Genomic DNA, 57671 nt, shown 5'->3' with positions numbered 1-57671 from the left:
CCGACGACGCCGAGCGCGAGGCTGGTAACCCAGCCGCCGCCGACCCTGCCTGGCAAGAGTGCCTTGACGATTGCACCTACTATGAGTCCGAGAATGATCCAGCCAAGAAAGCCCATGTCTCCTCCTACATATTCGTCGGCATCCAAATTGTGAATCCCGAACATGGCTTCAAGCTAACATAGGGCGGATTGCTTGTCAGCAGGGGACTACCCAATCGTTACGTGGCCGCGTTGGTCCTTGCCGCGGTTCGGTGGCGGCCCGGAAACGGGTAGCGTATTCCCTGTGGGCGCTGGGTTCTTCCGGTGTTCGCGTACACCCCCGGAAGAATTCCACAAGGAGAAGCTCACGTGGCTGCAAATGGCGGTACCAAGGCGATTCTCGCGGCACTGGCCGCAAACCTGACCATCGCCGTTTTGAAGTTCGTCGCCTACTTTCTGACACTGTCCTCGTCCATGCTGGCCGAGGCGATTCACTCGCTCGCAGATTCCGGCAACCAGCTGCTGCTCCTGGTCGGCGGCAAGCGCGCGCAGCGGGAAGCCAGCCCCGAGCACCCCTTCGGCTACGGCCGCGAGCGATACATCTACGCCTTCATCGTCTCTATCGTGCTTTTCAGCGTCGGCGGCCTGTTCGCACTGTATGAGGCCTGGGGAAAAATCCAGCACCCGCACGCCATCGAAGGGGACTTCTGGTGGGTGCCGCTGGCCGTCCTGATAGGCGCGATCATTGCCGAGTCCTTCTCGTTCCGGACAGCGATCATCGAATCCAATCCCCTCCGGGGAAAGCAAAGCTGGATCAAGTTCATACGCAACGCCAAGCAGCCGGAACTCCCGGTGATCCTACTCGAGGATTTTGGCGCCCTAGTGGGCCTGGTGTTCGCACTCTTCGGTGTGGGCCTGACGCTCCTGACCGGGAACGGCATCTGGGACGCCCTCGGTACCGCAATGATCGGTCTGCTGCTCGTGGCGATCGCGGTGGTGCTGGCCATGGAAACCAAGTCCCTGCTGCTGGGCGAATCGGCCACCCGCGAGGACGTCGCCAGGATCCGCACCGCGATCGAGGCCGGCGGCACCAGCATCATTCACCTCAAGACCATGCACCTTGGCCCTGAGGAGCTGCTGGTGGCGGCCAAGATCAGCATCGGCCGCTCGGACTCGGGCCAGGACATTGCGAAGGCGATTGATGACGCGGAGGCCCGGGTCCGCGAAGCCGTCCCGATTGCCCGGGTCATCTACCTGGAACCGGACGTGCAGCGCGTCAGCGCCCCCTGAACCGCCCGGCAGTCGCAATAGCGAGCGGCCGCCCCTCAACAAAAACAGCAGTCCTGCCCGGTGTATAACCGGACAGGACTGCTGTTCTTTTGGAGCATCTTCGCGCCGTCGGCTCTGATGTTGTGCGGCGGCTAAGGGGCGGCTAGGAGGCCAGCGGCCGCCTGCGTTCCACGACGCCGCTGATGGCAGCGACCCCGAGCCCCAGCACGGCAAGGACCGCGCCGACGAGCGCGGGCGCGACGTAACCCCAGCCCCAGGCGATGACGAGGCCGCCCAGGAACGCGCCCAAGGCATTGGCGACGTTGAGTGCCGCATGGTTGAGCGAGGAGGCCAGCGACGGTGCGTCGGGAGACGCATCCAGCAGCCTGGTCTGCAGGGCAGGAACCAGCATTGACCCGGCGGCGCCCACCACGAACACCATGACCAGCGCGGACCAGGCCCAATGGACGCCAACGGCATAGACCACGAGCGCCACCGCCGTGCCCGGCAGCACCCAGTAAATCGTGTCCATGACGGATTTATCGGCGATCCGGCCGCCCACGATGTTGCCCACCACCATGCCCACTCCGTACAGTGCCACGACCAGCGGCAGCCAGGGCGCCGGGACGCCGGCCACGGACGTCATGGTGTGCGCAATGTAGGTGTAGGTCGCGAAGAAACCGCCGAAGCCGACGATGCCGACCAGAATGGCAAGCCACACCTGGAGCCGCTTGAGCGCGCCGAGTTCGCGGCGGAAGCTGGCATCTGCATGCGGCTTCTGGAACGGGACGAACTTCCACAGCATGGCGAGCGTAATAATGCCGATCAGGCCGACCAGCAGGAACAGGAGCCGCCACCCGTAGCTCTGGCCCAGCCAGGTAGCGAAGGGGACACCGATGACGTTGGACACCGTCAGCCCGGCCATGACCATTGAAATGGCCCAGCCCCGCTTGGTCGGCGCCACCAGGGAGGCGGCAATCACGGCCGCCACCCCGAAGAAGGCGCCGTGGGGCAGTCCCGCGGCGAACCGGGAAACCAGCATGGAGCCATAGTCCGGGGCGAGGAAGGAACTGAGGTTGGCGATGCTGAAAAAGAGCATGAGTCCCAGGGCCAGATACTTCCGCGGGAGTTTGGCTCCGACGGCCGCCAGCACCGGTGCGCCGATCACGACGCCTAGAGCGTAGGCCGAAATAAGGTGACCGGCCTCCGGCGTGCTGATGTCCAGGCCCTGTTCGACCTCCTTGAGCAGGCCCATCATGGTGAATTCTGTGGTGCCGATGCCAAAGCCGCCCATCGCCAGGGCAATGATGGCCAGGGCAACGTGACGGGTGCCGGTCTTGGACGGCGCCGGGGCGAGTGTGGTGGTTGTCATTCGTCTTTTCGGGGAGATTTTCCGGGAGAAGCCGGAGGGATTGGACAGATAAATATGCTTTTAAGAACTGGGAGGGGGCGCCGAATATTCCGCAACGTGTCCGGGCGGCCGCCTCCACCATTGTCCCCTACCCGGGCCGGACCCGGCTCCCGGCGCCCGGACCCGGCACCCGGTCCCCGGACCCGGCACCCGGTCCCGGGACCCGACGCCGGACCCGGCGCCCGCCTAGACTTGAGGGCGTGACTGGACTCATTGGCGTCGTTGGCGGCGCAGTAGTGGACTCCCTGGCCGAACCGGGCATGCTCCTTGTGGCGCGGCGGACGGCGCCGCCGCAGTTTGCCGGAATGTGGGAGTTCCCGGGCGGAAAGGTGGAGCCAGGCGAGGCAGCCGAAGACGCCTTGCACCGAGAGCTCCGGGAAGAACTGGGTGTGCTGGTGCGGCTCGGGGCAGAGCTGCCCGCGGAGACCGCCACCGGCTGGCCGCTCAACGAGAAGGCGGCGATGAGGGTCTGGTTTGCAGAGCTCGCGCAGGGGGAGCCCCGGCCGCTGGAGGACCACGACGAACTGCGCTGGCTCGACCTCCGCAATCCGGCCGAAGTCCTGGGCCTGGCGTGGATCCCGGCGGACTTCCCCATCGTCGAGGCCCTCCTGGCGGCAGTGCAGGCCACCGGGCCGCGCGGAGTGGGAGCCGGGCTGGGCCGCTGACCCGACGCGCCGCCGGGCTTCGGAAGCCCGCCTCTCGCCAAACCGTCAGGCATGTGCCTACTCTGAACCCAATCGAGAGGAGTGGCCCGTGCAGGTCGGTGTCGGACGAGAGCAGCGAGCCGGAGAACGCCGCGTCGCGGCCACACCGGAGACGGTCCAGCAGCTGACGGCCCTCGGGCTCCATCTCCTGGTGGAGAGCGGCGCCGGAACCGAAGCAGGCTTCGCCGATGCGGCCTTCAAGGAGGCCGGCGCGACGGTGATCTCCGAGCTCCCGTTCGAGGCCCTGGACGTCCTGCTGCATGTCCGCCCGCTCACCCCGGAGGCCGCGGCCCGGCTTCGGCCCGGCACGGTCACCATTGGTCTGGCGTCGCCGTCCACTGAACTGCCGACCGTCCGGGCACTGGCCGCCGCCGGGATCACCTCGTTCGCCCTGGAACTTCTTCCGCGGATCTCCCGGGCACAGTCCATGGATGCGCTCAGTTCGCAGGCCCTGGTCACCGGCTACCGCGCCGTGCTGGAAGCCGCCGTCCGCTACCCGCGGTTCTTCCCGCTCTACATGACCGCCGCGGGCACCATCCCTCCGGCGAGGGTGCTGATCCTCGGGGCCGGTGTTGCCGGGCTGCAGGCGATCGGCACGGCGAAGCGGCTCGGTGCCCGGGTGTCGGCTAACGACATCCGGGCCGCCTCCGCCGAGGAAGTCGCCTCGATGGGTGGCACTTTCATCAACCTGGACATCGATGCGGCCGCCGATGGAACCGGAGGCTACGCCCGTGCCCTCGGCGAGGACCGGGCGCAACGCCAGCGCAGCCTCCTGGCCCCGCACGTCGCGGCCGCGGACGTCCTGATCACGACGGCGGCCATCCCCGGCCGGACGGCTCCCTTGCTGGTGACCACCGCCATGCTGGCCAGCATGCGGGCCGGATCCGTCGTCGTCGACCTCGCCGCGGAGTCCGGAGGCAACGTCGAAGGCGTGATCGCCGGCCAGGACGTGCAGGTGCCGGTCGACGGCGGATCGGTCACGCTCGTGGGCCTGCAGGACGCGGCATCCGCCATGCCCTCGGATGCGTCCCGGCTTTTCGCCCGGAACGTCAGCAACTTCCTCGCCCTCGTGACCGATTGCGGCTCGGTGGCCCCGGACTTCGACGACGACGTGGTCGCCGGAACGTGCCTGACCCACGGCGGCACGGTAAGGCACGCCCCCACCGCGGAAGCTTTGGAAAAGGAGGCGTGATGGGCCCGATCGCGTTGCTGACAGTGGTGGTGCTCGCGGTGTTCGTTGGCTTCGAAGTCGTCTCCAAGGTCACCAGCAAGCTGCACACACCCCTGATGTCCGGCGCCAATGCCATCCACGGCATCATCCTGGTCGGCGCCATCATCGTGGCCGGACAGGCCAGTGATCCGTGGGTGCTCGGCATCGCGCTCCTGGCCGTCGTCCTGGCGACCGTCAACCTGGTGGGCGGCTTTGTGGTCACGGACCGGATGCTGGAGATGTTTAGCGCCCACAAACGGGCACGCATACCCGCCTCAACCGGCGCCGCCAAAGCCGGCGGAACCGCGGGAGCAGGGCTGCCCGGTGAGGGGAGCTCCGCCGGCGCGGCGGGGGAGGCCAGATGAGCCTCCTGAGCCCCGAATGGACAGCCCTGCTCTACCTTGCGGCTGCCGTCTGCTTCATCCTGGCGCTCAAGGGTCTCAGCTCGCCACGGACGGCCCGCCGCGGCAACGCCATCGGTGCGGCCGGGGCGCTCCTCGCCGTCGTCACAGTGTTCTTCTCAGCGCGGCTGGAAAATATTTCGCTCATCCTTAGCGCCATCGCCGTGGGCTCCGCGATTGCCGTCCCCGTGGCCCGGCGGGTGCAGATGACCCAGATGCCCCAACTGGTGGCGCTCTTCAACGGCGTCGGGGGCGGGGCCGCGGCGCTCGTCGCCGTACTGGAACTTGGCCACCAGGACGATCCCTGGGTCCGCCTGGCCGTGGTCTTCACCATGTTGGTGGGCGCGGTGTCCTTCGCCGGCTCGGCGGTGACTGTGGGCAAGCTGCAGGAGCTCATCAGCACCCGTCCGCTGCTGTTTCCCGGGATGCCCTGGGTGATGGGGGCCGTCCTGCTGGGGGCGGTCGTCTCGGGAGCGCTGGTGGTCCTGACCGGGTCGCTCGGCTGGTCGCTCGCGCTGCTGGGACTGGGGCTCGCTGCCGGGCTGCTCCTGGTGTTGCCCGTCGGCGGGGCTGACGTGCCGATCGTGATCTCCCTGCTGAATGCGTTCACGGGGCTTGCGGTGGCAGCGTCCGGCGTGGTCCTGGGCAATGTCCTGCTGCTGGTCGCCGGGACGCTGGTGGGTGCGAGCGGCACCATCCTGACCAAGGTCATGGCCTCGGCCATGGGACGCGGAGTCGGCGGAATCATGTTCGGGGCGTTCAAGGGCGGCTCGACGGCGGGTTCCACCGCACTGAGCGACCGGCCAGTGCGTTCCTCGTCGCCGGAGGACGTTGCCGTCCAGCTTGGTTACGCCCAGCGGGTGGTGATCGTTCCCGGCTACGGGCTCGCCGTGGCGCAGGGCCAGCACACCGTGGCCGAGCTTGCCACGGCCCTGACCGCCCGCGGCGTGGAGGTGGTCTTCGCGATCCACCCCGTGGCGGGGCGCATGCCGGGCCACATGAATGTGCTCCTGGCCGAGGCCAACGTGCCGTACGAATCATTGCGGGAGCTGGCGGAAGTCAATCCCGAGTTCGCGACCACGGACATTGCGCTGGTGGTCGGCGCCAATGACGTCGTCAACCCGGCGGCCAAGTCGTCGCCGGGTTCGCCTATTTACGGGATGCCGATCCTGGACGTGGTGCAGGCCCAGCAGGTCGTGTTCCTGAAGCGGTCGATGCGCCCGGGTTTTGCCGGCATCGAGAACGAACTCCTGCACGATCCCAAAACCACGCTCCTGTTCGGGGATGCCAAGGATTCGCTGGCCAGGGTGCTCGGAGCGGTCAAGGCGCTCTAGGCACTCTGCGCTCCAGGTGGAGCGGCCGTCAAAACAGTGTGGGCTGCGCTGTGTTGGCGTGGGCTGCGTCGGAGTGGGCTGTGCCCGAGTGGCCGGCGTGCCGGGTGCTTGCGTGCCCGGCGGTGTCCGGGATGCTTCCGGCCGGGTACTGGGCCTCTTCCTCGCGGGCATCGTCGTGATCGGTGCCGCCGTCAAGGTCCCGGTGGCTGAACCCCTGCGAGCCGGAGAAGCCGTGGAGGCCCTTGAAATAGCGGATGCGACCGGCCAGCCACGCCCGGTATTCCTTGGACGCATAGGACCCGCTGCCGTACAGCCGACGGTACTTGCCGGCGAGCTGCGGATGTTCGCGGGCGATCCACTGCATGAACCATTCACGGGTGCCCGGCTTCAGGTACAGGGCACCGGCCGTGACCCCTGTGGCGCCGGCCGCCGCCAGGGCGCCGAAGAGGGAATCGAGGGCGTCGTCGCTGTCCGAGAGCCACGGCAGGATGGGCATGGCCATGACCCCGCAGGGCAGGCCAGCCTCCCGCAGCCGGGAGATGAGCTTCAGCCGTGCCCGCGGCCCCGGTGTGCCCGGTTCCACGGCTTCGGAGAGGTGCTCGTCGGTCATGGCCAGTGAAATGCCCACCCCCACCGGCACCTGGGCCGCGGCATGTTTCAGCAGCGGAATGTCCCGGGCCAGGAGCGTGCCCTTGGTGAGGATTGACAGGGGAGTGCCGGAATCGGCGAGGGCACCGATGATGCCCGGCATGAGCTGATAGCGGCCCTCGGCGCGCTGGTACGGGTCTGTGTTGGTGCCGAGGGCCACGTGCTCGTGCTGCCAGGAGGGCTTGGCCAGTTCCTTGCGCAGGATCTCGGCGGCGTTGATCTTGACCACCACCTGGCTGTCAAAGTCCAGGCCGGCGTCGAAGTCCAGATAGGTGTGGCTCTTGCGTGCAAAGCAGTAGACGCAGGCATGGCTGCAGCCGCGGTAGGGGTTGATGGTCCAGTCGAACGGCATCCGCGAACCGGCGACCACCTTGTTGAGCACCGATTTGGCGGTGACCTCATGGAAGGTGATCCCGGCAAACTCCGGGGTGGACACGGACCGCACCAGCCCGGCCAGCGGCAGCAGGGCTGGTGCGGCTGGCGAATCGGCGGAAAGGGCGGCCGGGGAATCGCCGCGCTCAAGTGCTTGTGCGTCCCATCTCATGCCTACATTCGAATATATGTTCGACTAAATGTCAAGGAGGCGGCCGGGTAACTTGTCGAGTCGCCCAGCCGCAGCGTGTGGGCGCATTGCTAGGCTGGGGCGATGATTCTCCTGACCGGGTTCGAGCCGTTCGGCGGCGATACCGCCAATCCGTCGTGGGCCGCGGCCCGTTCGGCGGCACGGCTGCTCCAATCCGAAGGGCTGGATGTCCAGGCGGTGGAATTGCCGTGCGTCTTTGGGGAATCGGCCCGGGTGTTGGAGGAGGCCATCGAGCGCTTCCGGCCGGAGCTCGTGCTGTGCGCCGGCCAGGCCGGCGGGAGGGCGCGCATCTCCCTGGAGCGGGTGGCCATCAATTGCGATGACGCCCGGATCCCGGACAATGCCGGCAGCCGGCCCGTGGACGAACCCGTGGTCCAGGGCGGACCGGCGGCCTATTTCACCTCGCTGCCCATCAAAGCGGCGCTCGCGGCGCTAACCGCAGAGCAGATCCCGGCCGAAGTGTCCCAGAGTGCCGGGACCTTTGTCTGCAACCATGTCTTCTACGCGCTCATGCACGCCCTGCGGCTCCGTCCCGGCACCCGGGGAGGGTTTGTCCACGTCCCCTTCGAGGACGGCCAGCTTCCGGCAGGGAGTAGTACCCCGTCGCTGCCGGCGCACCAGATGGCGGCGGCGCTCGCCGTCGTCGTCCGCACTGCGCTGGCGACGACGGCGGATCTCAAGCTCCCTGCCGGCGCAACCCACTAGCGCCCGGCCGGCCATCCGGCGGCCCGGGCCGGGAGAGGCCGCCGGCGCCTTGGGCAACTAGTTGAGCAGTTCCCAGACGACGCCGACCGTGGCGGTGACGCCCGACTCGCCGGCCTCGACGGTGAGCGAGTCCGCCGCCACCTGCCGCTGCATCTTCGCCACCGGGATCGGCGCCTGGAAACCGGTGTGCTGGGTGAGGGACAGGACCCTGCCCAGGCCGGCTCCCGCGAGGGCGGCATAGTGCTCTGCTGTGGTGCGGGCGTCCTGCCAGGCGGCCTCCCGGGCCCTGGCCTCGACGGCGGCGGAGTCGTTGAAGCCAAGGGTCAGCCCGTTCAGCCGGACGGCATCGCCGCCGGCAGCAACCGCCGCGGCAAGGATCTGCGAGGACGCGGACAACCCGCGGACCCTGACGGTGAGCGTGCTGGAGGCCAGGTAGCCGGTCACGGTCTGGCCCCGGCCATCTTGCCAGTTCAGCTCGGCCCGGACGTTCAGCCCGGAGGTGGACATGTCAGCGCTGTCCACACCGTGTTGCCGGAGCTCCGCCGTGATGGCCGCCGATCGTGTTCCTGCCTCGCCGTAGGCTTCGGCCACGGTCTCGCGGCGGCATTCAACTCCGATCGACACGGTCAGCACATCCGGCACCGCCTCGGCGCTGCCGGTTCCTGTAACGGAGATGCTTCTGGGGCTGTCTGTCATGTCAGGCCTCGTAACGGTTGGGGGCGGTCGCGCCCATTCTTCGGTGCGTGCGCGGGCTGGTCCTGGGCATGCCGGGCAGGGGGTAGCCGCCTGCTTCCAGGCCGGCGTGACGCTCGAAGACGTTGGCGCTGCCCGGGTTTCCCGTCCGCCAGAGGGACCAGCCCGCGGCTATGAAGTACAGCGGAAGGAAGGGCAGCCCGAGGCACCAGGCATATTGGGTGCTGTGGCGCTCCTCGTGTCCCAGCAGTGCCGGATTGGAGCCGGCGGCATCAGGGCCGGCGCGGAACAGGATCACGTTGCCCACCGTGAAGGCCGCGGCAAACGGAAGCCGCCAGCGGTAGCGGCTCGCGATCAGCAATCCGCGCGGACCGGAGCTGACGGGTGTCCGCGCGCAGGCTGCCAGCAGCAGGCCCAGGAGGGTGGACCCGTTGAGCAGGTTGGCGACCTGGCGTAGCCGCTGTCCGGGCGTCATGAGGCCATGGTAGCCGGGGGTGTGCCCGGCGGTCAGGGGCCGCCGTACACGGGGGAGGACAGGATTCCCGGGAGACTCCGCTATGGCGTTCCCGTCAGTTCACTGCAGAGAGTGCCTCGTCGTAAATCTCCAGCGCCCGGCGGACCTCATCGGGTGTGACGACTGCCGGGGGGACGACGTGTATCCGGTTGTCGGCAAGGAACGGCAGCAGCCCGCGGTTCAGAAGCTCCATCTTTAGCTGGCCCATGAACGCCGCGGACACCGGCTGCCGGGTCTGGCGGTCCTGTACGAATTCCAGCGCCCAGAAGACGCCGCGTCCCCGGACCTCCCCGATGATCGGGTGCCGGGCTGCGAGGGCGGCCAGGCCGGGTGCGAGGTGGTCGCGGCCGATGTGCGCAGCGTTTTCCACGATGTTGTCCTCTTCGAAGGCCTCGATGGAGGCGACGATTGAGGCCGCCGCCAGGGGGTGCCCGGAGTAGGTGAGCCCGCCGGGGAAGACCCTTTCATCGAACGTCGCGGAGATCTGCCCGGAAATGATGACACCGCCAACCGGGACGTACCCTGAATTTACCCCTTTGGCGAAGGTGATCAGATCGGGCTCGACGTTGTAGGCGTCGAGTGCGAACCAGTCGCCGGTGCGGCCGAATCCGGCCATGACTTCGTCCAGGATCAGTACGATACCGTGGTCGTCGCACAATGCGCGCACGCCTTCCAGGTAGCCCGGCGGCGGGAGCAGGACGCCAGCGGTGCCGGGAACGGTTTCCAAAAGCACTGCCGCCACGGATTGGGGCCCCTCGGCTTCAATCGTGCGCCGCAGGTGCTGCAGGGCACGCTCGGACTCCTGCTCAGGTGTCACGGCCCAGAACTCCGAGCGGTACAGGTAGGGGCCGAAAACGTGGACGTGGCCGCGGGAGTACTCGTTGGGGATCCGGCGCCAATCGCCGGTGGCGACGATCGCGGCGCCGGTGTTGCCGTGGTACGAGCGATACCGGGAAATGATCTTGTCCCGCCCGGTGTGCAGCCGCGCCATCCGAATAGCGTTCTCGTTGGCGTCGGCGCCGCCGTTGGTGAAGAATATCTTGTCCATGCCTGCCGGTGCGTGGGCCAGGATCCGCTCAGCAGCCAGCCCGCGGGTGTGGTTGGCGTGCGCCGGGGCGACGGTGACCAGGGCGTCGGCCTGCTGTTTGATCGCCTCGATCACGCGCGGGTGCTGGTGGCCGATGTTCGTGTTGACCAGCTGGCTGGAGAAATCCAAGTAGGTCCGGCCGTCATGGTCCCAGACGGTGCTCCCCGAACCGCCGGCAATGACCATGGGATTCAGGGCCTTTTGCGCCGACCACGAGTGGAAAACGTTCGCCCGGTCCAGGGCGATCACGTCCGAGTTTGTGACAGGTGTGGCTGGAGCGGTCCGGCTGTGGGCCATGAGGAGTTCCTCTCGAGGGGGCGATTGCCTGGGTTCCTCTTCATGATGGGTCCGGACGCCTCCGCCGGTCCTTGGACATTTGTATACTCAGGCGTGTGAGAATCGACATTTTGTCAGAGGATTTTTAAGTGCCGCCTACCATCAACACGTTGCTTCACAACAGGGTGCTCAACCTTCGGCTTGTCGTCCCCGAGCCGGACAGCGATACGCTCGACGCTCCGGTGTCCTGGGTGCACAGTTCGGATCTGGAAGATCCGACGCCGTTCCTCGATCCCGGGCAGTTGCTGCTGACCGACGGGACACAGTTCCCGGTGATCGATGCGGGAGCTGACATATATGGTCCTTACGTGCGCCGCCTGGCTGACCATGGGATCTGCGGCCTCGGCTTCGCCACACAGGTCATCCACGGCGTGCTGCCGGAGGGGCTCAAGGCGGCTTGCAAGGAACAGGGCCTGCCGCTCCTGGAAGTACCAGACCGCACTCCGTTCATTGCCGTCATCAGGTTTATTGCGGACTGGCTCGCCAAGGAACGGAATGCGAGATCCGAGTGGTCGCTGCAGGCTCAGAGGTCAATCGCCCGGGCAGCCCTCCGGCCGGATGGCCTCCGTTCGATTCTTGCCGAACTGGAGCGTCAGCTTCATTGCTGGGTTGCTCTCTTTGATGCCGCTGGAAATTACATCCTGATGCCCAACAACAGGCCGGTGCCCTCTGACTTGTTTCCGGCCGTGGAAGGGGCGGTCCGGCGTGCGTTGGACCAAGGCTCCCGGTCCGTCGCGCAGCTGGCAGTAGAGGGTAAGCAGATAACTTTGCAGACCTTGGGCCGGCGGCACAGCCTCAGGGGGGTCCTGGCTCTGGGTGCCATCGAGCCGCTGGATCCGGCCCGGACAGACATCATCAATAGTGTGATCGCCTTGGCCAGCCTCGCGTTGGAGCAGGCCCGGACACTGGACACGGCGCGTAGGCACTTGCGGTCGGGTGTATTTGAGCAGATGCTCTCCGGAAACACCGACGTGGCCGCGCGGACGGCACGGCAGGTATGGGGAAAGCTACCCAGCGAACCGGTGATCGTGACGGTGGCCCAGCCGCCGTGGCAGGGACAGAACCTGCTTGAGGCCCTCGAACTGCTTTCCGATGACCACCGCGGCGCGGTCTTCTACGCACAGCGGGGTGAAAAGGTCGTCGTGCTTGCCAATCCGGTGTACCAGCAGAAGGTGGAGGCGGTTTTGGGAAGGCACGGCGCCAGGGCCGGGACGTCCGCACAGACAGAGTTCCCGGGCCTGGCTCACGCGCTGAAAGAGGGCGAGCAGTCTCTGCGGAGGGCTGGAGAACTATCCCGGCAGCTGGTGGACTTTTCGGAAGTTGCCGTGGGCGGCATGCTTGGCCTGCTCCACCGGCAGGACGCGGAGTCGGTGGCCCGGCGGTTGATAGAGCCGCTGGCAAGGTACGACGACGACGAACAGTCACAGCTGCTGCCCACAGTCACGGCGTGGCTGGCCAACAACTGCGTGTGGGACCTCACGGCCCGGCAGCTGGGCGTTCACCGGCATACGTTACGGAACAGGATTGACGCTGCCGGCGGCATCTTGGGACTTAACCTTGACGGCCTGCGGGATCGGCTTGAACTGTTCGCGGCCTTTGAGTATCTGGAGATGACTGAGGGGCGCCCGGCGGGCTGAGCGCGCCGGACGCCCCGGAAGGCGTGGTGGTTGATCAGTTCTGGGGGAATCCCAGGTTGGTTCCGCTGTGGCTGGGATCCAGCCAGCGGGACGTGATGGCCTTTTCCTGGGTGAAGAACTGGAAGCCCTGGACGCCGTGGGCCTTGGCACTTCCAAAGATGGAGGCCTTGAACCCTCCGAAGGAGTAGTAGGCCACGGGCGCCGGGGTGGGCGCGTTGATTCCAACCATGCCGACCTGTACCTCATTCTGGAAGCGGGAAATGGCCGGCAGCGGCGCTATTGCGAGATGGGGCCTTGGCGTGCAAGCTACCGTTTGCGGCGCTCGACGGTGGCGTCAACCGCGTCGAACAGGGCGTCAACGCCCAGAAAGAAGACCTCGCGGTCACGCAGCGCGAGCAGCTGCTCCCGGAGCGCATTGATCTGCGGATGCGTTGCCGACGTCACCGCCAGGGAGCGACCCATCCATGATCGGTGCTCCTCGGTCGCCACGCCCTCACGGATGCTCAGCCCGCGTGCGATGCCGGCCGCATAGGAGAGGACGTAGGTCGACTGGGCCGCGTAATGCCGCACGATGTCCTCACCCTCAAGTCCGGCGACGCTGAGCTCATCGAGGATGAGTTCGACGATTTCCAGCTCCGCGGGACCCCCCGTGCTCAGCACGATCGCCTCGGCCCCGATCGCCGGATATTCGGTGAACAGGTCGATCGTGGCCGTAGCCAGCTGCGTCAGGCGCGTGCGCCACTGCTCGCGCGGGGCCGTCACGCGCTCAAGACTCATCGCGAACAGCCGGTCCAGGAGCGCCCCCATGAGGTTCTCCTTGCTGCGGAAATGCCGGTAGATCGCCGTCGGGTCGGCGCCGAGCAGCGCACCCAGTTCCCGCACCGTGACAGCCGTCGCGCCCGGCCTCGCCGCGATCTGCAGCCCGGCGGCAATGATCGTCTCGGCGTCGAGCCGCGGCTTTGCCCGCGCCGTCGCGCGCCGCTCAGCGAGAGGATTCGCCACTTGACCCACTCCTTCTTGCTGTCGGCTGACAGCAGTACATCACAATCACTGGCGGCGGATGTTTCTCCGCGCCGGGAAACGCGAATTCACCGTCCCCCTGCTACCAGTATGGTGCCGACCACGACGAAGTCAACTTTGTAGTCAACACCGTTGACACGGTTGCTGATTCGTGACTAATGTCACTGAGGATCGACCAGAGGTGCAAAACGACGCACCGCAACCCAGGAGGCTCACTTGGCGACAGAGACAGACTTGATCTTCACGGGCGGATGGATCTTCACCGCCGCATCGAACACGCCGGAGCGGCTGGGAGTCGCGGTATCCGGCGGCCGTATCAAGGCGATCGGGCCTGACGTCGAGATTCTCGCGGCGGCCACGGAGCAGACCCAGGTCGTCGACCTGGACGGCGCCCTCCTGATTCCGGGTTTCCAAGATGCGCACGTTCACCCGGCCTCCGCCGGAATGGAGCTTCTGCAGTGCAATCTCAGCGATGCGGGGAGCGCGGCCGACGCGCTTGCAGCGATCGCCGCGTACGCTGCAAAATACCCGGGGGCGGAGTGGATTCTCGGCGGGGGCTGGTCGATGGACCATTTTCCGGGCGGCACGCCGACCCGGCAGGCGCTCGATCGGCTCGTGCCGGACCGCCCTGTGCTGCTCTTCAACCGCGACCATCACGGCGCGTGGGCCAACACTCGGGCTTTCGAACTCGCCGGCATCCACGCGGGGACCGCGGACCCGGCAGACGGCCGTATTGAGCGCGAGGCCGATGGCAGCCCGGCAGGTACAGTTCACGAAGGCGCGATCAACCTGTTCGACCATGTGCGGCCCGCCGCGCATCCCGATCTCGTCTACGCCGGGCTGCTCCGCGCCCAGGAGGAGCTGTTCGGATTCGGGATCACTGGCTGGCAGGACGCCGCCGTCGGCGCCCTGTTCGGCGCATCCGACACGCTCGAGACTTACAGCGCGGCCGTCTCCGAGAAGACGCTGCGCGCTCACGTCCGTGGAGCCCAGTGGTGGGAGCGCGATTCCGGCCTTGAGCAGATGCCCCGCCTGACCGAACGCCGGGCCGACGTCGCGCGACTTCCGGGCGACGCGTTTTCGGCCGGGACTGTCAAGATCATGGTGGACGGGGTGGCGGAGAACTTCACGGCCGCCATGACGACCCCATACCTGGACAACCACGGCCACTGCACGGACAACGCCGGGCTCTCCTTCATCGACCCGGAGCGGCTCAAGGAGTACGTGACGGCACTCGACGCGGCCGGTTTCCAGGTGCATTTCCATGCGCTCGGCGACCGTGCCGTCCGCGAGGCCCTGGACGCAGTCGAGGCCGCCCGCCGGGTCAACGGCCCCAGCGGCAACCGGCACCACCTCGCGCACCTGCAGGTAGTCAGCGAGGCGGATGCCCCGCGGTTCGCCGAACTCGACGTCGTCGTCAACATGCAGGCCCTGTGGGCCTGCCACGAAACTCAGCTGGACGAGCTCACCCTGCCCTTCCTGCCAGCCGACGCCGAATCGCGCCACTATCCCTTCGGCGAACTCCTCGCCAGCGGGGCGCGCCTGGCCGCCGGCAGCGACTGGCCGGTATCGAGCGCGAACCCCATCGAGGCGATCCACGTCGCGGTCAATCGGGTGGCACCGCACTCTCCCTCAGGCCCCCTCGGCGACCCCAGCCAACGGCTCGACCTTGCCACAGCGCTGACCGCGTACACGGCCGGCAGTGCCTACGTGAACCACCGGGACCACGACACGGGCATGATCGCGCCCGGCTACCTCGCCGACCTCGCAGTGCTCCGGCCGAACCCCTTCGAGCTGGCCCCGCAGGATCTCCACACGACCGCCGTCACCTCGACCTGGGTGCGCGGCGAACAGGTCTACGCGGCCGCCAGCAACACCACTCGATAGCACTGGAGGACATCATGACCATAGAACCTCAACCGCCCGTCTCCGCCGAACGCCGTCCCCGAGGCGTTCCGGCCCGGCGGTCCCTCGCCGCCACCGCCGCCCTCGTCACGGGTTTGCTGGCATTCACCGCCTGCACCCCGCCGAAGAGCCCCTTCAACGAAGCAGCGAGCTACCAGCTCACCGCCACGACTCCGACGCCGGCAGGAGAGCTGGACTCCTTCACCTGGTCGATCTACGCAGAGCCTTCCTCCCTCGACTACGCGTATGCGTTCGATTACCCGGACAATCAGGTGCTCAGCAACGTTTGCGAGTCGCTGCTGCGCTGGAACTCAGACCTCAGCGTCTCGCCAGGGCTTGCCGAAAAATGGGCCAATCCGACGCCGACGACCTGGGTCTACACCATCAGGTCAGGGGTCACTTTCCACGACGGCACCCCGCTCACAGCGGCGGACGTCGTGGCATCGCTCAAGCGCCATCTTGATCCCGCCGTCGGCTCATACTGGAACAGCGCGTACAGCAATGTCTCATCCGTCGAGCAGACCGGTGATATGCAGGTCACAGTCACGACTTCCGTCCCCGACTCGCAGTTCAACCTCGCGATGGCGGCGAGCCCCGGCACCGTGGAATCTGCCGCCACCCTCATCAGGGACGGCGCCGACTACGGCAACTCCACCGCCGGCGTCAATTGCACCGGCCCGTTCTCCCTCGGGAAGTGGGACTCCGGCGAGGCCATAACGCTCGAGCGCTTCGACGCCTACTGGGACAAGAACCTCGTCGCCAAGTCCAAGCAGGTGAAGTTTGTGTTCCTGCCCGACCCGAACACACGCGTCAACGCCTTCAAGTCCGGAGAGGTGGACGGCGGCTGGATGATCCCGTCGAATGCCATCGGAGCGCTGACGGCGTCGCCGAACGGCAAAATCCACTTCGGCACGAACACCGCGATCGTGAGCGAGATCGTCACGGACATGACCGGGCCCCTCGGCGATGTGCGCGTCCGAAAGGCACTCATGAAGGCGATCGACCGCCCCGGACTGGTTGCGGCGGCAGAACAGGGCTATGCGAAGGTGACCGACGCGCTGACGAGCCGCTCGGTCTGGAACGGCGTCGACAAAGCGGTGGCGGACGCTGCGTACGCCGGCCTGGAAAACTACCCACTCGATGTTGGCGCCGCCAAGCAACTCGTCACCGATGCCGGTGCGGCCGGCAAGGAAATTGTCATCGCGACCTCCCCGCTCACCGCGGGAGCTGACGTCATCGCCCAGGCCGTCTCGTCCGCTGCAACCTCGATCGGCCTCAAGCCGCGCATCGAATCGATTTCGCCCGCCAAGTACACGACGCTGTTCTCCGACGCGGCTGCCCGGAAGGGCATTGACCTGCTGTACACGCAGTGGTACGAATCGACCGGAGACCCGGTCGAAATGTTCAGCGTCCTGCGCACTGGCCAGTTCAGCAACTACGGCCAATGGTCGAACCCGGAATATGACACGCTGGTCAACAAGGCCATCGGCGTCGCCGATCCCAGCGAGCGTGCCAGGGAAGCCGATAAGGCACAGCACATCGTCAACGACGAGCTGCCGTGGCTGCCGCTCTACGAGGTGCCGACGACCCTGTGGCTCGGCTCCCGGATCACCGGGGTGTCGCCGTCGATCAACTACATGTACTTCCCGTGGGCGGCCACGATCGGAGCGCAAAAGTGACCTTGGCGCTCATCCTGAAGAAGCTCGGCGCCCTCGTCCTGACCGTGTTTGTGGCCTCGATCCTGGTCTTCTTCTCCATGTACCTGGTGCCCGGGGACCCCCTGGGCTTCCTCTTGCGGGGCCGCAGCCCGAGTCCGGAGGCCATCGCCGCTGTGACCGCACAGTACGGGCTCGACAAGCCGGTCCTGGCGCAATACGTCGACTGGCTGGTCAACGTCCTTCACGGGGATTTCGGCCGGTCCTTCCAGTACCGCGAGGACGTCAGCACCCTGCTCGCCTCCCGCGCACCGACGACACTTGGGCTGATCGTCCTGGCCGGGCTCATCATCGGCCTCCTTGGTCTCGCGGCCGGCATGGTTGCGGCTCTGAACCGCGGGAAGGCCGCGGATCGGATCATCCTCACCGCGTTGACGGGGCTCGCGGCGATCCCTTCCTTCGTCGGCGCAATCGCGCTCATCGCGCTCTTCTCCGTGCAGCTCGGCTGGTTCCCCTCATTTGGCAGCGGAACGGGGTTTCTGGACACGCTTTATCACCTCGTGCTCCCGGCCCTCGCCCTCGCCCTCGTCTTCGTGGCGCTCGTGGCACGGGTCACCAGATCCTCGATGCTGGATCAGCTCGGCCGCGAGCATGTGGAGGTCGCGGTGAGCCGCGGCGTCGCCCGCGGCGCCGTCGTCCGCCGCCATGTGCTGCGCAATGCGCTCGGGCCCATCCTCACGGTGAGCGGCGTGCTCGTCGCCGGCCTGCTCGTGGCCAGCGCGATCGTGGAACAGGCGTTCGGGCTCTCCGGCATCGGCTCCCTGCTCGTCCAGTCCGTCGACCGGCTCGACTTCGCCGTCGTCCAGGCCATCGTCCTTCTCATTGTCGTGATCTTCGTGACCGTGAACACGGGCGTCGATCTGCTCGCATCCGCTATCGACCCCCGCAGCAAGGCAGGTGCAGCAGCACGATGACTATTTCCATATTCGCCCGTAGCGGGCTCCGCCCGGTCCGCCTTTCGGCCGGCAACGCCCTTTTCATGACCAGCATCGCCATGCTGGGCCTCATGGTTGTCGTCGCCGCCGCGGCAGCCGCGTCGATCATCGCACCCTACGACCCCGACTTCGTCGACCTCGGCAATGTCCTGTCCGGGCCCACGGCCGCGCACTGGCTCGGCACCGACGCCGCGGGCCGTGACACCCTGAGCCGGATGATGCTCGGCGCGCGGACCTCGCTGCTGGGCCCGCTTCTGGTCGTGGGGCTCTCGACGCTCCTCGGCATCGCGCTCGGGCTCCTGGCCGGTTGGTTCGGCGGCTGGATCGATTCGGTCCTGGGCCGTGTCTTCGACCTACTTTTCGCGTTCCCCGCCCTGCTGCTCGCCATCCTTGCGGTTGCGCTCTTCGGCAAGGGGCTCACGGCGCCGGTGGTCGCGATGATCATCGCCTACACCCCGTATGTAGCGAGATTCGTCCGATCGCTCGTCGTCTCCGAACGCGCCCGGCCCTATGTTGCGGCCTACCGGGTGCAGGGATTCTCCGGTGGGTGGATCGCCGTCCGGCGGGTGCTTCCCAATGTCATGCCTACCGTCGGGGCGCAGTCGACCCTGAACTTCGGGTATGTGCTCGCTGACCTCGCGGCACTGTCATTCCTTGGCCTCGGTGTGCAGCCACCGACGGCCGACTGGGGCTCAATGATCAACGACAGCCGGGGTGCGTTGCTGAGCGGCCAGGCGCTGCCCGCCTTGGTCCCGGCGATCGCCGTCGTGCTGGTCGTGATTGCTGTGAACATCATCGGGGAAGAGCTCTCCGATCGAATCGGCGGAAGGCTGCCCTCATGACTTTGCTGGAGATTTCCGAGCTGACGATCGATTTGGCGGGCGGGTCGGCTTCCCGGCTGCTGGACGGTATTTCCCTGCGCGTCGAAGCGGGCGAGACTGTGGGGCTCGTCGGGGAGTCCGGTTCAGGCAAGTCGCTGACCGCCCGGACCGTGCTCGGTCTCCTGCCGGGGGGCGCCCAAACCGGCGGATCCGTGCTTCTCGACGAAACGGACATGCTCCGCTGCCCCCCGGGGGAGGCCCTCGCGCGGCGCCGCGGCACCGTCTCGATGGTGTTCCAGGATCCGCGTTCCGGGGTGAACCCGGTGCGGCGCATCGGTGACTTCCTCACCGAATCACTGCGGCTGTGTCACGGCTGGTCGAAGCCCGATGCCGACAAGCGGGCTCTCGATTTGCTCCGTTCGGTCGGTCTGCCGCGGCCGGAGTCGCACCTCTCGCAGTTCCCGCACGAGCTCTCCGGCGGGATGCTGCAGCGCGTCATGATCGCCGGCGCCCTCACCACCTCGCCCCGCCTGCTCGTCTGCGATGAGCCGACGTCTGCGCTCGATGTAACGACCCAAGCGGAAATCATCGCCGTACTCAGGCAGCAACAGGAAACGCGCGGCATGGGAATGCTGTTCATCACGCATGACCTGAACCTCGCCTCGGCGCTGTGCGATCGGGTCTACGTGATCCATTCGGGGGTCATCGTCGAGCACGGCAACGCGCGGGCCGTCTTCGCGAACCCTCAGGCCGAGTACACGAAGCGTCTGATTGCGGCGACGCCGAGCATCACTTCCGCCGCTGCAAGGCCGGTGTTATCCGATGCGCACGACCTGTTCCCCCTGGACGGACGCGTTGACGCCCCCGGCCCGCGCACCCCGGCGCTCGAGGCCCGCGGGCTGACCAAGACGTACTCGATTCGCGGCGCGGACGACCTCCGCGCCGTCGACGGCGTGTCCTTCTCGGTGGACCGGGGCGCAGCCCTGGCGATCGTCGGCGAATCAGGTTCGGGCAAGTCCACGCTGGCGAGAATGCTCGTCGGGCTGGAGCGTCCCGATGAGGGTGACATCCTTGTCGACGGGGTCTCGCGGTCCAAGCGGGCCGCCGGCCGCGTGGAAAGGCTGGAACGCGCCCAGGCCGTCCAGATCGTCTTCCAGGACCCGTATCTATCCCTCGACCCCCGCATTTCGGCCGGGTCCGCGATCGAAGACGCCCTCCGCCTGCACTCGCCCTCGCGCCACGCCGACGCGCGGGCGCGTGTACTGACGTTGCTCGATCAGGTCGGGCTCGCCGGAAAGCACGCCCAGGCCAGGCCGCGCACGCTCTCCGGCGGGCAGCGCCAGCGGGTCGCGATCGCCCGGGCCCTGGCAGCGTCACCCGAGGTCCTCGTGCTGGACGAGGCCACCAGCGCCCTCGACGTCTCGGTCCAGGCCCAGGTTCTCGACCTCATCGACGAAATCAGGCGCGAACGCGGGCTGACCCTTGTGTTCGTCAGCCATGACCTCGCCGTCGTCCGGCGCGTGTGCGAAACAACTGCTGTGATGCGTCAAGGCGCCGTGGTCGAATCCGGCGCAACGGCTGAGCTGCTCGAACACCCCCGGCACGCCTACACGCGGCTCCTCATCGACTCGATCCCGAAACCCGGCTGGAGCCTCGATGCAATTGCAGGGTAAGGCTCCAGCCCGGATCCCCAAAGCCATGTCCGTAGGCCCGCCCCTCTGTTGCCGGACGGTCCACCCACACCACACACCATCGGAGCGACGCCATGACCACCTATGACACCGCTGAGTCAACGATCAGCCCGCAACAAATCGCGTCGGCGCTCGACGGCGCCTCCCGGGAGCCCTACTGGCTCGATGACCTGGCCCGTCCTAAGCCTCTGGCCGCTCTCGCTGCCGACACCACCACGGATCTGGCCGTCGTCGGAGGCGGATACACCGGGCTGTGGGCGGCACTCATGGCCAAAGAACGTGACCCCGGCCGCCGCGTGGTGTTGCTCGAAGGCGACCGCATCGGCTGGGCCGCGTCCGGCCGGAACGGCGGATTCTGCGACGCCAGCCTGACCCATGGCGAGACCAATGGGGAAAAGCACCTCCCCGAAGAATCGGACCGGCTGCATGAACTAGGGCTGGAAAACCTGCAGGAAATCTCAGACGCGATCAAGAAGTACGGCATCGACTGCGGCTTCGAATGGACGGGGACTCTCAACGTTGCCACGGAAGACCATCAGGTCCAGTGGCTGCAGGTCGAGAAGGGCAAGAACCCGGACGTCGTGTTCCTAGACGAGACGGCGGTCCGCGCAGAAGTGGACTCGCCCGTCTACAGGGCCGGGCTCTGGGACAAGCAGGGCAGCGCCATGCTCAACCCCGCCCGGCTTGCCTGGGGCCTGCAACGCGCCTGCCTGGAACTCGGCGTCGAAATCTACGAACACACGCCCGTCCGCGGCCTCACCCGCACCCCACAGGGCGTCCGGCTTGCAACGGACGCCGGAACGGTCACCGCCGCCGACGTGGCGCTGGCCACCAACGTGTTCCCCTCCTTGCTCAAGCGGACCCGCCTGCACACCGTCCCCGTCTACGACTACGTGCTGATAACCGAGCCGCTCAGCGCCGAACAGCTGTCCGCCATCGGCTGGTCCAACCGGCAGGGACTGTCCGACCTGAACAACCGCTTCCATTACTACCGGCTCACCGAAGACAACCGCATTCTCTTCGGAGGCTATGACGCGGTCTACTACTACGGCCGCACCGTCAAACCGGAATATGACCAGCGCGAGCAGACCTTCGAACGGCTTGCGGCACATTTCTTCGCGACGTTCCCGCAGCTTGAGGGTGTCAACTTCACACACAAGTGGGGCGGGGCCATCGACACCTGCAGCCGCTTCTTCTCCTTCTTCACCACCGCCCACGGCGGACGTGTCGCTTACTCCGCGGGTTACACCGGACTGGGCGTCGGGGCCACACGCTTCGGGGCCAACGTCATACTGGACCTGCTCTCCGGAGCCACGACTGAACGCACCCGGCTCCGCATGGTCAGGAAGCGCCCGCTGCCCTTCCCGCCCGAGCCGCTGACCTGGCTCGGCGTCAAGATCACCACCGCGGCGATGGTCCGCGCAGACCGGAACCAGGGCCGGCGCGGACCGTGGCTGAAACTGATGGACGCGGTCGGCATGGGGTTTGACTCCTGATGAGACCCGAACTGATTCCCGGCGCTCCGGTGGACGCGACAGCGCTTTCTGTGCTGCACGAAGAAGTGCAACCCGGGACGGTAGCCTCCGGCGCACCGACCATGGCCACCCGCGCGCTGGGCAGCTTTGCAGACCTGGCTCTTGGCGTCTGGGAAATGTCTGCCGGCGGCATGCACGACGTGGAGGCGGAGGAACTCTTCATCGTCATCGCGGGCAGGGCCACCGTGGAAATCCACGGAGACGACCGCGGGGCGGGCATCGTGGCCCTGTCGCCGGGAACCCTGATGCGCCTGGGCGCCGGCATGCGCACCACCTGGACCGTCCACGAACGCCTGCGCAAGGTCTACCTCAGCCCCTAGTGCGCCCCACACTTTTGCAATCCAACTCAACCACCCATTTGAAGAAAAGGTGATATCCGTGACCCAGCTCGCTGAACCGCGGAACCGGACCGACTTGAAGGCCGCAGCGCGGGAAAATCTCTGGCTGCACTTTTCCCCCCACCCCCAGACAAACGACGAGCTGCCGATGATCGTGCGCGGCGAGGGTGCCTACATTTACGACGACAAAGGCCGCAAGTACCTCGACGGACTCGCGGGCCTGTTCACGGTACAAGTGGGCCACGGCCGCACGGAACTGGCCGACGTCATGGCCCGCCAGGGCTCCGAACTCGCGTTCTTCCCCCTGTGGTCCTTTGCCAACAAGCCCGCCACGGAGCTCGCTGAACGGCTGGCACTGCTGGCCCCTCCGGGCCTGAACAAGGTGTTCTTCACGAACAGCGGCTCCGAGTCGGTGGAGTCGGCATGGAAGCTGGCCAAGCAGTACTTCCGGCTGACCGGAAGGCCGCAGAAGCACAAGGTCATCTCCCGGACCACGGCCTACCACGGGACCACGCACGGCGCCCTGTCCATCACCGGGATCGCGGATCTGAAAGTTGATTTCGAGCCGCTGGTGCCCTCCACGCACCGTGTCCCCAATACCAACTTCTACCGGGCCGGCCAGCACGCGGAAGACCCGGCGGCGTTCGGACTCTGGGCTGCCAATGAAATCGAGACCACCATTCTGGCCGAAGGCCCGGAGACTGTTGCCGCGGTGTTCCTGGAGCCGGTACAGAACGCCGGCGGTTGTTTCCCGCCGCCGCCGGGCTACTTCCAGCGGGTGCGCGAAATCTGCGACCAGTACGACGTCCTGCTGGTCAGCGATGAAGTCATCTGTGCGTTCGGGCGGCTCGGCACCTACTTTGGTGCGGAGAAGTTCAACTACGTTCCGGACATCATCACCTGCGCCAAGGGCCTGACCAGCGGCTACGTGCCCATGGGTGCCATGATCGCCTCGGACCGCCTCTTCGAGCCCTTCGCAAAAGGCGATGCCTTCTTCAAACACGGCTACACCTTCGGTGGCCACCCCGTCGCCGCCGCCGTCGCGCTGGCCAACCTGGACATCTTCGAACGCGAGGGCCTCAACCAGCACGTGCTGGACCACGAGGATGCCTTCCGCGGCACCCTCGAAAAGCTCCTGGACCTTCCGCTGGTGGGGGATGTGCGCGGCAGCGGCTACTTCTACGGCATCGAACTGGTCAAGGACAAGATCACCAAGGCAACCTTCACCCCGGAAGAAAGCCACCGAATCCTCAAGACCTTCCTCTCCAAGCAACTCTTCGACAACGGCCTCTATTGCAGGGCCGACGACAGGGGAGACCCCGTCATCCAGCTCTCCCCGCCCCTGATCATCGGACAGTCCGAGTTCGACGAAATGGAGCAGATCCTGCGGCACACCTTGACGGCCGCCGAGGCGCTGCTCTAGCCCGGCAACAGCGATCATCCCCACCGCTCCGCTCCGGGCTGACCTCATGTCGGCCCAGGCGCCCCCTCCGCCGCGAAGGCGCTCCGCCGACGTCGAACAAGAAAAAAGGAAGACACACATGCACCAGTTCATCTCCGGGCAATCCCAGACCGGCACCTCCGGCCGCAAACTGGATATTGTCGATCCGTCCACCGGTGCAGTGGTGGAAACGGTCACCCTCGCCAGTGCCGCCGACGTCGACCTCGCGGTGGCTGCCGCGCGGGCCGCATTCCCGGCATGGTCCACCACCACCCCGGGTGAGCGTTCAGCGGTGCTTTCCCGTTTCGCCCGCCTGCTAGAGGACCAGTCGGAGGACTACGCCCTGGCGGAGAGCCGTCAAACGGGCAAGCCGCTTCGTCTTGCCCGCGAGTTCGATATCCCGGGGACCATCGACAACACGGACTTTTTCGCCGGGGCCGCCAGGAACCTTGAAGGCAAAGCCACCGCGGAGTACTCCCCGGACCACACGTCCAGCATCCGCCGCGAACCCATCGGCGTGATCGGATCGATCTCGCCGTGGAACTATCCGCTGCAGATGGCGGCGTGGAAGATCCTTCCTGCCATCGCCGCCGGCAACACCATCGTGCTTAAACCGGCCGAAATCACCCCGCTGACCACCCTGATGTTCGCCCGGACCCTGCAGCAGGCGGGCCTGCCGGATGGTGTGGTGAACATCGTCGTCGGCGACGGGCCCGAAGCCGGCGCAGCACTGCTGCGCCACCCGGGGGTCGACATGGTCTCCTTTACCGGTTCCACCAGGGTAGGCCGGACCGTCCTGGAAGCCGCCGCCACCAATTCCAAACGGGTCCACCTGGAACTCGGCGGAAAGGCGCCGTTCGTCGTTTTCGAGGACGCTGACCTCGAGGCCGCCGCCCACGGTGCCGTCGCCGGAAGCCTGATCAACACCGGACAGGACTGCACAGCCGCGACGCGGGCCATCGTGCACCACAGTGTCTACCGGGAGTTCGTGGAGAAGGTCGCTGAGCTCTACCGGGGAATCAGGGTGGGGGCGCCGGCGGATGAGGAGACCGACATCGGGCCCATGGTCTCCTACGCCCACCGGGACCGGGTGGCCGCGATCGTGGACCGTGCCCGGGCCTACGCCACAGTGGTCACCGGCGGCGTAATCCCCGGCGGCGACCTGGCCGCGGGCGCCTTCTACACCCCCACGCTGATCGTTGACGCAGCGCCGGACAGCGAAATTGTCCGCGATGAGGTCTTCGGTCCCGTGCTGACGGTGCTGCCCTTCGACACCGACGACGACGCCATCGCCTTGGCCAACGACACCCCGTACGGGCTCGCGGCTTCGGCCTGGACCCGCGACGTGTACCGCTCCCTGCGGGCCAGCCGCGAGATCAAGGCCGGCTGCGTATGGATCAACGACCACATCCCGATCATCAGTGAAATGCCCCACGGCGGCGTGAAGGAGTCAGGCTTCGGCAAGGACATGTCCGCCTACTCGTTCGACGAATACACCCAGATCAAGCACGTCATGTTCGACATCACCGGAAACGCCCGCAAGGACTGGCACCGGACCATCTACCGGCTCCGCTGACTGCTGCGCGCCGGGCCGGCGTCACGTGCACCCGGCCGTTGCCGTGCGGCCGACGGCCGTCTACTAGACTGGGGACAGTGACCACAAGCCTTGCCCACAACCCGCGCCGTGCCCTGTGCCCGGCCGTGTGCTGTTGGCATGATCCGACTCGTAGCTAAGAACAGTAGATGACTGAAACTTTGCCGGGCGCAGCCGTCCCGAATCCTTTGGATGAAGCCGCCATTACCGCTGCCGTAGACCAGGCCGTTGCCGCCATCGCCGCAGCCGCGACCCTCGATGAACTCAAAGCCGTGCGCCTCGCGCACACGGGCGAAAAATCCGCGTTGAGCCTCGCCAACCGTGAGATCGGCGCGCTGCCCAAGGACCAGAAGGCTGCCGCCGGCAAGCTCATGGGCGCCTCCAGGGGACGAGTCAACAAGGCGCTCGCGGACCGCACGGTCGAGCTCGAGGCCGAGAACGACGCGCGGATCCTCGTCGAAGAGACGGTCGACGTCACGGCGGCGCCGCGGCGGCGCAAGGCCGGTGCGCGCCACCCGCTTTCCACGCTGCAGGACCGCGTGGCGGACATCTTTGTCGGCATGGGTTGGGAAATCGCCGAAGGGCCCGAGGTCGAGTCCGAATGGTTCAACTTCGATGCCCTGAACTTCAAGCCGGACCACCCTGCCCGCGACATGCAGGACACGTTCTTCGTCGAGCCGCCCGAAGCCCACCTGCTCATGCGCACGCACACCTCGCCGGTGCAGGTCCGCTCCATGCTGGAACGGGAGCTGCCCATTTACGTGCTGTGCCCGGGCAAGGTGTTCCGCACGGACGAGCTCGACGCGACGCACACGCCGGTGTTCCACCAGTTCGAGGGCCTGGCCATCGACAAGAAGCTGAGCATGGCAGACCTCCGCGGCACCCTGGAGCACTTCGCGCGCCAGATGTTCGGCGCGGAAGCCCAGATCCGGCTGCGGCCCAACTATTTCCCGTTCACCGAGCCGTCCGCGGAGCTCGATATCTGGCACCCGGGCGCCAAGGGCGGTCCCAGCTGGATCGAGTGGGGCGGCTGCGGCATGGTCAACGCCAACGTCCTGCGCGCCGCGGGCATCGACCCGGACGTCTATTCAGGCTTTGCCTTCGGCATGGGCATCGAACGCACCCTCATGTTCCGCAACGAGGTTGGCGACATGCGCGACATGATTGAAGGCGACGTACGTTTCAGCGAGCACTTCGGGATGGAGATCTAAACAGTGCGTATCCCACTTTCCTGGCTGCGCGAATTCGCGCAGGTACCGGCCGAAGCAACGGCCGAAGACGTCATGGCCGAGCTCGTCAAGGTCGGACTCGAAGAAGAAACAGTCCACCGCCCCACGGACACCCTCCAGGGACCGATCGTGGTGGGCCAGGTGCTCAGCATCGTCAAGGAACCCCAGACCAACGGTAAGACCATAAACTGGTGCCAGGTCCGGGTTGTCCCCGAGGGCCAGCAGCAGACCCTGACCGGCGACGGCATCGACCCCTCCGGCGTGCAGGGCATCATCTGCGGCGCCCACAACTTCGTCGAAGGCGACAAGGTGGTGGTCACCCTTCCGGGCGCCGTGCTGCCGGGCGACTTCCACATTTCCGCGCGCAAGACCTACGGGCACCTGTCCGCCGGCATGATCGCCTCCGTGCGTGAGCTCGGCATCGGCGAGGACCACGACGGCATACTGGTGCTGTCCCGGATCGGGCTGGATCCCGAAATCGGCACCGACGCCATGGAACTGCTGGGCCTCTACGACCAGGCCGCGGAAATCAACGTCACCCCTGACCGCAGCTACTGCTTCTCCATCCGCGGTGTGGCCCGTGAATACGCGCATGCCACCGGCACCGTGTTCACGGACCCGGTGTCCAAGGTCCAGGTTCCGCAGGCGCTGTCCGGCGGCTACGGCGTCAAGCTCAACGACGACGCCCCCATCTACGGCAAACCCGGCTGCGACCGTTTTGTGGCCCGCACCGTGCGCGGTGTGGACGCTACCCGGCCCACCCCGCCGTGGATGACCTCCCGTCTCCGGCTCGCCGGCATCCGGTCCATCTCGCTGCCGGTGGATATCTCCAACTACGTCATGCTCGAGCTCGGACAGCCGAACCACTGCTATGACCTGGACAAGCTGGCTGGCGACATCGTCGTTCGGCGCGCCACGGCGGGGGAGAAGATCACCACCCTGGACGACAAGGAGCGCACGCTCGACGTCGAGGATCTGCTGATCACGGACGAATCCGGCCCCATCGGAATCGCCGGCGTCATGGGCGGTGCGCACACCGAGGTGTCGGACGCCACCACGAACGTCCTGGTCGAGGCAGCGCACTTCGACGAGGTCTCGATCGCCCGCGCGCGCCGCCGCCACAAGCTGCCGTCCGAGGCGTCCAAGCGCTTCGAACGCGGCGTGGACTGGCAGGTGGCCGACGTGGCCGCCCAGCGTGTGGTGGACCTGCTGGTCGAACTCGCCGGAGGTACGGCCGACGAGGCCGGGACCGACGTCGGGACCGCACCGGACGCCGTCACCATCGAGCTGCCGGCAGAGTACGCGGCAGCCCGGATCGGGATCGACTTCACCGAGGAACAGATCCTGACCTCGCTCGAAGACCTCGGCGCAGTGGTTGCCAAGACCGGCAACGGCTACACGGTGACCGCCCCGAGCTGGCGCCAAGACCTCGAGACCAAGGACGACCTCACCGAGGAAATCGCCCGGCTGGTCGGCTACGACAAAATCCCGGCGACCCTGCCGGTGGCGCCCCCGGGCCGTGGCCTGACCCGCGTCCAGCAGCAGCGCCGCCGCATGATCCAGGCCCTCGCCGACGCCGGGCTCACCGAGGTGTTGGCCTACCCGTTCGTCTCCAAGGCCGCCAATGACACCTTTGGCGTCCCTGCCGAGGGCACGGCGCGCAAGGCCCTCAAGCTGGCCAACCCGATCAGCGAGGAGCACGGGTTCCTGCGGACCTCCGTCCTGCCGGGCCTGATCGAGGTAGCCAAGCGCAACCACTCCCGCGGCTTCCGCGACCTCGCCCTCTTCGAGGCCGGCCTCGTGTTCCTGCCCGGCGAGAAGCTTGGCACCTCCGCGATTCCGCCGCTCGGCGTCAAGCCCAGCGATGAGGTACTCGATGGCCTGTACGACGGCGTCCCGGACCAGCCGCTGCACCTCGGTGCTGTGCTCACGGGGCACGACTCTCCGGCCGCCCCGGGCCACGCCCCGCGGGCTTGGGACTGGGCGGACGCGGTAGACATCGCCCGGATCGCCGGCGACGTGCTCGGCGTCGAACTCCTGGTCACGCAGGGCCGGCACCAGGCCTTCCACCCGGGCCGGGCAGCACAGCTTGAGCTGCGCACCGGCGAAGTGGTGGGCTACGCCGGCGAGCTGCACCCGAAACTGCTCGCGGCACATGACATGCCGGCCCGCTCGGTGGCGCTGGAACTAAACGCCGACGCCCTCTTCGAAGCCGCTGCCGACGTGATCGTGGCCCGGCACATCTCGACGTTCCCCGTGGCCACCCAGGACGTGGCCCTCGTGGTGCCGCAGGACGTCCCGGCGGAGGAGGTGCTGACGGCCCTGCGTGAAGGCGCAGGCGAGCTGCTCGAGGACGTCGCACTGTTCGACGTCTACGCGGGCAAGGGCATCGAGGAAGGCAAGAAGTCGCTGGCGTTCAGCCTGCGCTTCCGCGCCAACGACCGCACGCTGACGGCGGACGAGGCCTCGGCGGCGCGTGAAGGTGCCGTTGCCGCTGCCCACGAACGCTTCGGAGCGGTGCAGCGCTGAGAACTGCGCTGGTGACAGCGCTGACTTTCTGAAAGGGGCGGGTCATGGCATCACACCTTGTTGTGCGTGCCTGCCCGCCCTTTCGCGTTCCCGGCGACCCCGGTGTGACTGGTGTCCCCGGGGACCCTGGTGTTCCGGGGCCCGCGGCGGCAACCGCGGCTGCGTCCGAGCTGGAACGTGACTCGCGTTCCCTGCTGGACGGGGCCGAGCTCGGGCGGGCCCGGGCCATGACCCCACGGACCCGGCAAGACTTCCTTGCCGGGCGGCTCGCGCAGCGGCAGTTCGCCGCCGGTCTGCTCGGGGTCCCGGCGTCGGACCTCACCGCCTGGTACAGCTGTCCACGGTGCGGCACCGGTGGGGACATCTCACACGGCCGGCCCGGCTACCTGCTCCGGGGCGAGACGGTGCCGTTGCTGCTGAGCCTGTCCCGCGCGGCCGGCTGGACGCTTCTGGCCGGGGTCGTGGACCCGGTTCCGGGCCAGCGCCTGGGCATCGACGTCGAGGATCCGGCCCGGGCGGACTTCGACGGGTTCGACGACGTCGTGTTGACCCCGGCCGAACAACGGCATCTCGCCGGGCTGGACGGCATCTCCCTGCTGCGGGGCCGGGCGCGGTTGTGGGCGCGCAAGGAGGCCTGGCTGAAGATGCTGGGCACGGGGCTGCAGACGGCCCCGGACACCCTCGACGTGCTGGCGTCGAACGTGGACGGCCGCGCCGGGCTCCGGGATCTGCCGCCGGCAGAGACGGGCCTGCCCTCGGACCTCGTGGCCGCCGTCGCCCTCGCGGTCATTCCATAGTCAGAGCTTGGGCGGCGATGCCTGCGGGAGCGGCGGGAGGGCGTCGTCGAACAGCCACGGGTGCAGCAGTGCCTCTGCGTCGAGACCCGTCGTGTGGGCGGCCGCGACGATGAAGTCGGCAGTTGTCACGGTGCCGTGGCGGAAGCGGTCCGTCCAGTCGTGCAGCAAGGCGAAGAATGCCAGGTCGCCGCAGCGTACCCGCAGGGCGTGCAGGGCCAGGGCTCCGCGTTTGTAGACCCGGTCGTCAAACATCAGTTCCGGGCCGGGATCGCCCACCATCAGGTCCTGCGGGGAAGCGGAGAGCTTGCGCCAGGCGGCGCGGGCGCGGGCCGCCACCGACATGATGCCGGCCTCTTCAGACCAGATCCATTCCGCGTAGCAGGCAAAGCCCTCGTGCAGCCAAATGTCCTTCCACGTTGCAGTGGTGAGCGAGTTCCCGAACCACTGGTGAGCGAGTTCGTGGGCGATCATCCGCTGCGACTCCCAGTCCTGCCGCAGATGGTTGGGGCCCAGGATGGACAGTGTCTGCGCTTCCAGCGGGATTTCCAGCACGTCTTCGGTGACCACCACCGTGTACTCCGGGAACGGGTACGGCCCAAAGCAATTAGTGAAGGTCCGCATCATGTCGGGCTGGCGGGCCAGGGCGGCCCGGGCGCCCGCAGCCAGCGACGCCGGCACGGCCACATACTGCGGAACGTGCCCTGAGGGCCGCTCGGTATTGAGCGTCAGGAGCTCATAACGGCCAATCTGGACTGTGGCCAGGTACGTAGCCATGGGTTCGGCCTGCTCAAACGCCCAGGTCTCGCGGCTGGCTCTGCTGGTGCGGGAGAGCAGCACGCCGTTGCACACGGCCCGGTAGTTTGCGTCGGTGGTCACCGTGATGAGGTAGCTCGCTTTGTCCCGCGGATGGTCATTGCACGGAAACCAGGAGGCTGCGCCGTTAGGCTGGCCGGCGACCAGCACACCATCGGAGAGCTCTTCCCAGCCCACTTCGCCCCACACGCCGCGGCGCGGCGCAGGGTAGCCCTCGTAGCGGATGTCCAGCGTGAAGGCCTCATCGGCCAGCAGCGGCTTGTCGGGGTAGACGACGAGCTGTTCGGCCCGCTGGGTGTACCTGCGCACCCGGCGCCCGTCGAGCTGGATCTTCGTGGCCCGCAATCCTGCCAAGTCCAGCACGATCGCCGACGTCGGGAGCTGCGTGATGGCGTGCAGGACGGCGTGCCCGGCAAGGCGGTTGCTGCTGACCCGGTAGTCCAGATCGAGTTCATACCGGGTGACACGGTAGGCGTTGGTCCCATGCCCCGGCATATAGGGGTCCGGGGCGCCGGCTTCCGGGCTGGTTACACGGCTGATTTCGCGGCTGATTTCCCCGCTGATTTCCCCGCGGGCGGCGGCGCCGCTGCTTGGTGCACTGGTGCTCAATGGACGGACCTTCGGTTGTGGTGCTGGTGGACGTGCGCGGGCCGGGCCTAAGGGGACCCGGCGGGCGGTGCCGGCCCGTCCCACGGACTGACTGGATTGCCCATCCAGTACGTCCCGGCCGGGACGGTTTCGCCCCGCATGACGAGGGACGCCGGCCCCACCGTGCCGCCGCTGCCGATCCTGGCCTGCGGCAGGATGACGCCGTGCGGCCCCATGGTGGCTCCGTCATCGAGCGTAACAGTGTCGATGCTCATGACTCGGTCATGGAACAGATGGGTCTGGACCACGCACCCCCGGTTGACGGTCGAGTTCCTGCCGAGAGTGACAAGGTCCGCCTCAGGCAGCCAATAGCTCTCGCACCAGGTCCCGGCGCCAATCTTCGCGCCGAGTGCCCGCAGCCACCACACCAGCGCCGGTGTCCCCGTAGCAGCGCGGGCGAACCACGGGGCGCTGACCATCTCAATGAACGTGTCCACCACCTCGTTGCGCCAAATGAAGGAGCTCCACAGCGGGTGCTCGCCGGGGCGGATGCGGCCCACCAGCAGCCACTTGGCCACTACGGCACTGCCGGCGGCCGCGGCCCCGGCAAACAGGACCACCACCCCGCTCAGGACAGCGGCGATTCCGTAGTTGAAGAGGGTCGCCATCGCGTCGAATGCGAGCATCACCCCTACGGCGATGGCAACTGTCAGCATGACCGGGACGAACCGGCACAGCTCCCAGAGGGCGCGCGCGATCTTCAGCCTCCGGGGCGGCTGGTAGGTCCGCGTGTCGTCCGAGGCGATGGCGGTGCGCCGCAGCCGCACGGGCGGGCTGCCGAGCCACGATGTGCCGGACTTCGCCTTGGCCGGCGTCGCGGACAGGACCGCCACGAGGGAGTTCTTGGGCACGTTGCGCCCGGCCGCCGTCATGCCGGAGTTGCCCAGGAAGGAGCGTTTGCCGATCTTGGCCGGGGCTATGTGCATCCAGCCACCGTCGAGTTCGTAGGACGCCACCATGGTGTCGTCGGCCAGGAACGCGCCTTCGCCCACGGTGGTCATGCGCGGAATCAGCAGCACTGTCGAGGCTTCCACGTTGCGGCCGACTTTCGCGCCGAGAAGCCGCAGCCAGACCGGCGTAAAGAGGCTGGCGTAGACCGGGAACAGCAGGTCCCGGGCCAGGTCCAGTACCCGTTCGGTCGCCCAAACCTGCCAGCCGATCCGGCTCCGGACCCGGTAGTAGCCTTCGGCGAGTCCGACGCTGAGGAGCCTCGTCGTGGCCAGGATCAGCAGCAGGTTGGTCAGGAACCATGCCAGCGCCGCCAGCGGGATCGAGAGGGCAATGCCGGGCAGGGCCGCGGGCAGGGAGGAGCTGCCCTGGATGAACGCGAAGATCACGAGGGCCGCGACGGCGGCGGAGACGTAGGGGATGAGCGCCAGCATGGCGGACGCGGCGGCGAAGCCCGCGAACCACAGCCGGCCCATCAGCCGGTGCTCGGGCGGGGAGTCCGGCCACGAATGCCGGGCCTTGCCGCGGCGCTCGGCCGGTGACCCGGCCACGAGCTGGCCTGCCTTGACCTTGCCGATCACAGCGGAGCCAGGCTCCACCTGCGCGCCGGCGCCCACGGTGGCTCCGGGCATGAGCGTGCTGCGGGCGCCGACGCTTGCGCCGGGGCCAATCCGGATGGCGCCGATGTGGACACGGTCGCCGTCGATCCACCAGCCGGACAGATCGACTTCAGGCTCGATGTTGGACCCGGCGCCAAGGGACAGCAGCCCGGTGACGGGCGGGAGCGAGTGCAGCTGGACGTTCTCGCCGATCTTCGCGCCGAGCGCCTTCGCGTAGTAGGGCACCCAGGGGGCGCTGGCCAGGCTGATGGCGCCGGCCAGGTCCTGGATCTGTTCCGCGAGCCAGAGCCGGAGATGCACCCGCCCGGACCGGGGATAGGTGCCGGGCACGACGTTGCGGAGCAGGAGGCGGGCGGCGGCAACGGAGAGCAGCATCCGCCCGGCGGGGCTGACGAAGACCAGCCAGGACGCGCCCACCCACCACCACGAGACCGTTGGTGCGGCGCTGAATCCGGCGAAGGCGGCCAGAAGGTTGTTGGCGGCCATCAGGTAGGTCAGCCAGCGCATGCCGACCAGGATGTGCAAGGGAACGCCCAGGAGCGTCTGGAAGGCCTGGGACGTCCGGGCGGTGGGCCGGACGGTGCGCTCCTGGGCGGCGACCATGCCGCCCTCCGGGAGCGACTGCCGCGCCTCGTCCACCAGGGCGCCCACCCGGGGGGTCGCGTAGATATCGGCCACCGTGATGGTGGGATAGCGGACGCGCAGGGCGGATACGAGCTGTGCGGCGGCCAGCGAGCCGCCGCCGTAGGCGAAGAAGTCGGCGTCGAGGCTGGTGACCGGGCTTCCCAGCACGGCGCTCCACTGCTCCACGATCCACTGCGCGTCATCGGGCAGGTTCAGCGGGGCGCCATCGGCCTCGGCAGCTCCGGTGCCGCTGAGCGGCCAGGGCAGGGCATGGCGGTCCACTTTGCCGCTGGTCTTGGTCGGCAGCGAATCGACCAGCGTCAGCAGCGGGATGAGGGGCGCGGGCAGGCTCTCGCCCAGCAGTTCGCGTGCGGCCGCGAGGTCGATGTCCCGGCCAGACACGGCGGCAAGGTAGCCGACCAGGATCTGGTTGCCGGCCGCGGTTGTCTGCACGGCGGCGGCGGCGCCGGCGACATCCGGCAGGGACTGCAGTGCGGCGTCGATTTCTCCGAGCTCGATCCGGCGGCCGCCGAGCTTGACCTGTTCGTCGGCGCGGCCCTGGAAAATGAGGCCTTCTGCTTCGTACTTGACGAGGTCGCCGGAGCGGTAGGCGCGCTGCCAGCCCAGGGACGGCATCGGGGCGTATTTTTCCGCGTCCTTGACCGGGTCAAGGTACCGGGCCAGTCCTACGCCGCCGATGATCAGTTCGCCCACCGCGCCTTCGGCGACTGGTACCGAATCGGCGTCGACGACGGCGAGGTCCCAGCCGTCCAGCGGCAGTCCGATCCGGACGGGGCCGGGAGCGCCGAGCCGGGCGGCGCACGCGACCACGGTGGCCTCGGTGGGCCCGTAGGTATTCCACACTTCCCGTCCTTCGACGGCGAGCCGCTCGGCAAGGTCCGGCGGGCACGCCTCCCCGCCGAAGATCAGCAGCCGGACGCTTTCCAGCGACTCCACGGGCCAGAGCGCGGCGAGTGTGGGGACGGTGGAGACCACGGTGATCCCGTGGCTGATGAGCCAGGGGCCGAGGTCCATCCCGGTCCGGACCAGCGCCCGGGGTGCCGGGACAAGGCAGGCACCGTGGCGCCACGCGAGCCACATTTCCTCGCAGGAGGCATCGAAGGCAACGGACAGGCCGGCCAGCACCCGGTCCTGCGGGCCCACCGGATCGCCCTGCAGGAAGATGCGGGCCTCGGCGTCCACGAACGCGGCGGCCGAGCGGTGCTGGACCGCAACGCCCTTGGGGGTGCCGGTGGAGCCGGAGGTGAAGATGACCCACGCGTCGTCATCGGGGCCAGGCTGCCTGGGATCGGGGAACGGGCGGGGGTGGTTGCTGTCCGTGACGATCGTCCCGCCGGCGCGGAGGATGGCGGCCACCCTCGCCTCCCCGAAGACCAGTTTGGCCCGCTCGTCCGGATCGTCGGCGTCTACGGGGACGTAGGCCGCACCGACCAGCAGGACCGCCAGGATCGAGACGTAGAGTTCGTTGGTGCCGGACGGGATCCGGACACCGATCTTGTCGCCGGCACCCAGTCCGGCAAGGTGCAGTTTCCGCGCGGTCGCCCGGACCTCGTCCATGAGCTGGGCGTAACTGAGCGAGCGGTGGCCGTCGTCGAGGGCGGAAGCATCCGGGTACCGGGCAGCAGTATCGCGGAGGATGTCTATCAGCGTCCGCTCCGGCGGGGCGGAAAGCGCGCCCGGCAGCTGGGGCTCGTGGACGGTGACAGGGGGAGCGGAAAGACTCTGCACCGCACCGGCGTCGGGGGCTTCACTCGGGGTCAGTCGTTGCTCGGTCACTGGCGCATTATCCCTGCAGGAGATGAACGGATGGTGTTGCCGTGCGGCTTGGGGACCGTGCGGCTTAGGGGACCAGGATGACTTTGCCGGTGGTGCGGCGCTGTTCGAGGTCATCATGGGCACGGGCTGCCTCGGCGAGGGCGTAGCGGGCGCCGATCCTGACCTTGAGACTGCCCTCGGCAGCGGCGGCAAAGACTTCGTCGGAGCGCCAGCGGCGTTCCCGGGCGTCGCGCAGATAGTGGCCCATGGTCGGCCGCGTGAGGTACAGCGAGCCGCCGGCGTTGAGCCGTTGCGGGTCGAACGGCGGGACCGGGCCGGACGCTGCGCCGAAGAGCACCAGCATGCCCCGGATGCGCAGCGACGCCAAGGAGGCGTCGAAGGTGTCTTTTCCGACGCCGTCGTACACCACGTCCGCGCCGGTGCCGTTGGTCAGATCCCGGACCCGCTCGGCGAAACCGTTATAGCGCAGCACGTGGTCGGCGCCGGCGTCGCGGGCCAACTGCTCTTTCTCGTCCGTCGAAACGGTGGTGATGACGTGGGCGCCCCTGGCCTTGAGCAGCTGGATCATCAGGAGCCCGACGCCACCGGCGCCGGCGTGGAGCAGGACCGTGTGGCCGGGCTCGACCTTGAAGGTGGAGTTGATGAGATAGTGAGCCGTCACCCCCTGCAGCGGCAGGGCCGCGGCAGTGAAGTCGTCCAGGCCGTCGGGAACCGGGAGGGCCTTGTCCTCATCGACGAGTGCATAGCCGGCGTAACAGCCAGCGCCCTCGGCCGTCGCCACCCGGTCGCCGGGAGCGAACCCGGTGACGGCGTCGCCAACCTCCTCCACGGTGCCTGCAGCCTCGGAGCCGGGCGTGAAGGGGTAGCTGACCTTGTAGACGCCGCTGCGCTTGTAGGTGTCGATGAAGTTCACGCCCGCGGCGGAGACCCTGACCAGCAGTTGGCCCGGCCCGGGAACGGGACGGGCTGTTTTGTCGAGCTCCAGGACCTCGGGGCCCCCGGCCTGGCGGGCGACGATTGCGTGCATCATGTGGCTCCTTCTCCGGCGGGAAAGTCTGTCCCGGTCCCTGGGTCCATCCTAGGGACACCGGCGGTAACCATGAAGGGGCGTTCCGTAACAGGCTGTCACGCGATGCATTCACGTGACAGCTGCACGTGACGGCGTCCGGCTAAGCGGGTCCTGCGCGGACGCCGGGGTGATGCGTCCCTTAGTAGCGGCGGGTGACCGTTGCCATCGGGCATTCGAAGTGACGGCCCGCGGCGAGTCCAACATCGTTGAGGTAGCGGACAATGATGGCGTACGACTGCATCAGCGTGGTTTCCGTGTACGGGACCTGGTGCTTGGCGCAGTACTCGCGGACGATCTTGGCGGCCTTGTCCAGCTGGGGGCGGGCCATGTCCGGGAAGAGGTGGTGTTCTGCCTGGCGGTTGAGGCCGCCGAGCAGGATGTCCATGAAGCGGCCGCCCGAGATATTCCGGGACGTCAGGACCTGGCGGCTGAAGAAGTCCACCCGGCTGTCCGCCGGCAGTACCGGCATGCCCTTGTGGTTCGGCGCGAAGGACGCGCCCATGTAGAAGCCGAACACGGCCAGCTGGACGCCGATGAAGGCGAACGCCATGCCCAGCGGCAAGAAGGTGAACGCGAGAACGGGCAGGAGGCTGAGCCGGACTGCGAGGATCGGGATTTCAACCCAGCGGTGCGCGACCTTGGCCCGGCGGACGATGAATTTCACGGAATCGATCTGAAGTCCCAGGCCCACCAGGAACAGGAGCGGGAAGAAGAACCAGCCCTGCTTGCGCGTCAGGAACGCGAGGCGTCCCTGGCGGTCGGCTACGGCTTGGGGGTGGAAGGCGATGGGGCCGGGCGCGATGTCCGGGTCCTTGGAAATGACGTTCGGGTGGTTGTGGTGCGCACCGTGCTTCTGCTCCCACCAGGAGTAGCTGATCCCGGCCACGGACGTGGCCAGCAGCCGTGCCGCCCAGTCATTGGCGCGGCGGGAGGCGAAGATCTGCCGGTGCCCGGCCTCGTGCGCCAGGAAGCTCAGCTGGGTGCAAAGGATGCCCAGGGCGGCGGCGATCAGGAGCTGGAACCAGCTGTCACCGATCAGCGCGAACCCGAACCAAGTGGCGGCCATCAGCAGCACCAGGCTGGAAAAGACGGTGACGTAGAAGCCGACGCGCCGTTCGAGAAGGCCGGCGGTCTTGACGCTTTTGAGGAGTTCCGAATAGCTCAGGACTACGGCGTTGGGCTGCCGGACGCGCGATGGCGGACGCGCCGGCGTTTGGGTGGGAAGGGTGGAAGTGGCGGTCATGGGGCGCTGGCCTCGTCACGGTAACGGGCAACGCTGCAACTGACATTCGCAGCTGCACGGTCAAGATCACCCTCTACTCAGCATACGCCCCCGGGTCTCCGCCGCCCGCCGATCGGCGGGGGAATCCTCGGCCGGCGGAAGCCCCCGAACGACTCTCCGAACGCGCTTTTGCGCCCTGCGCGGGACACATTGGAAGAGGGCATTTAGACACAGGCAGATCGATGCATAAATATCGGCATCTATGCATACTCTTGCTGTATAGTCGTGCTTATGACTATTTCTGTTGCCGTTTCCGGGGCGAGCGGTTATGCCGGCGGCGAGGTCCTGCGGCTCCTCGCCGGTCATCCCGACGTCACCATCGGCGCCATTACGGCCCACAGCAACGCCGGTTCCAGACTAGGGGAATTGCAGCCGCATCTCCATGGCTTGGCGGACCGCATCCTCGAGGACACCACCGTGGATAACCTGGCCGGGCACGACGTCGTGTTCCTGGCGCTTCCGCACGGGGCGTCCGCAGAGATCGCGGCGCAGCTGCCCGCCGGGACGCTGGTCATCGACGCCGGCGCGGACCACCGGCTCGAGGACCCGGAGGCCTGGGAGAAGTTCTACGGTTCCGCGCACGCCGGAACCTGGCCCTACGGCCTGCCGGAACTGCCCGGCCAACGCGACGCCCTCCGCGGCGCCACCCGGATCGCCGTCCCCGGCTGCTACCCGACGTCGGCCCTGCTGGCCCTCACGCCCGGCTTCAGCAACCAGCTGCTGGAAGGCGACGACGTCGTGATCGTCTCCGCTTCCGGTACCTCAGGGGCCGGCAAGGCCGCCAAGGTCAACCTGATCGGCGCCGAGGTCATGGGTTCCATGAGCCCCTACGGGGTAGGCGGGGGACACCGGCACACCCCGGAGATCGAACAAGGACTCTCCAAGGCGCTGAGGGCTCCGGTCACCGTCTCCTTCACGCCCACCCTGGCGCCGATGAGCCGGGGCATCCTCACCACGGCAACCGCCAAGGTCCGGCAGCAGCCCGGACGCAGCGTGACCGCCGCGGAGCTGCGCGCCGCCTGGGCCGAGGCCTACGACGACGAACCGTTCGTGCACCTGCTCCCCGAGGGCCAGTGGCCCTCCACGAAGTCGGTCCAGGGATCGAACCACACGGTCATGCAGCTGGCCTTCGATGAGCACACCGGCCGCGTGATCGTGTGCTGCGCCATCGACAACCTGACCAAGGGGACCGCCGGCGGCGCCGTGCAGTCCATGAACATCGCCCTCGGCCTGGCGGAAACCGCCGGCCTCAACCTCCAGGGAGTCGCACCGTGAGCATCACCGCACCGCAGGGATTCCGTGCCGCCGGCGTGACTGCCGGGCTCAAGGCTTCCGGCAAACCGGACGTGGCCCTCTTGGTCAACGACGGCCCGTCCAAGGCCGCCGCGGCGGTCTTCACGTCCAACCGCGTCGCCGCAGCCCCCGTGCACTGGTCCCGCGAGGTGGTCAAGGACGGCCGCGTGGACGCCGTTTTCCTTAACTCCGGCGGGGCCAACGCCTGCACCGGGCCCCAGGGCTTCCAGAACACGCACACCACCGCGGAGAAGACCGCCGAAGCCCTCGGCGTCTCCGCCACCGACGTCGTGATCTGCTCCACCGGACTGATCGGCGAGCAGCTGCCCATGGAGAAGATCCTGGCCGGAATCGGGTCCGCCACCGCCGGCCTGGCCGCCGACGGCGGCCCCGCGGCAGCCACCGCGATCATGACCACGGACTCCGTGTCCAAGCAGGCCGTGTTCACCGGCACGGACGCCGAAGGCACACAGTTCACCATCGGCGGCATGGCCAAGGGTGCCGGCATGCTGGCCCCGGGCCTGGCCACCATGCTGGTGGTCCTCACCACGGACGCCGACGTCCAGCCGGACATGCTCGACGCCGAACTCCGCAACGCCACCCGGGTCACCTTCGACCGGGCGGACTCGGACGGCTGCATGTCCACCAACGACACCGTGGTGCTGCTGGCCTCCGGGGCCTCCGGCGCCGTGCCGTCCGCCGCCGACTTCGGCGCGGGCCTGACCCAGGTCTGCGCGGAGCTGGCCCGCAAGCTGATCGGCGACGCCGAGGGCGCCAGCCACGACATCGCGATCCGGACGTTCAACGCCGCGAGTGAGCGGGACGCCGAAATCGTCAGCCGCGCCGTCGCCCGCTCCAACCTGTTCAAGACCGCGATATTCGGCAAGGACCCCAACTGGGGCCGCGTGCTGTCCGCCGTCGGCACCACCGACGCGGCGTTCGAGCCGGACCAGCTGAACGTGTCCATGAACGGTGTGCAGATCTGCCGCAACGGCAGCATCGGCGATGACCGCAACCTCGTGGACCTCGAACCGCGCGAGGTCCTCGTCGAAATCGACCTGCAGGCCGGCGGGGCCGAGGCCACGATCCTCACCAACGACCTCACCCACGAGTACGTCCACGAAAACAGCGCCTACTCCAGCTAATCCGCCTGGAAGGACGAGCAGTAAGGACGAACAGTATGAATACCCAAACACGCGAGACCACATCCCAGTCTGACGCCCGGGACAAAGCCGCCACGTTGATCGAGGCATTGCCCTGGATCCAGCGCTTTGCTGGCAGCACCATGGTGATCAAGTACGGCGGCAACGCCATGGTCAACGACGAGCTCCGCCGCGCCTTCGCCGAGGACGTCGTGTTCCTGCACCACGTCGGCATCCACCCCGTGGTGGTGCACGGCGGCGGCCCGCAGATCAACGCCATGCTCAGCCGGCTCGGGATCGAATCCGAGTTCAAGGGCGGGCTGCGGGTCACCACGCCCGAGGCCATGGACGTGGTCCGGATGGTCCTCACCGGCCAGGTGGGACGTGAACTCGTGGGCTTGATCAACTCCCACGGCCCGTACGCCGTCGGCATGTCCGGTGAGGACGGCGGACTGCTCCGCGCCGTCCGCACCGGCACCGTGGTGGACGGCGAGGAGGTGGACCTGGGCCTGGTGGGCGAGGTGGTCGGGGTGAACCCGGAAGGCATCCTGGACATCGTGGCCGCCGGCCGGATTCCCGTGATTTCCACAGTCGCCCCGGAAATCCACGACGATGGCACTGCGGACAGCGCCCAGCGCGCGCAAACCACCGGCCAGGTCCTGAACGTCAACGCCGACACCGCCGCCGCCGCCCTGGCCGAGGCGCTCGGCGCCTCCAAGCTCGTCATCCTCACCGACGTCGAGGGCCTGTACGCCAACTGGCCGGACCGGTCCTCGCTCATCTCCTCCCTGACGGTCTCGGAGCTGCGCGAACTGCTCCCCGGCCTGGAATCGGGCATGATTCCGAAGATGGAAGCCTGCCTGAAGGCCGTCGAGGGCGGCGTGGAACGAGCGCACATCGTGGACGGCCGGCTGCCGCACTCGATGCTGCTGGAAACCTTCACGACCGCCGGCATCGGCACGCAGGTCGTCCCGGACGAGGAAGTGAACGCATGAACGAAACTGTTGGGATGGGTCCGACCGGCGATGGGGCCCCCGCCCGCTTCGCGGTGCCCGACCACACCCGGGCCCCCATCGCCGGCTCGGCTCCCAAAGCTTCCGTTATGACTGGAACGAACAGCGGCGCGCAGTGGCTGTCCCGCTACTCGTCCTCCCTGCTGGGCGTCTTCGGCACCCCGCAGCGGGTCCTGGTCCGCGGCGCCGGCTGCCTCGTGTGGGACGCCGACGGCAAGGAGTACCTGGACCTGCTCGGCGGCATCGCCGTGAACGCCCTCGGCCACGCCCACCCGTTCGTGACCTCGGTGATCTCCAGCCAGCTGGCCACCCTGGGCCACGTCTCGAACTTCTTCACGAGCCCCACCCAGATCGCCCTGGCGGAGAAACTGCTGGAACTGTCCAACGCGCCGGCGGGCTCCAAGGTGTTCTTCGCCAACTCCGGCACCGAGGCCGTTGAGGCGGCCTTCAAGCTGGCGCGCCGCAATGCCGGCTCAGCGGAGAAGCCGCGCACCAAAATCATCGCGCTCGAAGGCGCCTTCCACGGGCGCACCATGGGGGCCCTAGCGCTTACCTCCAAGGAGGCCTACCGGGCGCCGTTCGCGCCGCTGCCCGGCGGCGTCGTGCATGTCCCGTTCGGTGACATCGACGCCCTCCGCGCCGCCGTGGATGAGACCACCGCCGCCGTCTTCCTCGAACCGATCCAGGGCGAGGCCGGCGTCCGGCCGCTGCCCGCCGGCTACCTCAAAGCGGCCCGCGACGCCACGAGCGCGGCCGGCGCCCTGCTGATCCTCGACGAGGTCCAGACCGGCATCGGCCGCACCGGCAAGTGGCTGGCCAGCGAGGACGCCGGGATCGTGCCCGACGCCGTGACCCTCGCCAAGGGCCTGGGCGGCGGCTTCCCGGTCGGCGCGCTCCTGACGTTCGGCCCGGAAACGTCCGCGCTACTGACCGCCGGCCAGCACGGGACGACATTCGGCGGCAACCCGGTGGCCACCGCGGCTGCCCTCGCCACCCTGCACGTCCTGGAAAACCAGGACATCCTGGCGCACGTCCGTAACCTTGGGGAGAAGCTGCGCGCCGGCCTCGCCGGGATCGCCGGCGTGACCGAGGTCCGCGGCGAGGGGCTGCTGATCGGCTTCGACCTCGACGCCGACGTCGCCCCGGGCGTCGTTGCGGCCGGCCTCGACGCCGGGTTCATCGTCAACAGCCCGGGCCCGCGCACCATCCGGCTGGCACCGCCGCTGATCCTGACCACCGAGCAAGCCGACCGTTTCCTGGCCGCTTTGCCCGCATTGCTCGAGACCGCCAAGCTCTCCGCCGAAAAGCCCGCCACTTCAAGTGACAACGCCGCAAAGGACTCCAAGTGACCGCCGCCGTGACCGCCTCAGTGCCCACCCGCCACTTCCTTAAGGACACGGACCTCAGCCCGGCCGAACAGGCCGAGGTCCTCGAGCTCGCCGTCCGGATGAAGGCCGCGCCCTACAGCGTGCAGCCCTTCGCCGCGGCGGGCAACGGACGCCAGACCGTGGCCGTCATCTTCGACAAGACCTCCACCCGGACCAGGGTCTCCTTCGCCACGGGAATCGCGGACATGGGCGGCAACGCGCTCATCATCAATCCTGGCGAAGCGCAGATCGGGCACAAGGAATCGGTCGAGGACACCGCCAAGGTGCTCGAACGCATGGTGTCCACCATCGTGTGGCGCACCGGCGCGCACGCCGGCCTGGTCGCCATGGCCGCGAACTCCCGCGTTCCGGTCATCAACGCCCTTTGCGATGACTACCACCCGTGCCAGCTCCTCGCCGATCTGTTGACCGTCAAGGAGCACAAGGGCTCGCTCAAGGGCCTGACCATGGCGTACCTGGGCGACTCGGCCAACAACATGGCCAATTCCTACCTGCTGGCCGGCGTCACGGCGGGCATGAACGTCCGCATCGCCGGACCGGACGGGTACCTGCCGTCCGCGGAGATCATTGCAGCGGCCGAGGACCGCGCCGCGGAGACCGGCGGCTCCGTGCTGGTGACGGTCGACCCCGCCGAGGCCCTCCTGGGCGCCGACGTCGTCGCCACCGACACCTGGGTGTCCATGGGCCAGGAGGCGGAGAAGGAAGCGCGGATGAACCTGTTCCGGGCGTATTCCGTGGACAGCGCGGCGATGAAGCTCGCGGCGCCGGACGCCGTCGTGCTGCACTGCCTGCCGGCCTACCGGGGCTACGAGATCGCCGCGGACGTCATTGACGGCCCGCAATCGGTGGTCTGGGACGAGGCCGAAAACCGGCTCCATGCCCAGAAGGCGCTGATGGCCTGGCTCATGCATCGCTCCGGCCTTGCCGTTGTTGACGGGCTGGCGCCAGTTGACGGGCTGGCGCCGGTGGACGGCTTGGCCTGATGTCCGTCCAGCCAGCCTCTCCGGGGGCCAGCCCGGCCACCAAGACTGCCCGGCAGGCACGGATCACGGCGATTCTGACGGGCGAATCGGTCCGGTCCCAGGCCGAGCTCGCCGCGCTGCTCGCGGACGACGGCGTCCAGGTCACCCAGGCCACGCTCTCCCGCGACCTCGTGGAACTCGGCGCCGTCCGGGTCCGCGGCAAGGACGGCGTGCTGGTCTACGCCGTCCCGGGGGAGGGCGGCGAACGGGCGGCCAAGAGCGGCGTCACGCAGGAAATCCTCGACGCCCGGCTGACCCGGTTGTGCGGGGAACTGCTCGTCACCGCCGAGGCCTCCGCCAACCTCGTGGTGCTCCGGACGCCGCCGGGTGCCGCGAACTTCCTGGCCCTCGCAATCGACCACTCCGTGATGCCCTCGATCCTGGGCACCATCGCCGGGGACGACACCGTCCTGCTTGTCACCCGGGACCCCCTGGGCGGCGCGGACATCGCCGCACGCTTCCTGCAGTTCGCCGAGGAAGCCGGCCAATAAGCCGCGCAACGTACCGGGCGCACCGGGCTTGTGACAGGCTTGCAACAGAGATTTTTCCGAGACTTAAAGCATGACCAAACTACTAAGGAGCATTTCCGTGACTGAGCGTATTGTTCTGGCCTACTCCGGTGGCCTGGATACTTCCGTAGCCATCGGCTGGATCGGTGAAGCCACCGGCGCCGAGGTCATCGCCGTGGCGGTCGACGTCGGACAGGGCGGCGAATCGCTGGAGACCATCCGCCAGCGCGCGCTGGGCTGCGGCGCCGTCGAAGCCTACGTCGCCGACGCCAGCGACGAGTTCGCCAACGAGTACTGCGTGCCCACGCTGAAGGCCAACGCCCTCTACCAGGGCCACTACCCGCTGGTCTCGGCCATCTCCCGCCCGGTGATCGTCAAGCACCTGGTCAAGGCCGCCCGCGAATTCGGCGCCACCACCGTCGCACACGGCTGCACCGGCAAGGGCAACGACCAGGTCCGCTTCGAAGTCGGCATCCAGACCCTCGGCCCGGACCTGAAGTGCATCGCACCGGTCCGCGACCTCGCCCTGACCCGCGACAAGGCCATTGCCTTCGCCGAGGAAAAGGGACTGCCGATCGAGACCACCAAGAAGAACCCGTACTCGATCGACCAGAACGTCTGGGGCCGCGCCGTCGAAACCGGCTATCTCGAAGACATCTGGAACGCCCCCACCAAGGACATCTACGACTACACCGCCACCCCGGAATTCCCGCCAGCACCGGATGAGGTCACCATCTCCTTCGAGGCCGGCGTGCCGGTCGCGATCGACGGCGTCAAGGTCACCCCGCTGCAGGCCATCAAAGAACTCAACCGCCGCGCCGGCGCCCAGGGCGTCGGCCGGATCGACGTCGTCGAGGACCGCCTCGTGGGCATCAAGTCCCGCGAGATCTATGAGGCGCCGGGCGCCATGGCGCTCATCACCGCGCACAAGCACCTCGAAGACATCACAATCGAGCGCGAGCAGGCCCGCTTCAAGGCGACCGTCGGCCAGCGCTGGGCCGAGCTGGTCTACGACGGCCAGTGGTTCTCCCCGCTCAAGCGCTCCCTCGACGCCTTCATCGAGGACACCCAAAAGTACGTCTCCGGCGACATCCGCATGGTGCTGCACGGCGGCCAGGCGATCGTCAACGGACGCCGCTCCGAGACCTCGCTGTACGACTTCGACCTCGCCACGTACGACACCGGCGACACCTTCGACCAGTCCATGGCGCGCGGCTTCATCGAGCTGTGGGGCATGTCCGCCAAGGTTGCCTCCGGCCGCGACATCCGCGTGGCAGGAGAGTAGCCCCTGTGGCTGAGCAGAAGTCCGAAGCCACCAACACCGGCGCGCTGTGGGGCGGCCGGTTCGCCGGCGGCCCCGCGGACGCCCTCGCCGCGTTGAGCAAGTCCACGCACTTCGACTGGAGGCTGGCCCGCTACGACATCGCTGGCTCCAAGGCGCACGCCCGCGTGCTGCACAAGGCCGGGCTGCTGGACGACGCCGAACTCGAGGGCATGCTTGCCGCCCTGACCCAGCTGGATGAGGACGTCGCCTCCGGCGCCTACCTGCCGGCGGAGTCCGATGAGGACGTGCACGGTTCGCTGGAGCGCGGCCTGATCGAGCGCGCCGGCACCCAGCTTGGCGGCAAGCTCCGCGCCGGCCGGTCCCGCAACGACCAGGTGGCCACGCTGGGCCGGATGTTCCTGCGCGACCACGCCCGGATCATCGCCCGCGGCGTGCTCGCCACGATCGACGCACTCGTGGACCAGGCCAAGGCGCACCAGGGGGTGGCCATGCCCGGCCGCACCCACCTGCAGCACGCCCAGCCCGTCCTGCTCAGCCACCACCTGCTGGCCCACGCCTGGGCGCTGCTGCGCGACGTGCAGCGGCTGCAGGACTGGGACAAGCGCGCCGGGGTTTCGCCCTACGGCTCGGGTGCCCTGGCGGGCTCCTCGCTCGGACTGGACCCCGAGGCAGTCGCCGCGGACCTGGGCTTCTTCTCGGCCACGCACAACTCGATCGACGGCACCGCCTCCCGCGACGTCTTCGCCGAGTTCGCCTGGATCACGGCCATGATCGGCGTGGACCTGTCCCGGGTCTCGGAGGAAGTGATCCTGTGGGCCACGAAGGAGTTCTCCTTCGTCACCCTGCACGATTCCTACTCCACCGGCTCCTCGATCATGCCGCAGAAGAAGAACCCGGACGTGGCGGAACTGGCGCGCGGAAAGGCTGGCCGGCTGATCGGCAACCTGACCGGGCTGCTGGCCACCCTGAAGGGCCTGCCGCTCGCCTACAACCGCGACCTGCAGGAGGACAAGGAGCCGGTCTTCGACGCCGCCGACACGCTGGAGGTCCTGCTCCCGGCAGTGTCCGGCATGATCGCGACGCTGAAGTTCAACACCGAACGGATGGAAGCGCTGGCCCCGCAGGGCTTCGCGCTGGCGACGGACATTGCCGAATGGCTGGTCCGCCAGGGCGTTCCGTTCCGCGAGGCGCACGAGCTCTCCGGCGCCGCGGTGAAGCAGGCCGAAAGCCGCGGCGTCGAGCTCTGGGACCTGACGGACGAGGAATACGCCGCCATCTCGGAGCACCTGACGCCGGAGGTCCGCACGGTCCTGTCCACTGAGGGTTCGCTCAACAGCCGGAACTCCCAGGGCGGCACCGCACCGGCCGCCGTCGAACGCCAGCTGCTGGCCCTTGAGGGCGAGCTCGCGGGCGTGCGAGAGTACGCGCGGTAGCAAGAGGTGGGGAAGGTCCCGGCAAGCACGACCACGGTGGTCGAGCCTGCCGGGACCTTCTTCGTTAAGGTAGCCATATGAGCGAATCGTTCCGCCAAATGCTGCGCGCCCTGCCCGATTTCCCCGACCGCCTCCCGGATTTCGACCCGGATGCGGCACCAGCGGACCCTGCCGAACTCTTCCGGCTGTGGCTCGCCGAAGCGCTGGCGGCCGGAGTTCCGCAGCCCAACGCGTGCAGCCTGGCCACCGCCGATGAGCAGGGCCGGCCGTCGTCGCGGATGCTGATCCTGAAGGACATCGACGCCGACGGTTGGCACTTCGCGACCTCCCGGGAATCCCGCAAGGGGCACGAGCTCGCGGTGAACCCGCACGCGGCGCTGAACTTCTTCTGGCAACAGCAGGGCCGCCAGGTGCGGGTGGCCGGGGACGTCGTGGAGCTGTCCGCCGAGGCGTCGGCCGCGGACTGGCGGGACCGGCCCGGCGCCGACGGCGGCGAAAATGCAAACAATGAAAACACAGGCTGGCAGCTCTACGCCATCCGACCCCGCGAAATCGAATTCTGGCAGGCCCGGCACGACCGCCGGCACATCCGGCACCGCTACGCGCCCCGCTGATCGGGTCCCGCTCAGTTAATCCATGTTAATTCGGTGGCTCGGTTTAGGATTGGCGCCATGACCTCAATCACACCAGATAACCTTCGGGCGGAACTGCACCGCGCCGCCGGCGTCGTGGCCGGAATCGCCGCGAAACTGACGGAACAGGACATCAACGCGCCGTCGGAACTGCCCGGCTGGAGCCGCGGGCACGTGCTGGCCCACATCTGCGGGATCGCCAACGCGATGGGCCGCCAGCTCGAATACGCCGCCCGCGGCGAGGGCGTCGAACTCTACGACGGCGGCTTCGATGGACGGAACCGCGCCATCGAGATGGCGGCCGGCCACAGCCTCGCGGAGCACAAGGCCGACCTTGACTCAGCGCTGGACCGGGTCCTGCGCGCCTTCGACACGCTCGACGCGGCCGGCTGGCGCGAGCCCATCACCTACCGCGGGGGCGTCGTGTTCGACGGCGGCCTGGCGCTGTGGCGCGAACTCGTCATCCATGCCGCCGATCTCGGCACTGGCCACGGACCGGAAACCTGGAGCCGCCCCTTCTGCGGGCACCTCTTCGACTTCCTCTCCGCCCGGGTGCCCGAGGGCCAGCGCTTCGTGCTGCAGCCGCTCGGCCTGCCCGCGGTGGCCATCGGGAGCGGCGGAACATCGACCGTGATCAACGGCATGCTCACGGACATCGCCGCGTGGCTCGCCGGCCGCACCCCCACGCTCGGCAGCCTGCGTGCCACCGCAGCGGCCGACGGCGTCGATCTTCCGGAGCTGCTGCCCTGGCCCGCCGGAGTTCCCGTCAACAACTGAGCACGCCCAGGTCGTCGCGGGCCATACGTCGGCCGGCGCGGTGCCGGGGCCCGAGCAGGCCTCAGGCCTAAGGCCGTGCGGAGGCGAGGGCGAGTTCGTGTTCCCGGTCCAGCAGGCTGCCCTTGATGGCCAGTCCCCAGCGGAAGCCGCCCAGGGTCCCGTCGGTCCGGATGACGCGGTGGCAGGGAACAAACAGGGCCGCCGCGTTGAAGGCGCAGGCGCTGGCCGCCGCCCGGACGGCCTTGGCGTTGCCGGACAGCTCCGCATACTCCGTGTACGTCACCGGGCGCCCCGGCGCGACCGTGCGCAGCACATCCCAGGCATGGCTGCGGAACGGACCGGACTTCTGCAGCACCGGCACCGCCATGGCCGGCTCCGGATCGCCGGCGTAGAACGCCTCCACCGCCGCCGAGATGGAGCCCAGTCCGGCGACGGTCTCGAATTCGCCTGGCAGCAGGTCCGCGTGGATCTGCCCGGTCAGCTCACCGGGAACGGCGGTCCAGCCCGATGACAGAACGACGCCGGCGCGGGCAATGATGGTGAAAGGACCGTCCGGGGTGGACATGGTCAACAGCTGGGCTTTCATGGTTTCGCTTTCTTCGGAGTCTGCTTTTGATTCAGCTTTTGAGTCTGTTTTTGATGCAGAGACGCGGTGCGCGCCGCGGCCTGGGCAGCCGCTGCTGCGCGCCACAAGTGCATGGTGGCGTACGAGCGCCATGGACTGACCTCACGGAAATCGGGGGTCAGGGCAGTGCCGTCGGGGGTCTGGGCGAGCGAGCGGATGCCGTTGCGGACCGCGGCGTCGTTGGCCAGGAACACATCCGGCGCGCCAATGACCCGCATCGCGACGTATCCCACGGTCCACGGTCCGACGCCGGACAGGGGCAGGAGCTTGGCCTCCAGTCCCTGCACATCATCGCCGTAGCCGAAGTCGAGATCGCCCGAGGCCATCGCGGCCGCGGCGCCCCGGACGGCATCGATCCGCCGCTGCGGGCCGCGGAGCAGTTCGAACCCGGTCTCGGCAATCTGTGCCGCCGTCGGAAACAGCCGGTGGAGGCCGTCGTCGGGCACCAGGCTCTGGCTCCCCACCGCGGAGAGCTGGACCAGGGCGGTCCGCGCGGCAGCCACCGTGATCTGCTGGCCGATCATGGCCCTGATCAGCAGCTCCTGCGGGTCAACGGCGCCGGGCATCCGCATGCCCGGCGTGCGCGCCACCGTGGCGGCCAGGCGGGGGTCGGCGGCGAGGGCGGCATCGATGGCGACGGGATCGGCGTCGAGGTCCAGCAGGCGGCGGACCCTGCTGAGCAGGGCGGCCAGGTCCCGGAGGTCGACGGCGCCGATGGTCAGCACGAGCGGACGCCCCGCCGCCCCGGCGTCGTAATCCACCCGGAAGCGGGCATCGCCGTGGGTCAGCCGCAGGGTCCGGGCGTAGGAACTGGAGGTACCTTCCTCGATCCCGGGGATGGCGCGGACGGCGAGGAAGTCGAAGACGCCGGGGTCGAACGGTTCGCGGTACGGAAGGTTGAGCGTGAGCGCTGTGGTCGCCGCGGGGGAGCGGTGATGCCGGGCTGTGGCCCGGAGGCCGGAAGGCGTCATCGCAAAGACCTCGCCGATGGTCTCGTTGAACTGGCGCACGCTGCTGAATCCGGCGGCAAACGCGATGTCCGAGACTTTCATGGCCGTGGAGACCAACAGGGTGCGGGCGGTCTGGGCGCGGCTCGCCCGCGCCAGGGACAGCGGGCCGGCGCCGAGTTCGTGGCTGAGGATCCGGTTGAGCTGGCGCGAGGAGTAGCCGAGCCGGGCCGCTAGCCCCTCGACGCCGTCGCGGTTGATCACGCCGTCATTAATGAGCCGCATGGCCCGGCCGGCGATATCGGAGCGCACGTTCCAGGCCGGCGTGCCGGGCACAGCCTCGGGCAGGCAGCGTTTGCACGCACGGTAGCCGGCGTCGTGCGCCGCAGCGGACGTTTCATAGAACGTGACGTTGTCCGCCTTGGGCGTCCGCGCGGGGCACGAGGGCCGGCAGTAGATGCCGGTGGTCCGGACAGCGGTGTAGAACTGCCCGTCGAATCGGGTGTCCCGGGCATCGATTGCCCGGTAGCGCTGCCAGAAGTCCATGACCCCATCCTGCCAGCTTCGCGGAACAGCTGCTAGCGGGATTCGGACACGGCCGTATGGTCTTCCGGCGGTGTTTGTTAAAGTCTGAGCATGACTTCCAGCCCGCTTCCTGCCCAGTCCGGCACGGAGTCCGGCGCGGCCGGGCCGGTCCGCGAGCTGCTCTCGGCCGATGCCCGGCACGTGGCGCCGCTGCTCCTCGGCGCCGTGTTGACGCACGACGGGCGCGACGGATCCGTCTCGGTCCGGATTACCGAAGTGGAGGCTTACCTTGGCCCGCATGATTCGCGCCACCCTGACCCCGGGTCCCATACCTTCCGCGGCCAAACGGCCCGCAACGCCCCGATGTTCGGCCCGGCCGGCCACCTCTACGTGTACTTCACGTACGGGATGCACCACTGCGCCAATATCGTGTGCGGGCCCGAGGGCGTGGCGTCGGCGCTGCTGCTGCGGGCCGGCGAAGTGGTTGCCGGTCACGAGTTGGCCAGAGCCAGGCGGCAGACGTCGAAATCGGACCTCGACCTCGCGAGTGGGCCTGCCCGGCTGGCCACCGCGCTGGGGTTGACGACGGCGGACAGCGGGCGGGACGCCCTCGCGCCGCCGTTCCGGCTGGAACCGCCCGCGCACCCGCCGGAAGGGGTCGAGGCTGGCATCAGCTCCGGCCCACGTGTCGGGGTCTCCGGCGCCGGCGGGAGCCACGACTACCCCTGGCGGTTCTGGCTCAGCGGCGACCCGACAGTCTCCCGCTACAAGGCGGCAAAGCCGGCAAAGGCGGCAAGCACCCGCGGCGCGTGACGTGTCGGGCGCTCGGCACGCGCCGTGCCGGCACCCTGATGCCGGCACGCTGATGCCGGCACCCGCGGTGGGGGAGGATGGAGCATTATGGGCGAGGGGAAACGCGGAAAACCGGGCAGCGAGCTGGAGCGGCTCCAGATCTTCGCGCAGCTGGCCACCGAGTACTTCCGCATGGTGGAACTGTTCACGTCTGACGGCGAGCAGGTTCCGGCGGACTCCGTCGAGGCAGAGCGCAGGCACTGGGTTGAGCTCTTCCGTGCGGCCCTGCTGCGGAAATTCATCGTTCCGGAAGAACACGTCTCGCTCAAACTCGTAGTACGAGCCCTGCGGCTGTGCAACTACACGGCTGACCCCCGGATAGCCGAGGGCGCAGCGGAAACGGCCGGTATGTTCACGAACGGGATGATCCGGGACCGCGAGGCGCTCATGGCCGAAATCGCCCTGGCCGACCATGACCAGTTTGAGGACGTCCTGTACGGACGGCTCCTTCATGGTGACGCCGACAGGTTCCGCCGGTCCGGGTGGGCCGGGGACTACGCCCGGCTGAGCAGCGTGGCGGCCGGACGGTTCGACGCCGAGCGCGCGCTCAGAACAGCGCTGGGCGTCGTCTCCTACGGCCTTGCCAACGGACTCCTGCGCCCGCCGGCACCGGGCGGCGACGCCGTGTCTCCAGGTGCCGTGTCGCCGGAAGCCGTGCCTCCACGGGCAGGGGAGTAGCGATGTCTAGGTGGCGGCGAAGCTGCTGAGCCCGTAGTCGGCGCCGACGGCGAAGGGGGCGAGGCGGCGCCGAAGGTCTTCGCGCACTTGCGGCCACTCCTGCGAGAGGATCGAGAAGATGGCGGTATCCGCGCGGCCCCCGCCGGGCGCCGCGCGGTGGCCGCGGAGGACCCCCTCGAACTGGGCGCCGAGCCGTTCGATCGCCTCCGCGCTCCGGGTGTTGCGGGCGTCGCAGCGGAAAGCCACCCGGTGCACTTCCAATACCTCATAGGCGTAGGCGAGGAGCATGTGCTTGCTCGCGGGATTGACGTGGCTGCCCCAGAACTGCCGCCCGTAGAATGTTCCGCCGATTTCCACGCGCTGTTGGGCAGGGACGTAGTCGCGGAGGGAGGTCGTGCCCAGCAGGGCGCCGGTGCGCCCGTCTGTCACGGCGAACGGGAGGGTGGCGGGATCCTCCAGCCGTGACTGGAACAGTGCCGCCAGCTCGCCGCTCGAGTCAGGCATGCGTGCCGCCATGCCTGCCCACATGCCGGGATCCACAAAATCAAAGAGGCCCGCCGCGTGGTGAGGGGCCAGCGGAACCAGACGGACCCCGTGGCCGGAGAGGACAATTTCGTGTCGCATTGGAGCATTCAATCACCGGCGGGGTGGACGGGAGCGGCGAATCCGGCGCCGCCGGCGTGAACATTAGATGACCGATGGGTTGCCCCGAGGCGGCCGGCCCGGGACGCCGCGGCCCGGTGGACGTCCCGCTACCAGCCAGTAAGGTGGATGGGTGAATCAAAGCGAGCCGAACCAGACGACGACTGCAATGCCGGTGGATGAGCTGATCAAGGGGCTGTGCGCCACCATCCCGGACTATCCCAAACCCGGGGTCAGCTTCAAGGACCTGACACCGGTGTTCGCCGACGGCGCCGCCTTCGGGGCCGTCGTCGATGCCCTGGTGGGACCTTTCCAGGGCCAGTTCGACGCCGTCGCCGGAGTGGAGGCCCGCGGCTTCCTGCTCGCGGCGGCCGCCGCCTACGCCACCGGGACCGGAGTTATCACGGTCCGCAAAGCCGGCAAGCTGCCGCGCGAAGTGTTTTCCGAGGACTACGCCCTGGAGTACGGCACTGCCACCCTTGAGCTGCACACCACGGATCTGGCGCCGGGGAGCCGGGTGCTGATCCTCGACGACGTGCTCGCCACAGGCGGCACGCTCGGCGCCGCGGCGCGGCTGTTCGAGCGGTGCGGGATCCACGTAGCCGGCGTCGGCGTGGTCATGGAACTGGACGAACTTGGCGGCCGCACCGCCCTGACCGGCCACAACGTCCGGTCTCTGCTGCGGATCTAGCGGGGACTGCGGGGGTGGACCATCCGGAATGGGTGGGTAGAATTCCCTGACGAAGACTGCCTTGGCATTGTTCGGGAGACATACGACAGTGACGTCAATCGAAATGGCTGTAGAATGGTAGGTCTGTCTTTTTCGATAGGGGAACGTTCGATGCACGACGCTGATTTGATCCATGAACGCGACTATGTGGCCGGACTTTACGCCCGGCTCGATGAGTTGCGGGCGGAGAAGCGCACCCAGTTGGCCCAGGTGCGCCGTGCCGGTGCCGTGGGCACCATGCAGAACGTTTCCGAACGCGATGCCTTCGCTGCCCTCTACGAGGACCGCCTCGCCCAGCTTGACGCCGTCGATGACCGGCTCGTGTTCGGCCGTCTGGATCTGGATTCCGGAGAGGCCCAGTACATCGGCCGCATCGGCCTGACCACCGAGGACCTGCAGCGGCTCATGGTGGACTGGCGTGCGCCCGAGGCCGGCCATTTTTACCAGGCCACGGCGTTCGACCGGCAGGGCGTCCGCCGCCGCCGTCACCTGATCCTGCAGGGCCGCGAGGTCAAGGCGATCGAGGATGACGTGCTCGACGCCGACATGCTCGCCGACAACGATTCGCTCCAGGGCGAAGGCGCGCTGCTGGCTGCCCTGAATTCCAAGCGGACGGGCCGGATGTCAGACATCGTCGGCACCATCCAGTCCGAGCAGGACCGGATCATCCGTTCCTCCATCTCCGGTGCCCTCGTGGTCCAGGGCGGTCCTGGCACGGGCAAGACCGCTGTGGCCCTGCACCGGGCCGCGTACCTGCTCTACACGCATCGGGACAGGCTCAAGAGCGCCGGCGTCCTGCTGGTGGGGCCGACGTCGTCCTTCATGAACTACATCGAACGCGTGCTGCCCTCGCTCGGCGAGACCGGCGTCGTTATGGCGAGCCTGGGCCGGCTCATGCCCGGCATCACCGCCGTCGCCGAGCCGGACTCGGCCGTGGCCGCCATCAAGGGCCGGCTCGACATGGCCGAGGTTGTCGCCAACGCCGTGGCCAACCGGCAGCGCATTCCGGCCGGAAACCGCACCCTCGAGGTTGACGGCCGCAAGCTGGTCCTCACGCCCAGGCAGGTCCGCCGCGCCAAGGAAAGGGCGCGCGCCACGGGCAAACCGCACAACGAGGCCCGCGTCTCCTTCGTCAAGATCCTGCTCCGCGAATTGACCGAGCAGATGACGGAGCTGGTGGAGGCAGGCAACATCGGCAACAACGCCGACCGCTCCTACCTGGCCGAGGATGTTCGTTCCGCCCGGGATGTCCGGATCGCCCTGAACCTGTGCTGGATGCCGATGACCCCGGAGAAGCTCGTGGGGGAGCTGCTCAGCAAGCCGGCCATCCTCGAGGCATGCACCCCGAATCTCAGCCCGGAGGAACGCGCGTTGCTGCTCCGTCCTGCCGATTCGCCCTGGACCGAGTCCGACGTTCCGCTGCTCGACGAGGCTGCCGAATTGCTCGGGGAGCTTGATGCCGCCGCCGGACGCGGCCTGGCGCAGCAGGAACAGGACCGCGCCCGCGACCTGGCCAACGCCAAGCAGACCCTGGTCAACATGGAAACCGCCGGCGTGGACGTCCTCGTCACGGCCGAAGACCTGGTGGACCAGAACCAGGAGCGTGAGACGCGGCTGACCGCTGCGGAGCGTGCCACCACGGACCGTTCCTGGGCCTTCGGGCACATCGTGGTGGACGAAGCGCAGGAGTTGTCACCCATGCAGTGGCGGCTGCTGGTCCGCCGCTGCCCGCTGAAGTCGTTCACGATCGTGGGGGACATCGCCCAGACCAGCTCCGTCGCCGGCGCCAACTCCTGGCACAGCGCGCTGGGCCCCATGTTCGGCGACCGTTGGCAGCTCGAGGAACTGACCGTCAACTACCGCACCCCGTCCCAGATCGCCGAGGCCGCCGCCCGCATGGCGACCGCGGCCGGACTGGTGGTTTCGGCGCCCAAGGCCGTCCGGGAAGGGCACTGGTCGCCGTTCATCGACAAGGTCAGTCAGGGCCAGATCGTCAACAAGCTCGTCGAAGTGCTTCCGGAGGAACTGGACGCCATCGAGGGCGGCCTGCTGGCGGTCATCGCCGACGGCGACCTTCTCCCCGAGGCCAGCGCGGCCCTGCGGGCCGTCTACGGCCACCGTGTCGGGACAGGCGCGGGGAGTTATGCCCAGGACATCGTGGTGATCAGTCCCCGCGAGGCAAAGGGACTGGAATTTGACGGCGTCGTGGTCCTGGAACCGACGGACATGCTCAACCACGAGCACGGCCGGGTGGGCGACCTGTATGTGGCCATGACCCGGCCCACGCAGCGCCTGCGGCTCATCGCCGCTGCCGGAGTCCCGGCAGGCATCGAGGAGTAGACCCGGTCCGGCTGCCGGGCGGTCTTGGCTGTCCGGCTCCCGGATGCACGGCGTCACCTGCGATGCGGATCTGTTGATCCTGCTAACTTAGATTCCGTGTCCCAGCTAAATATTCTCGATGCCCAGCACAACGACCCCAGCTTTGCCAATATCTGGCAGGAGCTGAAATGGCGTGGCCTTGTCCACGTCTCCACGGATGAGGCAGAGCTGGAAAAGCTCCTCGCCGGCGACCCCGTGACGTATTACTGCGGCTTCGATCCGACCGCACCGAGCCTGCACCTGGGCAACCTGGTCCAGCTGCTGCTCATGCGCCGGCTCCAGCTGGCCGGCCACAAGCCGCTCGGACTGGTGGGCGGCTCCACGGGCCTGATCGGTGATCCGCGTCCGACGGCGGAACGCACCCTCAACACCAAGGACACCGTGTCCGAATGGGTGGGCTACCTGCAGGCGCAGGTCCGCCGCTTCCTGAGCTTCGAGGGCGACAACGCCGCCCGGATGGTCAACAACCTGGACTGGACGGCGCCCCTGAGCGCCATCGACTTCCTGCGCGAGATCGGCAAGCACTACCGTGTAGGCACCATGCTCCGCAAGGACGCCGTCGCCTCCCGCCTCGGTTCCGACGAAGGTATCAGCTACACGGAGTTCAGCTACCAGATCCTGCAGGGCATGGACTACCTGCAGTTGTTCCGCGACCACGGTTGCATGCTGCAGACCGGCGGCTCGGATCAGTGGGGCAACCTCACCAGTGGCACCGAGCTGATCCGCAAGGTTGAGGGCAAGCATGTCCACGCCCTGGGAACGCCGCTCATCACCAACTCTGACGGCACCAAGTTTGGCAAGAGCGAGGGCAACGCGATCTGGCTGGATCCGGCCATGTGCAGCCCGTACGCCTTCTACCAGTTCTGGCTCAATACGGCGGACGCCGATGTCGCAGACCGCCTCAAAGTGTTCACCTTCCTGAGCCAGGCCGAGATTGAAGCACTGGAGCTCGCGGTCGCCGAACGGCCCTTCGCCCGCGAAGGCCAGCGGAAACTGGCTTACGAGGTGACCTCGCTCGTCCATGGCGTGGACGCCACGGAGAAGGTCATTGCGGCATCCGCCGCGGTGTTCGGCAACGGCGATCTCTCCGTACTGGACGAAGCGACATTGAGGGCGGCGACCTCCGAGCTGCCCTCCACCACTGTCGACGCCGGCGCCCTCGGCATCATCGAGCTGCTGGTCGCCTCCGGCCTGTCAGAGAGCAAGTCCGCCGCACGCCGCACCGTGGGGGAAGGCGGGGCCTACGTCAACAACGCGAAGGTTTCCGACCCCGACGCCGTCATCGCGGCGAGCGAATTGCTGCACGGGCGCTACCTGCTCCTGCGCCGGGGCAAGAAGAACCTGGCAACGGTGGAAGTCGCCGCGTCCTGATCAGCGTCGAAAACGCACCCGCACGCTCCTTCCCGGCCGATTTGCGCGGCCGGGAAGGAGCGTGTATTGTTTTCTGAGTCGCCGCCGTTGAGTGGTGACAAACCCCCACAAATGAGAAGCAATTCTTCATGCGCTAGGCGCACACAATGGAATTTGCTTCAATTCTGCTGGGCGGATTCGCTCCACAAGGTGAAATTCCGATGAAAATCGTGAATTTGCAAAGTGGAAATGAATGAAATAAGCTATGAACATCGCAGCGAAGAAAAACGAAATAAAGAATTCATGGAAATGAATTGTTTCGGCAAGTATTCGAATGTATCTGTTGTTTGAGAACTCAATAGTGTGCCAAGTTTGTTGATACCAATTTATTGTATTGAATTGGTTGAATTGACTGGATTGCGCCACCCCGTGGTGTGGTCTGGTTTTTACAGCTGGTTTCAAATTTTGTGCAGCGTGTGCATCCCGTTTTCCCGGGGGCGCATGTTGTGTCTGTTTTACTTCAACGGAGAGTTTGATCCTGGCTCAGGATGAACGCTGGCGGCGTGCTTAACACATGCAAGTCGAACG

At 67.8% G+C, this 57671-nt stretch carries 48 protein-coding genes, 1 rRNA gene and 1 pseudogene (1 of these 50 running past the window's edge); 35 read left to right on the top strand and 15 right to left on the bottom strand.

From position 1 onward, the window contains the following. Positions 1 to 116, bottom strand: partial view of a GlsB/YeaQ/YmgE family stress response membrane protein gene (locus tag AC1DZQ_RS07245; RefSeq protein ID WP_476963040.1) — the beginning only. It extends 154 nt beyond the left edge of the window; 116 of the gene's 270 nt are visible here — the first part of the coding sequence; it begins with the start codon at positions 114 to 116; its stop codon lies beyond the left edge, outside the window. A gap of 231 nt (positions 117 to 347) precedes the next feature. Here AC1DZQ_RS07245 and AC1DZQ_RS07240 point away from each other — a divergent pair, with 231 nt between their 5' ends. Further along, a complete protein-coding gene (locus tag AC1DZQ_RS07240) occupies positions 348 to 1268 on the top strand; it encodes a cation diffusion facilitator family transporter (protein ID WP_476962877.1) in 921 nt (306 codons plus the stop codon). Between the two features lie 142 nt (positions 1269 to 1410). On the opposite strand, the gene AC1DZQ_RS07235 is transcribed toward AC1DZQ_RS07240, so the two are convergent. Continuing rightward, positions 1411 to 2619, bottom strand: a complete 1209-nt coding sequence (locus tag AC1DZQ_RS07235; RefSeq protein ID WP_476962876.1) for an MFS transporter — start codon at positions 2617 to 2619, stop codon at positions 1411 to 1413. Between the two features lie 239 nt (positions 2620 to 2858). Here AC1DZQ_RS07235 and AC1DZQ_RS07230 point away from each other — a divergent pair, with 239 nt between their 5' ends. From AC1DZQ_RS07230 to AC1DZQ_RS07215, 4 genes are all read left to right on the top strand, one after another. Beyond that, entirely contained in the window at positions 2859 to 3323 is a 465-nt protein-coding gene (locus tag AC1DZQ_RS07230) for a (deoxy)nucleoside triphosphate pyrophosphohydrolase (protein ID WP_476962875.1), read from the top strand. 88 nt (positions 3324 to 3411) lie between these two features. Further along, the gene (locus AC1DZQ_RS07225) at positions 3412 to 4554 is read left to right on the top strand and encodes a Re/Si-specific NAD(P)(+) transhydrogenase subunit alpha (protein ID WP_476962874.1); all 1143 of its coding nucleotides are present in this window, start codon (positions 3412 to 3414) and stop codon (positions 4552 to 4554) included. After that, complete coding sequence (locus tag AC1DZQ_RS07220) at positions 4554 to 4937, top strand: NAD(P) transhydrogenase subunit alpha part 2 (protein ID WP_476962873.1); 384 nt, start codon at positions 4554 to 4556, stop codon at positions 4935 to 4937. The genes AC1DZQ_RS07225 and AC1DZQ_RS07220 overlap by 1 nt, the downstream gene beginning before the upstream one ends. Further along, positions 4934 to 6307 carry an NAD(P)(+) transhydrogenase (Re/Si-specific) subunit beta gene (locus tag AC1DZQ_RS07215; protein WP_476962872.1) on the top strand — a complete coding sequence of 458 codons (1374 nt, stop codon included), beginning with the start codon at positions 4934 to 4936 and terminating at the stop codon, positions 6305 to 6307. Before AC1DZQ_RS07220 ends, AC1DZQ_RS07215 begins: the two co-directional genes overlap by 4 nt. Before the next feature lie 28 nt (positions 6308 to 6335). Here the strand turns inward: AC1DZQ_RS07215 and AC1DZQ_RS07210 are convergent, their stop codons facing one another. Beyond that, a complete protein-coding gene (locus AC1DZQ_RS07210; RefSeq protein ID WP_476962871.1) occupies positions 6336 to 7499 on the bottom strand; it encodes an Rv2578c family radical SAM protein in 1164 nt (387 codons plus the stop codon). Positions 7500 to 7601: 102 nt separating this feature from the next. Between AC1DZQ_RS07210 and pcp the strand changes: the two genes are divergently transcribed. Continuing rightward, complete coding sequence (gene pcp / locus AC1DZQ_RS07205) at positions 7602 to 8243, top strand: pyroglutamyl-peptidase I (RefSeq protein WP_476962870.1); 642 nt, start codon at positions 7602 to 7604, stop codon at positions 8241 to 8243. 57 nt (positions 8244 to 8300) lie between these two features. Here the strand turns inward: pcp and AC1DZQ_RS07200 are convergent, their stop codons facing one another. From AC1DZQ_RS07200 to AC1DZQ_RS07190, 3 genes are all read right to left on the bottom strand, one after another. Next, entirely contained in the window at positions 8301 to 8939 is a 639-nt protein-coding gene (locus tag AC1DZQ_RS07200) for an SIMPL domain-containing protein (protein ID WP_476962869.1), read from the bottom strand. A gap of 1 nt (position 8940) precedes the next feature. Then, positions 8941 to 9411, bottom strand: a complete 471-nt coding sequence (locus tag AC1DZQ_RS07195) for a hypothetical protein (protein ID WP_476962868.1) — start codon at positions 9409 to 9411, stop codon at positions 8941 to 8943. Between the two features lie 94 nt (positions 9412 to 9505). Next, positions 9506 to 10834, bottom strand: coding sequence for an aminotransferase class III-fold pyridoxal phosphate-dependent enzyme (locus tag AC1DZQ_RS07190; protein WP_476962867.1), 1329 nt, complete (start codon positions 10832 to 10834; stop codon positions 9506 to 9508). Positions 10835 to 10962: 128 nt separating this feature from the next. Here AC1DZQ_RS07190 and AC1DZQ_RS07185 point away from each other — a divergent pair, with 128 nt between their 5' ends. Next, the gene (locus AC1DZQ_RS07185; protein WP_476962866.1) at positions 10963 to 12510 is read left to right on the top strand and encodes a PucR family transcriptional regulator; all 1548 of its coding nucleotides are present in this window, start codon (positions 10963 to 10965) and stop codon (positions 12508 to 12510) included. A 34-nt stretch (positions 12511 to 12544) separates the two neighbouring features. Here the strand turns inward: AC1DZQ_RS07185 and AC1DZQ_RS07180 are convergent. Together AC1DZQ_RS07180 and AC1DZQ_RS07175 are read right to left on the bottom strand one after the other, a co-directional pair. After that, positions 12545 to 12775, bottom strand: a pseudogene (locus AC1DZQ_RS07180) (aldehyde dehydrogenase family protein); the annotation flags it as partial. A gap of 41 nt (positions 12776 to 12816) precedes the next feature. After that, positions 12817 to 13512 carry a TetR/AcrR family transcriptional regulator gene (locus AC1DZQ_RS07175; RefSeq protein WP_476962865.1) on the bottom strand — a complete coding sequence of 232 codons (696 nt, stop codon included), beginning with the start codon at positions 13510 to 13512 and terminating at the stop codon, positions 12817 to 12819. A gap of 234 nt (positions 13513 to 13746) precedes the next feature. Here AC1DZQ_RS07175 and AC1DZQ_RS07170 point away from each other — a divergent pair, with 234 nt between their 5' ends. The 12 genes from AC1DZQ_RS07170 (at position 13747) to AC1DZQ_RS07115 (ending at position 30060) form a co-directional block, all read left to right on the top strand. Beyond that, complete coding sequence (locus AC1DZQ_RS07170; RefSeq protein WP_476962864.1) at positions 13747 to 15417, top strand: amidohydrolase; 1671 nt, start codon at positions 13747 to 13749, stop codon at positions 15415 to 15417. 14 nt (positions 15418 to 15431) lie between these two features. Continuing rightward, positions 15432 to 17114 carry an ABC transporter substrate-binding protein gene (locus AC1DZQ_RS07165; protein WP_476962863.1) on the top strand — a complete coding sequence of 561 codons (1683 nt, stop codon included), beginning with the start codon at positions 15432 to 15434 and terminating at the stop codon, positions 17112 to 17114. Continuing rightward, positions 17111 to 18064, top strand: a complete 954-nt coding sequence (locus AC1DZQ_RS07160) for an ABC transporter permease (protein ID WP_476962862.1) — start codon at positions 17111 to 17113, stop codon at positions 18062 to 18064. Before AC1DZQ_RS07165 ends, AC1DZQ_RS07160 begins: the two co-directional genes overlap by 4 nt. Continuing rightward, complete coding sequence (locus AC1DZQ_RS07155) at positions 18061 to 18927, top strand: ABC transporter permease (protein ID WP_476962861.1); 867 nt, start codon at positions 18061 to 18063, stop codon at positions 18925 to 18927. The genes AC1DZQ_RS07160 and AC1DZQ_RS07155 overlap by 4 nt, the downstream gene beginning before the upstream one ends. Further along, the gene (locus AC1DZQ_RS07150) at positions 18924 to 20579 is read left to right on the top strand and encodes a dipeptide ABC transporter ATP-binding protein (protein ID WP_476962860.1); all 1656 of its coding nucleotides are present in this window, start codon (positions 18924 to 18926) and stop codon (positions 20577 to 20579) included. The genes AC1DZQ_RS07155 and AC1DZQ_RS07150 overlap by 4 nt, the downstream gene beginning before the upstream one ends. 92 nt (positions 20580 to 20671) lie before the next feature. After that, the gene (locus tag AC1DZQ_RS07145) at positions 20672 to 22093 is read left to right on the top strand and encodes an NAD(P)/FAD-dependent oxidoreductase (protein ID WP_476962859.1); all 1422 of its coding nucleotides are present in this window, start codon (positions 20672 to 20674) and stop codon (positions 22091 to 22093) included. Further along, complete coding sequence (locus AC1DZQ_RS07140) at positions 22093 to 22452, top strand: cupin domain-containing protein (protein ID WP_476962858.1); 360 nt, start codon at positions 22093 to 22095, stop codon at positions 22450 to 22452. The genes AC1DZQ_RS07145 and AC1DZQ_RS07140 overlap by 1 nt, the downstream gene beginning before the upstream one ends. Positions 22453 to 22510: 58 nt before the next feature. Then, positions 22511 to 23893: an aspartate aminotransferase family protein gene (locus tag AC1DZQ_RS07135; protein WP_476962857.1), complete on the top strand. Its 1383-nt coding sequence runs from the start codon at positions 22511 to 22513 to the stop codon at positions 23891 to 23893. A gap of 118 nt (positions 23894 to 24011) precedes the next feature. Further along, entirely contained in the window at positions 24012 to 25487 is a 1476-nt protein-coding gene (locus AC1DZQ_RS07130) for a gamma-aminobutyraldehyde dehydrogenase (protein WP_476962856.1), read from the top strand. 167 nt (positions 25488 to 25654) lie between these two features. Continuing rightward, a complete protein-coding gene (pheS, locus tag AC1DZQ_RS07125) occupies positions 25655 to 26716 on the top strand; it encodes a phenylalanine--tRNA ligase subunit alpha (protein ID WP_476962855.1) in 1062 nt (353 codons plus the stop codon). A 3-nt stretch (positions 26717 to 26719) separates the two neighbouring features. Beyond that, entirely contained in the window at positions 26720 to 29263 is a 2544-nt protein-coding gene (pheT, locus tag AC1DZQ_RS07120; RefSeq protein WP_476962854.1) for a phenylalanine--tRNA ligase subunit beta, read from the top strand. A gap of 44 nt (positions 29264 to 29307) precedes the next feature. Next, a complete protein-coding gene (locus AC1DZQ_RS07115; protein WP_476962853.1) occupies positions 29308 to 30060 on the top strand; it encodes a 4'-phosphopantetheinyl transferase family protein in 753 nt (250 codons plus the stop codon). Here the strand turns inward: AC1DZQ_RS07115 and AC1DZQ_RS07110 are convergent, their stop codons facing one another. From AC1DZQ_RS07110 to AC1DZQ_RS07095, 4 genes are all read right to left on the bottom strand, one after another. Next, on the bottom strand, positions 30061 to 31482 hold the full coding sequence (locus tag AC1DZQ_RS07110) for a M1 family metallopeptidase (RefSeq protein WP_476962852.1): 1422 nt from the start codon (positions 31480 to 31482) through the stop codon (positions 30061 to 30063). Between the two features lie 47 nt (positions 31483 to 31529). Next, entirely contained in the window at positions 31530 to 35462 is a 3933-nt protein-coding gene (locus AC1DZQ_RS07105; protein ID WP_476963039.1) for a Pls/PosA family non-ribosomal peptide synthetase, read from the bottom strand. Between the two features lie 112 nt (positions 35463 to 35574). After that, positions 35575 to 36540 carry a quinone oxidoreductase family protein gene (locus AC1DZQ_RS07100; RefSeq protein ID WP_476962851.1) on the bottom strand — a complete coding sequence of 322 codons (966 nt, stop codon included), beginning with the start codon at positions 36538 to 36540 and terminating at the stop codon, positions 35575 to 35577. Positions 36541 to 36718: 178 nt separating this feature from the next. Further along, positions 36719 to 37822: a fatty acid desaturase family protein gene (locus AC1DZQ_RS07095; protein ID WP_476962850.1), complete on the bottom strand. Its 1104-nt coding sequence runs from the start codon at positions 37820 to 37822 to the stop codon at positions 36719 to 36721. 270 nt (positions 37823 to 38092) lie between these two features. On the opposite strand from AC1DZQ_RS07095, the gene argC reads away from it, so the two are divergent. The 10 genes from argC to AC1DZQ_RS07045 all read left to right on the top strand — a co-directional run bounded on the left by argC (position 38093) and on the right by AC1DZQ_RS07045 (position 48355). After that, positions 38093 to 39136, top strand: coding sequence for an N-acetyl-gamma-glutamyl-phosphate reductase (argC, locus tag AC1DZQ_RS07090; protein ID WP_476962849.1), 1044 nt, complete (start codon positions 38093 to 38095; stop codon positions 39134 to 39136). Then, positions 39133 to 40299 carry a bifunctional glutamate N-acetyltransferase/amino-acid acetyltransferase ArgJ gene (gene argJ, locus AC1DZQ_RS07085; protein ID WP_476962848.1) on the top strand — a complete coding sequence of 389 codons (1167 nt, stop codon included), beginning with the start codon at positions 39133 to 39135 and terminating at the stop codon, positions 40297 to 40299. Before argC ends, argJ begins: the two co-directional genes overlap by 4 nt. A gap of 35 nt (positions 40300 to 40334) precedes the next feature. Then, positions 40335 to 41291: an acetylglutamate kinase gene (gene argB / locus AC1DZQ_RS07080; protein ID WP_476962847.1), complete on the top strand. Its 957-nt coding sequence runs from the start codon at positions 40335 to 40337 to the stop codon at positions 41289 to 41291. Between the two features lie 107 nt (positions 41292 to 41398). After that, entirely contained in the window at positions 41399 to 42658 is a 1260-nt protein-coding gene (locus AC1DZQ_RS07075) for an acetylornithine transaminase (RefSeq protein ID WP_476963038.1), read from the top strand. Beyond that, positions 42655 to 43680 carry an ornithine carbamoyltransferase gene (gene argF / locus AC1DZQ_RS07070; RefSeq protein ID WP_476962846.1) on the top strand — a complete coding sequence of 342 codons (1026 nt, stop codon included), beginning with the start codon at positions 42655 to 42657 and terminating at the stop codon, positions 43678 to 43680. Before AC1DZQ_RS07075 ends, argF begins: the two co-directional genes overlap by 4 nt. Continuing rightward, the gene (locus AC1DZQ_RS07065; protein ID WP_079551248.1) at positions 43680 to 44210 is read left to right on the top strand and encodes an arginine repressor; all 531 of its coding nucleotides are present in this window, start codon (positions 43680 to 43682) and stop codon (positions 44208 to 44210) included. The genes argF and AC1DZQ_RS07065 overlap by 1 nt, the downstream gene beginning before the upstream one ends. A gap of 97 nt (positions 44211 to 44307) precedes the next feature. Next, positions 44308 to 45513, top strand: a complete 1206-nt coding sequence (locus tag AC1DZQ_RS07060) for an argininosuccinate synthase (protein ID WP_028277269.1) — start codon at positions 44308 to 44310, stop codon at positions 45511 to 45513. A 5-nt stretch (positions 45514 to 45518) separates the two neighbouring features. Further along, on the top strand, positions 45519 to 46946 hold the full coding sequence (gene argH, locus AC1DZQ_RS07055) for an argininosuccinate lyase (RefSeq protein WP_476962845.1): 1428 nt from the start codon (positions 45519 to 45521) through the stop codon (positions 46944 to 46946). Between the two features lie 77 nt (positions 46947 to 47023). After that, a complete protein-coding gene (locus AC1DZQ_RS07050) occupies positions 47024 to 47560 on the top strand; it encodes a pyridoxine/pyridoxamine 5'-phosphate oxidase (protein ID WP_476962844.1) in 537 nt (178 codons plus the stop codon). Positions 47561 to 47617: 57 nt separating this feature from the next. Next, positions 47618 to 48355: a maleylpyruvate isomerase family mycothiol-dependent enzyme gene (locus AC1DZQ_RS07045; RefSeq protein WP_476962843.1), complete on the top strand. Its 738-nt coding sequence runs from the start codon at positions 47618 to 47620 to the stop codon at positions 48353 to 48355. A gap of 67 nt (positions 48356 to 48422) precedes the next feature. Here AC1DZQ_RS07045 and AC1DZQ_RS07040 read toward each other — a convergent pair whose 3' ends face one another. Both AC1DZQ_RS07040 and AC1DZQ_RS07035 read right to left on the bottom strand, forming a co-directional pair. Continuing rightward, positions 48423 to 48941: a methylated-DNA--[protein]-cysteine S-methyltransferase gene (locus AC1DZQ_RS07040; RefSeq protein ID WP_476962842.1), complete on the bottom strand. Its 519-nt coding sequence runs from the start codon at positions 48939 to 48941 to the stop codon at positions 48423 to 48425. Then, the gene (locus tag AC1DZQ_RS07035; protein WP_476962841.1) at positions 48938 to 50473 is read right to left on the bottom strand and encodes an AlkA N-terminal domain-containing protein; all 1536 of its coding nucleotides are present in this window, start codon (positions 50471 to 50473) and stop codon (positions 48938 to 48940) included. The genes AC1DZQ_RS07040 and AC1DZQ_RS07035 overlap by 4 nt, the downstream gene beginning before the upstream one ends. Before the next feature lie 90 nt (positions 50474 to 50563). Between AC1DZQ_RS07035 and AC1DZQ_RS07030 the strand changes: the two genes are divergently transcribed. Then, entirely contained in the window at positions 50564 to 51265 is a 702-nt protein-coding gene (locus AC1DZQ_RS07030) for a DNA-3-methyladenine glycosylase (protein WP_476962840.1), read from the top strand. A gap of 87 nt (positions 51266 to 51352) precedes the next feature. Continuing rightward, positions 51353 to 51982, top strand: a complete 630-nt coding sequence (locus AC1DZQ_RS07025; protein ID WP_476962839.1) for a hypothetical protein — start codon at positions 51353 to 51355, stop codon at positions 51980 to 51982. Positions 51983 to 51988: 6 nt separating this feature from the next. Here the strand turns inward: AC1DZQ_RS07025 and AC1DZQ_RS07020 are convergent, their stop codons facing one another. After that, positions 51989 to 52606 carry a GNAT family N-acetyltransferase gene (locus AC1DZQ_RS07020; RefSeq protein WP_476962838.1) on the bottom strand — a complete coding sequence of 206 codons (618 nt, stop codon included), beginning with the start codon at positions 52604 to 52606 and terminating at the stop codon, positions 51989 to 51991. Between the two features lie 187 nt (positions 52607 to 52793). Between AC1DZQ_RS07020 and AC1DZQ_RS07015 the strand changes: the two genes are divergently transcribed. From AC1DZQ_RS07015 to AC1DZQ_RS07000, 4 genes are all read left to right on the top strand, one after another. Continuing rightward, positions 52794 to 53315 (top strand): adenine phosphoribosyltransferase, encoded by a 522-nt coding sequence (locus AC1DZQ_RS07015; protein WP_476963037.1) that lies wholly within the window; start codon positions 52794 to 52796, stop codon positions 53313 to 53315. A gap of 150 nt (positions 53316 to 53465) precedes the next feature. Then, a complete protein-coding gene (locus AC1DZQ_RS07010) occupies positions 53466 to 55694 on the top strand; it encodes a HelD family protein (RefSeq protein ID WP_476962837.1) in 2229 nt (742 codons plus the stop codon). Positions 55695 to 55790: 96 nt separating this feature from the next. After that, the gene (tyrS, locus tag AC1DZQ_RS07005) at positions 55791 to 57104 is read left to right on the top strand and encodes a tyrosine--tRNA ligase (protein ID WP_476962836.1); all 1314 of its coding nucleotides are present in this window, start codon (positions 55791 to 55793) and stop codon (positions 57102 to 57104) included. 499 nt (positions 57105 to 57603) lie between these two features. After that, a 16S ribosomal RNA gene (locus AC1DZQ_RS07000) occupies positions 57604 to 57671 on the top strand; the annotation flags it as partial.

This window comes from Arthrobacter sp. P1_C12_2 (genome assembly GCF_056406415.1).
The sequence above is the reverse complement of the archived record's forward strand: the minus strand, read 5'-3'. Positions and strand labels throughout refer to the sequence as shown.

What these genes read in the sequence shown, in the direction of transcription:
- AC1DZQ_RS07235 (WP_476962876.1), bottom strand. Translation starts at nt 2,619, where the DNA reads ATGACAACCACCACACTCGCCCCGGCGCCGTCCAAGACCGGCACCCGT.
- AC1DZQ_RS07220 (WP_476962873.1), top strand. Translation starts at nt 4,554, where the DNA reads ATGGGCCCGATCGCGTTGCTGACAGTGGTGGTGCTCGCGGTGTTCGTT.
- AC1DZQ_RS07215 (WP_476962872.1), top strand. Translation starts at nt 4,934, where the DNA reads ATGAGCCTCCTGAGCCCCGAATGGACAGCCCTGCTCTACCTTGCGGCT.
- AC1DZQ_RS07210 (WP_476962871.1), bottom strand. Translation starts at nt 7,499, where the DNA reads ATGAGATGGGACGCACAAGCACTTGAGCGCGGCGATTCCCCGGCCGCC.
- pcp (WP_476962870.1), top strand. Translation starts at nt 7,602, where the DNA reads ATGATTCTCCTGACCGGGTTCGAGCCGTTCGGCGGCGATACCGCCAAT.
- AC1DZQ_RS07200 (WP_476962869.1), bottom strand. Translation starts at nt 8,939, where the DNA reads ATGACAGACAGCCCCAGAAGCATCTCCGTTACAGGAACCGGCAGCGCC.
- AC1DZQ_RS07195 (WP_476962868.1), bottom strand. Translation starts at nt 9,411, where the DNA reads ATGACGCCCGGACAGCGGCTACGCCAGGTCGCCAACCTGCTCAACGGG.
- AC1DZQ_RS07190 (WP_476962867.1), bottom strand. Translation starts at nt 10,834, where the DNA reads ATGGCCCACAGCCGGACCGCTCCAGCCACACCTGTCACAAACTCGGAC.
- AC1DZQ_RS07165 (WP_476962863.1), top strand. Translation starts at nt 15,432, where the DNA reads ATGACCATAGAACCTCAACCGCCCGTCTCCGCCGAACGCCGTCCCCGA.
- AC1DZQ_RS07155 (WP_476962861.1), top strand. Translation starts at nt 18,061, where the DNA reads ATGACTATTTCCATATTCGCCCGTAGCGGGCTCCGCCCGGTCCGCCTT.
- AC1DZQ_RS07150 (WP_476962860.1), top strand. Translation starts at nt 18,924, where the DNA reads ATGACTTTGCTGGAGATTTCCGAGCTGACGATCGATTTGGCGGGCGGG.
- AC1DZQ_RS07145 (WP_476962859.1), top strand. Translation starts at nt 20,672, where the DNA reads ATGACCACCTATGACACCGCTGAGTCAACGATCAGCCCGCAACAAATC.
- AC1DZQ_RS07140 (WP_476962858.1), top strand. Translation starts at nt 22,093, where the DNA reads ATGAGACCCGAACTGATTCCCGGCGCTCCGGTGGACGCGACAGCGCTT.
- AC1DZQ_RS07130 (WP_476962856.1), top strand. Translation starts at nt 24,012, where the DNA reads ATGCACCAGTTCATCTCCGGGCAATCCCAGACCGGCACCTCCGGCCGC.
- pheS (WP_476962855.1), top strand. Translation starts at nt 25,655, where the DNA reads ATGACTGAAACTTTGCCGGGCGCAGCCGTCCCGAATCCTTTGGATGAA.
- AC1DZQ_RS07115 (WP_476962853.1), top strand. Translation starts at nt 29,308, where the DNA reads ATGGCATCACACCTTGTTGTGCGTGCCTGCCCGCCCTTTCGCGTTCCC.
- AC1DZQ_RS07100 (WP_476962851.1), bottom strand. Translation starts at nt 36,540, where the DNA reads ATGATGCACGCAATCGTCGCCCGCCAGGCCGGGGGCCCCGAGGTCCTG.
- AC1DZQ_RS07095 (WP_476962850.1), bottom strand. Translation starts at nt 37,822, where the DNA reads ATGACCGCCACTTCCACCCTTCCCACCCAAACGCCGGCGCGTCCGCCA.
- argC (WP_476962849.1), top strand. Translation starts at nt 38,093, where the DNA reads ATGACTATTTCTGTTGCCGTTTCCGGGGCGAGCGGTTATGCCGGCGGC.
- argB (WP_476962847.1), top strand. Translation starts at nt 40,335, where the DNA reads ATGAATACCCAAACACGCGAGACCACATCCCAGTCTGACGCCCGGGAC.
- AC1DZQ_RS07075 (WP_476963038.1), top strand. Translation starts at nt 41,399, where the DNA reads ATGACTGGAACGAACAGCGGCGCGCAGTGGCTGTCCCGCTACTCGTCC.
- AC1DZQ_RS07065 (WP_079551248.1), top strand. Translation starts at nt 43,680, where the DNA reads ATGTCCGTCCAGCCAGCCTCTCCGGGGGCCAGCCCGGCCACCAAGACT.
- AC1DZQ_RS07050 (WP_476962844.1), top strand. Translation starts at nt 47,024, where the DNA reads ATGAGCGAATCGTTCCGCCAAATGCTGCGCGCCCTGCCCGATTTCCCC.
- AC1DZQ_RS07045 (WP_476962843.1), top strand. Translation starts at nt 47,618, where the DNA reads ATGACCTCAATCACACCAGATAACCTTCGGGCGGAACTGCACCGCGCC.
- AC1DZQ_RS07040 (WP_476962842.1), bottom strand. Translation starts at nt 48,941, where the DNA reads ATGAAAGCCCAGCTGTTGACCATGTCCACCCCGGACGGTCCTTTCACC.
- AC1DZQ_RS07035 (WP_476962841.1), bottom strand. Translation starts at nt 50,473, where the DNA reads ATGGACTTCTGGCAGCGCTACCGGGCAATCGATGCCCGGGACACCCGA.
- AC1DZQ_RS07030 (WP_476962840.1), top strand. Translation starts at nt 50,564, where the DNA reads ATGACTTCCAGCCCGCTTCCTGCCCAGTCCGGCACGGAGTCCGGCGCG.
- AC1DZQ_RS07025 (WP_476962839.1), top strand. Translation starts at nt 51,353, where the DNA reads ATGGGCGAGGGGAAACGCGGAAAACCGGGCAGCGAGCTGGAGCGGCTC.
- AC1DZQ_RS07020 (WP_476962838.1), bottom strand. Translation starts at nt 52,606, where the DNA reads ATGCGACACGAAATTGTCCTCTCCGGCCACGGGGTCCGTCTGGTTCCG.
- AC1DZQ_RS07015 (WP_476963037.1), top strand. Translation starts at nt 52,794, where the DNA reads ATGCCGGTGGATGAGCTGATCAAGGGGCTGTGCGCCACCATCCCGGAC.
- AC1DZQ_RS07010 (WP_476962837.1), top strand. Translation starts at nt 53,466, where the DNA reads ATGCACGACGCTGATTTGATCCATGAACGCGACTATGTGGCCGGACTT.